Raw genomic sequence first — 55,567 nt, 5'->3', positions numbered from 1 at the left:
CCTCGCCGGTCAGCGGGCCGCCGGTGAGGAGCATGTAGCCGGTGGCGTCCTCGCCGTACAGCTGCTCACCCCGTCCGTACAGGACCAGGTGGTCGCCGGGGTGGTTCGCGGGGTCCGGTTCGGCGGAGCGCAGCGGCTTCCGCGTCCTGCAGCCGGACCCGACGTCCAGGGGGACGCCGTTGATTTCGAGACCGATCACGCGGAGCCGCAGCGGGACGCGGATGAAGGTGTCCGCCACGATGTCCGCACCCGCGTAGACGGTGTCGAAGCGGACGGTCATCGGACCGGTCTGCTCCAGCACCATGGTGGCCGTGGTCGGAACGAACCCGAAGCCGAGGAAGGTGCTCCGGAAGGGCGGCGTCTGCCTGCGCCCCTCGTGGTGCAACTCGCCCTCGGCCTTGATCGTCACGACGAGGTTGCCCTCCTCGTCCGGTTCGGCGAGCATCTCCTTCGACTCGAGCAGCACGCAGGACACCGGCAGCAGCGAAGCGCCCTTCTGCTTCTTCACGTTGGTGTAGCCGGTGATGTACGCGTTCATCGACAGGGGCTCGAACGGGTTCTCCTCGCCGTAGGCGCAGTGCGGTGCGTCGCGGCCGGCCGCGGGGCCGGACGGGTCCCGCGCCCCCTCCGGCGCCCGGTCCGCCTGCCTGTCCCGCGGCGTCCCGGAGGGCGGGCCGGGCGTCCCGGAGGGCGGGCCGGGCGTCCCGGAAGGGGCGCCGGGCGCGGACGGCGAGCCGCTCGGCTCCGCCGCGTCCGCGCCGACCGGCACGGTGGCCAGCGGCGCGTCCCCGTGGGGGGAGCACGCGACGGTCAGCGCCCCGGGGCCGGCGGTGGCCCCGTCCGCCGTGCCGAGCGCCAGGTCGACGGCGAGGTCCCCGGCGAAGAAGGTCAGGTCGCCGCCGCCCCGTCCGGTCACCGACGGGACGTCGCCCGTCGTGGTCAGGGTCAGCGGACCGGACCCGGGCAGGGCCACCGGTTCCGCCGTGCCGTGCCAGGTCGCCTCGGCCGCGGCGCCGTCCTGGGCGACGCCGACGGTGAGGCGGGTGGCGGTCCGCGCGGTGGCCGCCCCGAGCGCGGTGAGGTCCGCGACCGCCTCGGCCGGGAGTTCCACGGCGGTGGTGACACCGGTGGGCGAGAACGCCTCGCCCCGCTCCGCCCGGTCCGGGAACCCGGCCGAGATCCGCACCGTGGCGGTCCGTCGCCCCGAGGGGAGGTCGCAGACGTAGGGCAGTTCGGCGTCGACCTCCCGGGTGCCCGCGGCGGAGGCCGCGGCCGGGACCGTCGCGGCCAGGACGGCGAACGCGGCGACCGCCGCGCTCCCGGCGCGGAAGCGGGACGGCCGTGATGCGGCGGTACGGTTGCCTCTCAATGCTGCTCCGCTCGGGTCGTCCGGGATCGGGGGGCGGCGGCCGGCACCCGGTGGGGTCCGGCGCGGACGGCCCGCGAACGCCCGGCCGGCACGCCCGGCCGGGCGTTCGCGGGCGGGTGGCGCCTTACGGGTTGGTGCCGACGATCTTCGGGACGGTGCCGTTCGACGCCTTGATGGCGTAGTTGCCCTTGAAGAGGGGCCGGGTGGCGGTGGTGATGATCGTGCCGCAGTTGACGGGGTTGGTGACGGCCAGTTCGCCGGCGACGCTGTTGACGGCCAGGATTCCGGTGGAGTTGGTGTAGGTGGCCGAGGCCTTGCCCGTCACCGTGAACTTGCAGACGCCGGCGGTCACGTTGGCCTTGACGTTGCCGATGTAGCCCTTGGTGACGCCGGTCGCGGCGGTGTAGTCCTGCGCGACGACGCTCCAGGGGGTGACCGCCACGGTGCTGACGTTGCCCAGGACGCTGGTGCACGGCGTGGTGGCGGTGCCGAAGTTGATCGCGTTGATGGCGGCGACCGTGGCGGGGTTGCCGGTGGCGCTCGCCATGGTGCCCGAGGCGCCCGAAGTGGTGCAGGTCATCGGGATGGTGGCGGTCAGCACGATGTTGCCGCTGTTCGTCGCCGTGTAGCTGCCCGACGGGGTGACGGTCCACACCGTGGAGGGCACCGCCGAGGCGGTCCCGGCGGTCAGACCGAAGGCGGCCGCGGCCGCACCCGCCACGACAGCGGTCCTGCTGAGGGTTTTCTTCATGGCTCGGGGACTCTCCTTGTGGATTGACCGGCAGAGGTGGGCCGTGGCCGAGGTGAGCGATGGGCAGGCCGTACGGCCCGCGGCTCGATGGTCCCTGTCCGCGGACCATGACGTTACTTGCGGGAAACTTGGCCGAACAATGGAGCCGTCCATGATTCTTTGAAAAGTGCAACCATCTGTTTCCGGGGTGAGTGGCGTGCGGGCCGGTTTAGTCATCGGCCGTCAAGTTCGAAATTCCCGTCCGGTGGTGCGGGGAAGGACTTCCCGGTGTCCTGCCCCGCGTCGTGGTGCTCGTCCGGTGACAAGGTCGCGGCCGCGGTTTGTCTCCGCCCTGACAGGTTCGGGACGGCTGGAGCCGGCGTCCCGGAAAACTCGGATTCCGGTATTGCCGACGGAGGTTACCCGGTCGTAACGTGCCGCTGCGGTGCTCGGTTCCGGGCCGGTGCCCCCGGTCGGCCGGAGCCGCGGCGGACGCTTCCCGGTCCCGCCCTCCCGTCCGGGCCGGAGCCCGCCGGCGGGGTCCCGCGGCTCCATCCCCTCCCGGGGAGCCGCAGGACCCCGCCCCGGCTCCCCGGAAGGGGGCGGACCCGGTGGGTTGTCTGCGCGGTGACAACCCCCGGAAAGGGGGCGGGGAACCGGGCCGCACCCGTGGTCGGTGCGTTCCGCACCGGCTCGACGCGCGCCCGTGGCGCGGATCCGACCCACGTCCGCTGGAGGTGACATGGGAATCGAAGTGGTGGTCGAGGGCCTGACCAAGTCCTTCGGTGAGCAGAACATCTGGCGGGACGTGACACTCACTCTCCCCGCCGGGGAGGTGAGCGTGATGCTGGGACCGTCCGGCACCGGGAAAACCGTTTTCCTGAAGTCGCTCATAGGGCTGCTCAAACCGGAGGAGGGCCGTGTCCTCATCAATGGGGTGGACATGGTGAACAGTCCCGAGAGGGACATATACGAGACCCGGAAATTGTTCGGGCTCATGTTCCAGGACGGAGCCCTCTTCGGGTCCATGTCCCTTTTCGACAACATCGCCTTTCCGCTGCGCGAGCACACCCGCAAGAAGGAGTCCGAGATCCGCCGCATCGTCATGGAGCGGATCGAGGTCGTCGGGCTGCTGGGCGCGGAGGGCAAGCTCCCGGGGGAGATCAGCGGCGGCATGCGCAAGCGGGCCGGGCTCGCCCGCGCGCTCGTGCTGGACCCGCAGATCATCCTGTGCGACGAGCCGGACTCCGGGCTCGACCCGGTCCGCACCGCCTACCTCTCCCAGCTGCTGATCGACCTGAACGCGCAGATCGACGCGACGATGCTGATCGTCACCCACAACCTCGACATCGCCGCCACCGTGCCCGACAACATGGGGATGCTCTTCCGGCGCGAGCTGGTCGCCTTCGGCCCCCGCGAGGTGCTGCTCACCAGCGAGGAGCCGGTCGTGGCCCAGTTCCTCGCCGGCCGGCGCGAGGGCCCCATCGGCATGTCCGAGGAGAAGGACGCGGCCACCCTCGCCGCCGAGGCGGGCGCCGCCGCGGCCCGGCCCCGCAGGATCGTCCCGCAGCTGGAGCCGTCGCCCGGCCTCCCGCCGCGCCGGGCCGTCGCCCGCCGGCGCGAGCGTGTCATGAGCATGATCGACCAGTTGCCGTCCGCCGCGCGCTCCGCCGTCCGGGAGGCCGACGCGGGGAACGCCGGGGCGCCCACCCCGCCGGTGCCCGCCGCCGGGAGCGGCGCATGATCACCGGCGCGCTGCGGCAGACCGGCCGGCTCTTCGCGCTCGCCGCCGAGGTGAGCCGCGCGGTCTTCCGAAGACCCTTCCAGTTCCGCGAGTTCGTCGAGCAGTTCTGGTTCGTCGCGGGGGTCACCATCCTGCCCGCCGCCCTCGTCTCGATCCCCTTCGGCGCCGTCATCGCGCTCCAGGTCGGCTCCCTCACCCAGCAGCTGGGAGCCCAGTCGTTCACCGGGGGGGCCAGCGTCCTCGCCGTCGTCCAGCAGGCGAGTCCGCTCATCGTCGCCCTGCTGATCGCCGGCGCCGGCGGCTCCGCCATCTGCGCCGACCTCGGCTCCCGCAAGATCCGCGAGGAGCTCGACGCCATGGAGGTCATGGGCGTCTCGCCCGTGCAGCGCCTGGTCGTGCCCCGGGTCCTGGCCACCATGGGCGTGGCGGTCCTGCTCAACGGCCTGGTCTCCGTCGTCGGCACCCTCGGCGGCTACTTCTTCAACGTCGTCCTGCAGGGCGGCACCCCCGGCGCCTACCTCTCCAGCTTCTCCGCCCTCGCCCAGCCGGCCGACCTGTACGTCAGCGAACTCAAGGCACTGGTCTTCGGGTTCATCGCGGGCATCGTCGCCTCCTACCGGGGCCTGAACCCGCGCGGCGGCCCCAAGGGCGTCGGCGACGCCGTCAACCAGTCCGTCGTCATCACCTTCCTCCTGCTCTTCTTCGTGAACATGGTGATGACGGCCCTCTACCTCCAGATCGTCCCGCCGAAGGGAGGCTGAGGTCCGATGGCCTCCCCGCTCCTCTGGCTCGACCGCTCCGGGGACCACCTGCTCTTCTACGCCCGGGCCCTGCTGTGGACCCCCCGGACCCTGCGCCGCTACCTCAAGGAGGTGCAGCGCCTGCTCGCCGAGGTCGCCTTCGGCTCCGGCGGCCTCGGCGTCGTCGGCGGGACCGTCGGCGTGATGGTCGCGATGACGCTCTTCACCGGAACCGTCGTCGGACTCCAGGGCCACGCGGCCCTCGACCAGATCGGCACGGCCGCGTTCACCGGGTTCGTCTCCGCCTACTTCAACACCCGCGAGATCGCCCCCCTGGTCGCCGGGCTCGCCCTCTCCGCGACCGTCGGCGCCGGCTTCACCGCCCAGCTCGGCGCCATGCGCATCAACGAGGAGGTCGACGCCCTCGAGGGCATGGGCATCCGCTCCATGCCCTACCTGGTCACCACCCGCGTCATCGCCGGGGTCGTCGCCGTCGTCCCGCTCTACGCGATCGGGCTGCTCTCCTCCTACCTGGCGTCCCGCTCCGTGACCGTCCTGTTCAACGGCCAGTCCCGGGGCACCTACGACCACTACTTCAACCTCTTCCTCTCCCCGACGGACGTGCTGCTCTCCGTGCTGAAGGTGCTGGTCTTCAGCGTGATGGTGATCCTCGCCCACTGCTACTACGGCTACCGCGCCTCCGGCGGCCCCGCCGGCGTCGGCGTCGCCGTCGGCCGGTCCGTGCGCAACGCCATCGTGCTGATCAGCGTCACCGACTTCTTCCTGTCGCTCGCCCTGTGGGGCGCGACCACGACCGTGAAGGTGGCGGGGTGAGATGAGCGGAGCACGAGGCGCGACGCTGCGCCACCGGTGCGCCGGAGTGGTGTTCCTGCTGGTGCCCGTCCTGCTGGCCTGGCTGGCCGTCGCCGTCTACGACAAGAGGTTCACCGACTCCGACCCGGTGGTCGTCGAGACCGGCAGCGTCGGCAACGAGATGCACCCGGGCGCCGAGGTCAAACTGCGCGGCGTCGTCGTCGGCGAGGTCCGCGCCGTCGACGCCACCGGCGACGGGGCCCGGCTCACCCTCGCCCTGAAGCCCGGCGCCCTCGACGACATCCCCTCCGACGTCCGCGCGCAGATGCTGCCGACCACCCTGTTCGGCGAGCGGTTCGTGGCCCTGGTACCGCCCGAGAACCCCTCGGCCCGGCCCCTGGCCGCCGGGGCCGTCGTCCCCCAGGACCGGTCCGAGAACGCCGTCGAGCTCCAGCGGGTCCTTGACGACGTCCTGCCGGTGCTCACCGCCGTCCAGCCGCAGAAGCTCTCCGCGACCCTGTCGGCCGTCGCACAGGCCCTGGAGGGGCGCGGCGACCGGCTCGGCGACACGCTCGTCCGGCTGGGCGCGCACCTGGAGGAGTTCAACCCCCACCTGCCCGCCCTCAACCGCGGCCTCGAGCACCTCGTGAAGGTCGGCCACGTCTACGCGGACGCCGCGCCCGACATCCTCACGGCGCTCACCGACTTCACCACCACCAGCGGCACCCTCGCCGAGCAGGAGGCGGCGTACGCCGGCACCCTCGGCGCCACCACCCGGACGGCCGAGGACATGACGGCCTTCCTGCGGAAGAACGAGAAGAACGTCATCCGGCTCGCCGCCACCGGCCGGCCCACCCTGGAACTGCTCGCCGAGTACGCCCCCTCCTTCCCCTGCACCCTGCGCACCCTCACCGAGTTCGTGCCCGCCATGGACAAGGCGCTCGGCAAGGGGAGCGACCGGCCCGGCATCCACGTCGACGTCACCGCCGTCCCCCCGCGCGGCGCCTACCTCCCCGGCCGCGACACCCCGGTGTACGGCTCCGGCGGCGGCCCCCGCTGCCCCTCCGTGCCCTACTCCGGCACGCTCCCGCGGCCCGCCGCGCAGGCCTTCGCCCCGGCCGGCCAGGACCTCGGGCCCGCCAACTCCCCGCAGGAGAACGACCTCGTCAACGAACTGCTCGCACCCGCCGCCGGCCGGCACCCCGGCGAGCTGCCCGACTGGAGCAGCCTGCTCGCCGGCCCGGTCTACCGCGGCACGGAGGTGACCCTCGGATGACCGCCCCGGACCACGCGCACACCCGGCGCCGCCCGCTGACCGGACCGCTGCTCAAGTCCCTCGTCTTCGTGGTGGTCACCGCCCTCGCCACGACCGTGCTCGGCCTCAGCGTCGCCGGCTCCGGCACCGGCTCCGGCACCCGCACCTACAAGGCCCTGTTCACCGACGTCACCGGACTCGTCGACGGCGACAGCGTCCGGATCTCCGGGGTGGAGGTCGGCGAGGTGACCGACGTCCGCGTCGTGCGACGGCGCACCGCCGAGGTCACCTTCACCGTCCGCGAGGACCGCAGCCTGCCCCGGTCGACCACCGCCGCCGTCAAGTACCTCAACATGGTCGGCCAGCGCTACGTCGCCCTGGACCGCGGCAGCGGCGACCTCACCGGCACCCTCGAGGCGGGCGGCACCATCCCGCTCGACCGCACCACGCCCGCCCTCGACCTGACCCTGCTCTTCAACGGGTTCAAGCCGCTGTTCGAGGGACTGTCCCCGAAGGACGTCAACGAACTCGCCGGATCGATCGTGCAGGTGCTCCAGGGCGAGGGCGCCACCGTGGACAGCCTGATCCGCCACGTCGGCTCGCTCAGCACGACGGTCGCCGCCAAGGACGAGGTGATCGGCGAGGTCGTCGGCAACCTCACCACCGTCCTGGAGACCCTCAACGGCCGCGAGGACGGCTTCGACGACCTCGTCGTCACCCTGCGGGACCTCCTCGCCGGCTTCAACGACGACCGCAAGCCCCTCGGCGAGGCCGTCGAGGCCATGGGCGACCTGGCCACCGTCACCGCCGGCCTCCTCGAGGACGGGCGCGAGCCCCTCGAACGGGACATCCGCGAACTGGGCCGGCTCTCCAGCGGCCTGGGCGAACGCACCGGGCAGATCGAGGACTTCCTCGACCGGTCCCCCGCCAAGATGACCGCCCTGGCCCGCCTGTCCTCCTACGGATCGTGGTTCAACCTCTACCTCTGCGAGGCACGCGTGAGCGGAGTGACCACCTCCGACGGCTCCGAGGCGCCGACCGGCATCGCGATCACCGAATCGAGGTGCCGGGGATGAGACCCTTCACACGGCGCGACGGGACCGGCGAGACCGACGGGACCGGCACGGCCGACGAGGTCCACGAGGCGGAAGGGACCGGCGGGCCCGGCCGGCCGGCCGGACCCCGGCGCCCGCGCGTCAAGCCGGTCCGGGAACGCGACCCGGTCGCCGTCGCCGTCGCCGGGCTGCTCGTCCTCGCCCTGCTCGCCGTCCTCGTCCACCGCGCGGACCGGCTGCCGTTCGGCGGCGGCACGCACTACAGCGCCGACTTCTCCGAGGCCGCCGGCCTCGACGAGGGCGACGAGGTGCGCATCGCCGGCGTCAAGGTCGGCGAGGTCACCGGCGTCGCCCTGGACGGCGCCCGGGTGAGGGTCGACTTCGAGGTCGAGGACGCCTGGATCGGCGACCGGACGACCGCCGCCATCGCCGTCAAGACCCTCCTCGGCGACAAGTACCTGGCGCTCGACCCGCTCGGCTCCGGCCGGCAGGACCCCGCCGGCCGCATCCCGCTGTCCCGCACCACCTCCCCCTACGACGTGACCCAGGCCTTCCAGGACCTCGGCTCCACCGTCGAGGAGATCGACACCCGGCGGCTCGCGGAGAGCTTCGAGACCCTCTCCGAGACCTTCGAGGACTCCCCGCCCCACGTGCGCAACGCCGCCGAGGGCCTGTCCGCGCTGTCGCGGTCGGTCTCCGAGCGCGACGCGGAACTCGCCGGACTCCTCGAGGGGAGCGCCCGGTTCACCAGGACGCTGGAGAACAGGAAGTCCAGCTTCGAGACCCTCATCGAGGACGGCGGCTCCCTGCTCGGCGAACTCCGGGACCGCCGCACCGCCATCCGCGCCCTGCTCCGGGGCAGCCGGGAGCTCGGGACCGAACTCGCCGGCCTCGTCGAGGACAACGACGAGCAGCTCGGCCCCGCCCTCAAGGCCCTCGGCCGGGTCACCGCCGTCCTGGAGAAGAACAACGCCCAGCTCGGCAGGACCCTCGCGCTGGTCGGCCCGTACTACCGCCTCGTCGGCAACACCCTGGGCAACGGCCGCTGGTTCGACAGCTACCTGTGCGGCGTCGTCCCCCGCGACTACCTGCCCGAGACGTCCCGGCCGGCGACCGGCTGCATGCCGCCGAAGCGGACGGCGGCGAACCAGACGGACCAGGCGGACCAGGCGGACCAGGCGGACCAGGGGAGCGGTGAGCGATGAGCAGACGCAGAAGGATCCTCACCGGCGTGCTCGCCCTCGCGGTGCTCGCCGCCGGCGGCCTGGCCACCGTCCGGATCCTCGGCTCCGGCGGCACCCGCCTCACCGCCTACTTCGACCGCGCCGTCGGCGTCTACGCCGGGTCCGACCTGCGGATCCTCGGGGTACGGGTCGGGGAGGTGGAGTCGGTGCGGCCGCAGGGCACCACGGTGCGCGTCGGCCTCCGCCTGGACGAGGGCGTGAAGGTCCCCGAGGGCGCGCGGGCCGTCGTCGTCGCGCCCAGCGTCGTCGCCGACCGCTACGTGCAGCTCACCCCCGCCTACCGCTCGGGCCCCGCCCTCGCCGAAGGAGCCGTCCTGCCCGCCGCCCGCAACCGCACGCCCGTCGAGATCGACCAGCTCTACGACTCGGTCACCGAACTCGCCCGGGCGCTCGGCCCGGACGGCGCCAACTCCGCCGGCGCCCTGTCCGACCTGCTGCGGACCGGCGCCGCCAACCTCGACGGCAACGGCGAGGCCATCGGCGACGGCATCGAGGAGTTCGGCAAGGCGGCCAGGACCCTCGACGGCAGCAGCGAGGACCTGTTCGCCACGCTGCGCAGCCTCCAGGCCTTCACCACCCTGCTGAAGGAGAAGGACACCGACGTGCGCACCGCGCAGGAACGCCTGGACGAGGTCGTCGGCTTCTTCGCCGACAACAAGGACGACCTCGCCGGCGCGCTCGAGGAACTCGGCACCGCCCTCGGCCGGGTCAAGACCTTCGTCGAGGACAACCGGGGCGAGCTGAAGAAGAACGTCGACCGGCTCGTGCCGATCACCCGGACCCTCGTCGAGCAGCGGGCCTCGCTCGCCGAGGCGCTGGACGTGGCGCCGCTGGCCGCGGGCAACGTCGTCAACGCCTACAACCCCGACACCCGCACCCTCGACGGCCGCGCCAACCTCAACGAGATCAGCATGGGCGGCCCGCTGCTGCCGCTGCCCGCGGCGGGCGGCTCGGCCGCGGGCGGCGACCGGCCCGCGGCCACCGGGAAGGGGGAGCGGTGAAGCGCGGCGGACGACGCCCGGGGCGTGTGCCGAAGGTCCCGCCCGCCCCGGGCCCGAGGGCCGCGGCGGTGCGGCGCGGCGTGCTCACCACGGGCGGCGTCGCCGGCCTCACCCTGGGCGGACTCCTCGCCCTCGGCCTCGGCTTCACCCTGGCCGCCGGCGCGGTCACCGTCGGCCTGCCGCGCTTCGGCGGCCTCGAGGACCTGCCGCTGCCCGGCGGCGCCGACCTCGGGGACCACCCCTACACCGTCACCGCCGAACTCCGGGACGTGCTCAGCCTGGTCCCGCAGTCCGCGGTGAAGGTCAACGACGTCGCCGTCGGCCGGGTCACCCGCATCGAACTCGGCCGCGACGACTGGTCGGCCCGCGTCACCCTGAGGATCAACGGCGACGTGCGGCTGCCCGCCGACGCCACCGCCCGGATCGAACAGTCCGGCCTGCTGGGCGAGAAGTACGTCCAGCTCGCCGCGCCCGCCCGGGGGGCCGGGACCGGCAGGCTCCGGGACGGGGACGTCATCCCGGTCTCCCGCACCTCCCGCGACACCGAGGTCGAGGAGGTGTTCGGCGCGCTGTCCCTGCTCCTCAACGGGGGCGGGGTGAACCAGCTCAGGACCATCACCCGGGAACTCGACGCGGCGCTCGGCGGCCGCGAACCCGAGGTCCGCTCGATGCTGCGGCGGGTCGACACCCTGGTGACCGACCTCGACGAGCACCGGGGCGACATCACCGACGCGCTCGACGCCGTCAACCGGCTCTCCGCGACCCTCGCCACCCGCAAGGACGACGTCGGCACCGTCCTCACCGACCTCTCGCCCGGGCTGAAGACGCTCGAGAGGCAGCGCGGCTCCCTGCTGACCATGCTGCGCTCCCTGGACACGCTCTCCGGCGTCGCCGTCTCCACCATCGACGCGAGCAAGGACGACATGATCGCCGACCTCGAGGCCATCGCGCCGACCCTGAAGGCCCTCGCGGACGCGGGCACGGACCTGCCCGACTCGCTCCAGGTGCTGCTGACGTACCCGTTCACCGACGAGGTGCTGCGGGGGGTGAAGGGCGACTACCTCAACGTGTACCTGGACATGGCCGCCGTGCCCGGGACGCGGGTGATCCCGCCGCTGGTGCCCCGGGGCACGGCCCCGCCCTCCGGCCCGGCGGACGGCGGGCCGGGCGCGGCCGGGCGGGAGCGGTCCTCCGGGACGTCCGGGGAGTCCGGGGAGCCCGGGAGGGCCGGGGGGCCCGGGAAGGACGGCGGGGCGCCGTCCGCTCCCTCGTCCGCTCCGCCGTCGGGGGCCCCGTCGCGGGGCTCCTCGCCCCTGCCGCTGCCCTCCGTGCCCGCGTCCGGCACCGGGGCGGGCACGGCACGGGCGGTCCCGGACGGGGGTGGGGACAGGTGATCACCCGCGCCGTGCGGCTGAAGAACCTCGCCTTCCTCCTCGTCGCCGTCCTCGCCCTCTCCTTCCTCGGCATCCGCTACGCCGACCTCGGCCGGTACGTCGGCGTCGCCGACCACTACACCGTCGAGGTGCACCTCCCGCGCACCGGCGGCCTGTTCACCCACTCCGACGTCACCTACCGGGGCGTCTCCGTGGGACGCGTCGGACCGATCGGCCTCACCGCCGACGGCGTCGTCGCCGAACTCCGCATCAAGAGGTCCGCCCCCCGCATCCCCGCCGACACCCGGGCCGTGGTCGCCGCGCTCTCCGCCGTGGGCGAGCAGTACATCGACCTGCGGCCGGAGAGCGACGGAGCCCCCTACCTCGCCGAGGGCGCCCGCATCGAACAGGCCGACACCCAGGTGCCCGCACCCGTCACCGACCTGCTCGGCAGCGTCGACGACCTCGCCCGTTCCGTCCCGCTCGACGACCTGCGCACGGTCGTGGACGAGTTCGGCAAGGCCTTCGAGGGCCACGGCGACGACCTCCGGGTGCTGCTCGACAGCGGCAGCGGCTTCCTCGAGGCGGCCGACCGCGCGCTGCCCGCCACCACCCGGCTCATCACCGACGGCGAGACCGTCCTGCGCACCCAGGCCGAGGAGGAGCGGGCCATCCGCGACTTCGCCGCCGGGGCGAGGGAACTGGCCCGCACCATCAAGGGGTCCGACGCCGACCTGCGCCGCCTCCTCACCGTCACCCCCGAGGCCGCCACCCAGGTCAGCGGCGTCCTGCGGGACCTCGACCCGAGCCTCGGCGTCGTCCTCGCCAACCTCCTCACCACCTCCGAGATCGCCGTCACCCGGCAGCGCGGCACGGAGGAACTCCTCGTGAAGTACCCGGCGGCCGTCGCCGCCGGCGCCACCGCCGTCGACGGAGGGAAGGTGAACCTCGGCATGGCCGTCACCTTCTTCAAGCCCCTGCCCTGCACCGCCGGGTACGGCGCCACGCGCTACCGCAACGGGCTCGACCTCGGCACCACGCCCGCCCTCAACACCGGTGCGTCCTGCACCGCCCCCGCCGCGGACGGGTTCAACGTCCGCGGCTCGGCGAACGCCCCGGGGGGCGGCCCGGTGCCCGAGCCGGCCAGGCCCGGTTCCCTGCCCTCCGGCGACGGCGGGGCACGGACCGGCGGGCCGGCCGCGCTCCCCGGCGCCCTCGCCCTGCCCGGCCAGGACGGCGAGGCACCGGGGGACCTGGCGGGACTCCTCGCCCCGGCCGGCGGGAGCGCGCGATGAGGGGGGCCCGCGTCCTCACCGGCGCGGGGCTCGTGCTGGCCCTCGGCTTCTGCGGCACCGGTGCGTGGACGTACGCGCAGGCACGCACCGACGACGCGCTCGCGTACGGCCGGGAGCGGGACCGCGCGCTCGCCGACGGACGGGCGGGCATCGCCGTGCTCACCACGCTCGACGCCTCCACCCGGCAGCGGGCGGAGAAGGGCGTGCGGGCCTGGCGGGACGCCTCCACCGGGCCGCTGCGCGAGGAACTGGGCCGTACCGAGGCGAAGGCGGGCGCGTCGGCGCGCGGCACGGTCACCGAGGCCGCCGTCACCGCGCTCGACCCGCGGGCCGGCTCGGCCAGGCTCATCGCCACCGTCCGCGTCGAGGTCACGCCCGCGGGGGCGAAGAGACCGGCCGTCGACCGCAAGCGCCTGGAGGCGGTCCTGGCCCGCACCGGCGAGGGGGAGTGGAAGGTACGGGCGCTGAGCGCGGTACCGCTCTCGGGGGAGCGGGGGGAGGGGAACCGATGACGCCGGCACGGCTGCTGCGCGGGGGCGGGGCACCGGAGCCCGGCCCCGCGCCGGACGGGACGCCCGCGGACGGTCCCGCCGGGGACGAGGGCTCCGGAAGCGAGCTCTCCACGGACACCGCGGGCACCGCGGACGAGGACCGCACGGCGGACACGGACCGCACGGCGGACACGGACCGCACGGCGGACGCGACGGACCCGACGGACGCGGAGGACGGCGCCCGCACCCGCCGGCCGCCCGGCGCACGGCTGCGGCGGGCCGCCCTCGCCGGGACCGCCGCGGCGCTCGTCCTCGGCGGCTGCGCCTTCCTCCACGGCGCCCACCAGCTGAAGTCGGCCGAGTCCGCCCGCAACCGCGCGCTCACCGACACCGGGGCCACCGACCGCGTCGCCGGCGAGGTCGGCAACGCCCTCGCCCGTGTCTTCTCCACCACCCCGGAGGGCACCGCGGCCACCGAGCGCTCCGCACGCACCGTCCTCGGCGGCCGCGCCGCCCGCCAGTACCAGGACCTCTTCGAGAGGGTCCGCGACGACCTCGCCGGGCAGCGCGTCACCCTGAGCACCCGGGCCGTCCGCACCGGGGTGATCGAACTCGACGGTGACCGGGCGCGCCTGCTGGTCTTCCTCGACCAGACCTCCCGCCGCGGCGAGGACGAGGCCACCACCGCCGCGGCCCAGCTCACCGTCACGGCGCGGCTCGAGAACGACCGCTGGCGGATCGTCGACCTCAAGGCCCGCTAGCGCATGCGCGGGAGACTGGAGCACCCCATGGAACGCGCGGTCCGCGTCCTCGCCGCACACCGCCCCCGGCCGCTGCCGTCCCTGCTCCTCGCCCTCGCCCTCGCCGCGGGCGGCTGCGCGGCGTGGACGGGGCAGGACTGGTACCGCGCGGCCCACGACGACCGGGCCGCGTACGCGGCGCAGCGGGACGGGGCACTCGCCGCCGGGGAGCAGGCCGTGCAGAACCTCAACACGCTCGACCACCGGGACCTGAAGCGGGGGCTCGACCTGTGGGAGTCCTCGACCACCGGCGAACTGCACGAGCAACTGGTCGCAGGGCGCGAGGAGTTCGCCGAGCAGGTGAGGACGGCGCGGACGGTCACCACGGCCCGGGTGCTGTCCGGCGCCGTCTCCGAACTCGACGACCGCGCCGGCCGCGCCCGGGTGCTGGTCGCGCTGCGCGTCACCGTCAGGGCGTCCGACGGCGCGAAGACGGACAAGGACAGCCGCATGCTCGGCGAACTCACCCGCGTCCAGGGCCGCTGGAAGCTGAGCGCCCTCGGACAGGCCCCCGTGGGCGGCGCGCCGGCCGGCTGACCCGGTTCCGTCCCGCGCGAGCCGCCGTACCGAGAGGACAGCACGATGCCGACGACCCGCCACCACATCAACCGCCAGCGGCGCCGCCGGGACCGCGAGACCCGGTCCGCGGCCCCCGCCGCGGCCCCGGGGAGCACCGGAGGCCGGACCCGTACGGGCGGCACGGCCGTCCTGCCCCCTCCCGCCGCCCCGCCCCCCGCACGGGGGGCCGGGACGGCCGGGGAGGGGAAGGCGGCCGGGGCCGGGAACGGGAGGGCCGCCCGGGCGCGCCGCCCGGCCGGCCCCGCGGTGCTCTGCGTGCTGACCGTGCTCCTCGGCGGCTTCGCCGGCTGGGCGCACGCGGAGGCCGGGGCGCTCCGGGACGACCCCGCGCGGCGCAACACCGCCCTGACCGACCCCGCCCGCACCAGTGAGGTCAAGGGGCAGGCGGCCAAGGCCGTCGACCGGCTCTTCTCCTACGACCACACCGACCCCGAAGCCTTCGAGCAGGCCGCCCGGGACCTCCTCACGGGAAAGGCCGTCGCACAGCACCGCACCCTGCTCGCCGACGTCCGGGAACGGGCCGACGAGCGGAAGGCGGTGATCACCACGACGGTCACCGAGAGCGCGGTCGAACGGATCGACGGCGACCGGGCCCGGGTCCTCGTCTACGCCGACCAGAGCAGCGTCGGCACCGCCGGGGACCGGGCGGGCGGACACGAGGCGGCCGCGCGGGACGAGGGCGTGTACGCGGGCGCCCTGCTCGCCGTCGACGTCGTGCGCCGCGACGGGCGGTGGCTCGTCTCCGGCATCGACACCTTCGGCCGCTGAGAGCCGCACGGACCGCACGGACCGCACCACCGACGCACCCGAGGACACCCACGCCCCGCATCCGACAGGAGTGACAGCCATGCCCGTACGCCGCGCACGACGTCCGCGCACCGGCCGGACCCGCAGGGGGCTGCGGGCGACCGCCGTCACCGTGGCGGCCATGGCGGCCCTCACCGCCTCCCGGGCGCCCGGACTCACCGGGGACGTCCGGGACGCCCGCACCGCCCCGTCCGCCGACGGCCCGCGCGGGACGACGGCGGGCGGCCCGTACGCCGAGCAGGCCCCGCCGGGTGACGGCTCCTACCACACCGAACTCCCGCCCCTGGCCGCCCCCGACGCCGCGGCGGCCGCCCCGGCGCTCGCGCGGAACCTCCTCGCCCAGTCCGGCGTCCCGGCCACCGTGCTGCGCGCCTACCGCGCCGCCGAGGCCTCCGTCGCCCGGACGGACCCCGGCTGCCGGCTGCCCTGGGAACTGCTCGCGGCGATCGGCAAGGTCGAGTCCGGCCAGGCGCGCGGCGGCGCGGTCGACCGCGCCGGCACCACCCTGGGCCGGATCACCGGGCCCCCGCTCGACGGACGGGGCTTCGCCCTGATCCGCGACACGGACGCGGGCGCCCACGACGGCGACACGGTCTACGACCGCGCCGTGGGGCCGATGCAGTTCCTGCCGTCCACCTGGGCCCGCTGGGGCACGGACGGCAACGGCGACGGCCGCGCCGACCCGAACAACGTCTTCGACGCGGCCCTGGCGGCCGGGCACTACCTGTGCGCGGGCGACCGGGACCTGGGACGGGCCGCGGACCTGGACCGGGCGATCCTCAGCTACAACCGCTCGCGCTCCTACCTGAACCTGGTCAGGTACTGGCTGGAGTTCTACCGCCAGGGGGTCCGCACCGTCCCCGACGGCAAGGGCGTCGTCCCGAGGAGTCCCGGCGCGGGCGGCGACACCCCGGCGACCGGGCCCGTCGACGGCGGGGGCGGCCGCGGGGGAGGCGGCGAGGGGAGCGGGGACGGCGGGGGCATCGTCATCGGTCCGGACCCCGGCGCGCCGGGCACCCCCGCGCCGTCCCCGTCCTCCTCCGCGCCGTCCCCGTCCTCCCCTGACCCGGCACCGACCTCCCCGTCCCCGGACCCGTCCTCCCCGACGGCGCCTCCGACGAGCCAGGACCCCTCGCAGCCGCCCGGCGGGTCCCCCACCGGGACCCCGTCGCCGACGCCGGACCCGACCGGCCCAGGGCCCTCGCCCACCGGTCCGACCGACCCGACCGATCCGACCGACCCGACCGGTCCGGCCGATCCGGACCCCTCGCCCACCGGCCCGGGCGACTGCTCCGCGGGGACCGCGACCCCGTCCCCCGGCCCCTCCCCGGCCGTCCCGCCCTGTCCGACGGAGCCGGCCGCCTCCCCCGAGTGAGACGCGCCGTCCGCCGTGCGGACGTCCGCGTCCCCGGCCCGCCTACCCCGCCCCCGCCGCGTTCGGCCAGGACTGCGGGCCCTGCCAGCCCGTCGCCGGGACGCCGGAGAGACCGTCGGTGCCCCTGACCTGGGCGGCCGTGAGGCCGCCGCGGGCGGGGACGCCGGGCGGGGTGGGGCCGGTGGACGGCGGCGTCCGGGCCGGTGCCGGGTAGGCCGCCGCGGGGACCGGCGCCGGCCCGGGCACCGGCTCGGGGTAGGGGGCCGGCCCGGAGTACGGGACCGGCTCGGGGTACGGGACCGGTCCGGGGTACGGGACCGGCGCCTGGGCCGCGGGCGCCAGGGGCTGCGGGACCGGTTCCGGAACCGACTGCGGGACCGGCTCCGGGACCGGCTGGGGGAGCGGTTCCGGGATCGGTTGGGGGACCGGCTGGGGCACGGGCGCGGGCCGCTGCCCCGTCGAGGCGGCCGCCGGCTCCGGCGTCCCGCCGCCCGCGCCCACCGCCGGGGCGGACGCGGCGGCGGGGAGCGGCATGCCGGAGCCGGCGGCCGGCGCGGCGGGGAGCCCGGGGACGTCGGCGCCGGCGGCCCGGGCGGCGAGGCCCGGCGTGCCCGCCCCGTTGGTCCGGCTCACCAGGCGGTCCACCGCCGCCGTGCCCGAGCTGTAGCCGGTCCCGGTGGCCGGCTCGGGCGCGGCGGCTCCCCTCCTGGACGTCCCGTAGAGCACCTGCTCCAGGCCGGTCACCAGGCGGCGCACGTCCACCTGGGGGCGCACCACGAGACGCAGGAAGCGGCTGGAGGAACCGATCTTGTTGCCGCACTCGCGGACCAGGATCCGGTGCTCGGTGAGCATCCGGTCCCGCACGACGGTGCCCTCGGCGCCCACGGGGAGGCGCACGAAGAGGAAGTTGCCCTGGGAGGGGTAGACCGTCAGGCCGGGCAGCGAGGAGAGCTGGCCGGACATGTCCATGCGGTCGCGGCGGACCTGGTGCAGGCTCCGGGCGTACTCGGCGCCGTGCTCCTTCAGCATGAACACCACGTGCTCGGCGAAGGAGTTGAGGTTCCACTTGGGGAGCATCGACCGCACCTTCCCCGCGAGCGCCGGGTTGGCGACGAGGTAGCCGAAGCGGATGCCGTGCAGGCCGAAGTTCTTGCCGAGGCTGCGCAGCACGATGACGTTCGGCCGCAGCATCGCCTCCCGCACCACGCTCGGTTCCGCCTCCGCGTCGGCGAACTCCAGGAAGGACTCGTCGACCACCACCAGGTCGCGGTCGGCCATCGCGTCCATGAACTGCACGATCGCGTGCTTGTGCTGGAAACCGCCGTCGGGGTTGTTGGGGTTGCAGACGACGGCGACCCGGGTGCCCCGGGCGCGGATGAACTCCGCGTACCGCGCGAGGTCCAGGGCGAAGCCGCTGGACTCCTGGAGCGGGAACATGTCGACCCGCTTGCCGGTCTCCATGGGCTGGTCGGTCCAGCGGCCGAAGGTGGGGACGGGGACGGCGAGGGACTCGCGGACCAGGAGGTGGTCGATCCAGGTGATCAGCTCGGTCGACCCGTTGCCCATCGCCACGCACTGCGGGGGCAGCTGCAGCAGGTCGCACAGCTCGGCCGTGATGGTGTCGGCGCTGCTCGGGTAGTACGTGATGATCTCGCGCAGCCGGGCCGCCAACTCCTCGAACATGGCGGGGGTGGGGAAGTACGGGTTGCAGGGGATGCAGAAGTCCACCGGACCGGCCCCGTCGCCCTCCCGCGTCAGCGCCGCCATCGACGGGCTGTGCGCCGCGTTGCTGCGGAACAGCGAGGTGACGTCGTCGGCCATGGAACCTCCGTGGGCGGCGGGCCCGCCGGGGACGCACCGGGCCCGTCATGCGTGGGTGGCCCGCGCGGGGGAACGCGGGCCACCGGTACATACGGAGGGCGGTGCGGCGCTGTTCAACCGGTGTGAGGAAAGTGTGACGCCGGGAACCCGGGGCGCGTGTTCCGCGTCACGCGCCCCTCGTCGCCGGGTCCCCGGCCGCCGGGGTCCTTGCCGCCGGGTCAGGTGCCGAACGAGTGGACCGTCGTCGTCCGGTACGTCCCGCCCGGCCGCAGCACGGTCGACGGGAACGACGGCTGGTTGGGCGAGTCCGGGAAGTGCTGGGTCTCCAGGCACAGTCCGTCGCCCTGCCGGTAGACCCGGCCGCCGGTGCCGACCAGGGTGCCGTCGAGGAAGTTGCCGGAGTAGAACTGCAGGCCCGGCTCGTCGGTGGCGATCCGCAGGGTGCGGCCGGAGGACGGGTCGCGCAGGGTCGCCGCGTGCCCGGGGCGGGCGGTGACGCCCTTGTCGAGCACCCAGTTGTGGTCGAAGCCCTGCCCGTACAGCACCTGCTGGTGGGCGGTGCGGATGTCCCGGCCGACCGGCTTGGCCCGGCGGAAGTCGAAGGGGGTGCCCGCCACCGCCGCCAGCTCGCCGGTGGGGATCAGCCCCGCGTCGACGGGCGTGTAGCGGGAGGCGGCGAGGGACAGCTCGTGGTCGTACACGGAGCCGCTGCTCTCGCCGGCGAGGTTCCAGTAGACGTGGCTGGTGAGGTTGACGACGGTGGGCCTGTCGGTGGTGGCCTCGTAGTCGACGCGCCAGTCGCCGTCGCGGGTGAGGGTGTACGTCACCGTCGCCCGCAGCGTGCCCGGGTAGCCCATCTCGCCGTCGGCGCTGGTGTGGTGCAGGCGCAGGCCGACGTCGGAGCCCCGGGTGAACGGCTCGACGTCCCAGACCTGTTTGTCGAAGCCCCGCGCGCCGCCGTGCAGGCTGTTCTCGCCGTCGTTGACGGAGAGCTGGTACGTCCTGCCGTCCAGGGTGAAGCGGCCCTTGCCGATGCGGTTGCCGTAGCGGCCGACCAGGGCGCCGAAGTAGGGGCTGGAGGCGACGTAGTCCTCGAGGGAGTCGAAGCCGAGGGAGACGTTGGCGTACCGGCCGCGGCGGTCGGGGATCTCCAGCGACTGGACGATGCCGCCGTAGGACAGGACCTTCATCCGGGTCCCGCCGTTCTCCAGCGACCAGCGGTGGACCCGGGTGCCGTCCGCCAGCCGGCCGAAGAGCGCCCGCACCGGCTTCCCCCTGCCTCCCGGCGCTCCCGACGCGTGCGCCGTCCCGCCGGCCGCGGTGGCGGCGGCGACACCGGCGGCCGCGGCTCCCGCGATGACCGTGCGTCTGTTCAGTTCCATGTGCGGCTCCTGTGAGGGAGGGGGCCCCGCCGTCCGGCGGGGCCCGGGCTGACCTACGAACCGACCTTGCGCTTGTTCCACACGTCGAACCCGACCGCCGCCAGCAGCACCAGGCCCTTGATGACCTGCTGCCAGTCGGTGCCGATGCCGACGAGGTTCATGCCGTTGTTCAGCACGCCCAGGACCAGGCCGCCGATGATCGCGCCGAGCACGGTGCCCACACCGCCGCTCATCGACGCGCCGCCGATGAACGCGGCCGCGATCGCCTCCAGTTCGAAGTTGAGGCCGGCCTTGGGAGAGGCCGCGTTGAAGCGGGCGGCGAACACCAGACCCGCCAGGGCCGCGAGCATGCCCATGTTCAGGAAGACCAGGAAGGTGACCTTCTTGTCCCGCACGCCCGACAGCTTGGCCGCGGGCAGGTTGCCGCCGATGGCGTAGATGTGGCGGCCGATGACGGCGTTGCGCATCACGTAGCCGAAGCCGACGAGCAGCGCGCCGAGGATCAGCAGCACGATCGGGGCGCCCTTGTAGCTGGCCAGCAGCAGGGTGACGGTGAGGATGGCGGCGGCGAGCGCGACCAGCTTCAGCAGGAACAGCTTGGCGGGCAGGACGTCGAGGGCGAACTCCTGCTGGCGCCGGCGGTCGCGGACCTCCTGGAACACCACCAGCGCGATCAGCCCGAAGCCGAGGAGCAGGGTGAGGTTGTGGTAGTTGGTCTCCGGGCCGGTCTCGGGCAGGAAGCCGTTGGCGATCTTCTGCAGGCCCTTCGGGAACGGGCCGAGGGTCTGGCCCTCCAGGAAGATCTCGGTCAGGCCGCGGAAGGTCAGCATGCCCGCGAGGGTCACGATGAACGACGGTATGCCGCCGTAGGCGATGAAGAACCCCTGGATCGCGCCCGCGAGGGCGCCCACGGCCAGGCACAGCACCACGGCCAGCGGCCACGGCATGTCGTTGCGGACCATGAAGACGGCGGCCATGGAGCCGACGAACGCCGTCAGCGAACCGACCGACAGGTCGATGTGGCCCGCGATGATGACCAGCATCATGCCGATCGCGAGGATCAGGATGTAGCTGTTCTGCAGCACCAGGTTGGAGACGTTGCGCGGCAGCAGCAGGTCGCCGTCGGTCCACACCGCGAACAGCGCCACGATCAGGCCGAGCGCGATCAGCATGCCGTACTGCCGCATGTTGCGGCGCATGCCGTCCAGGACCAGCTGGAGCAGGCCGCCACCCGTGCCCGCCCCGTTCCTGCCCGGCGGCGCGGCGGCCGGGGTCTTGTCGGTGACTTCCGTGCTCATCGGGTTACCTCTTTGTCCTTCGTCATCTGCCGCATCAGCGATTCCTGGGAGGCCTCGGCCCGCGAGAACTCACCGGTCAGCCGCCCGGCGGCCATCGTGTAGATGCGGTCGCACATGCCGAGCAGTTCGGGCAGCTCGGAGGAGATGAAGACGACCGCCTTGCCCTCGGCGGCCAGCTGGTCGATGACCGTGTAGATCTCGTACTTGGCCCCGACGTCGATGCCGCGCGTCGGTTCGTCGAGGATCAGCACGTCGGGACCCGCGAAGATCCACTTGCTGAGGACGACCTTCTGCTGGTTGCCGCCGGACAGCTTGCCCACCGGCTCGAAGACCGTCGGCGCCTTGATGTTCATGGACTTCCGGAAGCCCTCGGCGACCTGCCGTTCCTCGTGTTCGTCCACCACGCCGCGCCGGGCGACCTTGCCGAGGGCGCTGAGGGAGATGTTGCGGTTGATGGTGTCGATGAGGTTCAGGCCGTAGTGCTTGCGGTCCTCGGTGACGTACGCGATCCCGTGCGCGACCGCCTCGGGGACGGTCTTCGTGCGGATCTCCCGGCCGTCCTTGAGGACCGTGCCGCCCGCGTACCGCCCGTAGGTGCGGCCGAACAGGCTCATCGCGAGTTCGGTGCGGCCGGCGCCCATCAGGCCCGCGATGCCGACGATCTCGCCGCGCCGCACCGTCAGCGACACGTCGTCGACGACCTTGCGCTGCTGGTCGATCGGGTGGTGCACGGTCCAGTTGCGGATCTCCAGCGCCGGGGCGGCGCCCTCCTCGGGGTGGTGCGGGGTCCGCTCCGGGAAGCGGTGCTCCAGGTCGCGGCCGACCATCCCGCTGATGATGCGGTCCTCGGTGGTCCCGGGATCCTTCACGTCGAGCGTCTCGATGGTCCGCCCGTCCCTGAGGATGGTCACCGAGTCGGCGACCCGGCGGATCTCGTTCAGCTTGTGGGAGATGATGATCGAGGTGATGCCCTGTTCCTTCAACTGCAGGATCAGGTCGAGCAGTTTGCCGCTGTCCTCGTCGTTGAGCGCCGCGGTCGGCTCGTCGAGGATGAGCAGCTTCACCTTCTTCGACAGCGCCTTGGCGATCTCCACCAGCTGCTGCTTGCCCACGCCGATGTCGGCGACCCGGGTCTCCGGGTGCTCGTCGAGCCCCACCCGGCGCAGCAGTTCGGCGGCGTGCCGCAGGGTCTCGTTCCAGTCGATGAACCCGCGGGTGGCGTGCTCGTTGCCGAGGAAGATGTTCTCCGCGATGGAGAGGTACGGCACCAGGGCCAGTTCCTGGTGGATGATCACGACGCCGTGCTGCTCGCTGGCGCGGATGTCCCTGAACCGGCACACCTCTCCCTCGAAGAGGATCTCCCCCTCGTAGGTGCCGTGCGGGTGGACGCCGGAGAGGACCTTCATCAGGGTCGACTTGCCGGCGCCGTTCTCGCCGCAGATGGCGTGGACCTCGCCCTGCCGGACGGTCAGGCTGACGTCCGACAGCGCCTTGACGCCGGGAAAGGTCTTGACGATCGAGCGCATTTCCAGGACGGGTCCCGCCATGGTCGTGCCTTCCAGTCGGTGGTGAGTCGTCGGTGGGGGCGGTTACTTGAGGTCGCTCTCCTTGATGTAGCCGGAGTCGACGACGGTCTCCCGGTAGTTGTCCTTGTCCACGGCGACCGGCTCCAGCAGGTAGGCCGGCACGACCTTCGCCCCGTTGTCGTAGGTCTTGGTGTCGTTGACCTCGGGCTTCTCGTCCTTGAGCAGGGCGTCGACCATGTTGGAGGCCACCTCGGCGAGTTCGCGGGTGTCCTTGTAGACGGTCATCGACTGCTCGTCGGCGATGATCGACTTCACCGAGGCGACCTCGGCGTCCTGGCCGGTGACGATCGGCAGCGGCTTGTCCTTGGCGCCGTAGCCGTCGGACTTGAGGGAGGACAGGATGCCGATGGAGATGCCGTCGTACGGCGAGAGCACGGCGTCCACCCGGTCGCTGCGGTAGGCCGAGGTCAGGATGTCGTCCATGCGCTTCTGCGCGGTGCCGCCGTCCCAGCGCAGGGTGGTGACCTGGTTCAGCTCGGTCTGGCCGGACTTGACGACGAGCTGCTTCTTGTCGATGTAGGGCTTCAGGACGTTCATCGCGCCCTGGAAGAAGTAGCGGGTGTTGTTGTCGTCGTTGGAGCCGGCGAACAGCTCGATGTTGAACGGGCCCTTCTCGCCACCGTCCTTCAGACCGAGCTTCTCGACGATGTAGGTGCCCTGGAGCTCGCCGACCTTCTCGTTGTCGAAGGAGGCGTAGTAGTCGACGTTCTCCGTGCCGAGGATGAGGCGGTCGTAGGAGATCACCGGGATGCCGGCGTCCTTGGCCTGCTGGAGGACGTTGTTCATCGACTTGTTGTCGATGGACGCGACGATCAGGGCCTTCACGCCCTGCGTGATCAGGTTCTCGACCTGGGAGACCTGCTGGTCGGGGTCGTCCTCGCCGTAGACCAGCTTGGTCTTGTAGCCCTTGGACTCCAGGTTCTTGACGACGTTGTTGCCGTCGGCGATCCAGCGCTCGGAGGACTTGGTCGGCATCGCGATGCCGATGGTGGCCCCCTCGGCGCTCCCCTTGTCCTCCTCGCTGCCGCCCTCGCTGTTCTGGCCGCAGGCGGTCAGGGCGAGGGCGAGGGAAGCGGCTCCGGCGAGGGCGGCGAGGGTGGTTCTGCGGTTACGCATGATCATCATCCTTGATGTGGGTGCGGGGTCGGTCCGGGAGGTGCGACGTCGCTTGCGGAGGTGGGGACCGGGCGGGGCGAGAACGGTTGTGTGGGATTGTGCGCGGCTGTGTCTACTTCTGTGAAGCCGAGTTTCCGGAACGTTATGACGAGATGTCGAACCGGCGCAGATCGCCCGGAAGTCGCGAACCGAGCGGCGCCATGTCGCCGTCCGCGCCGTGGCGCGCCAGCAGGTCGAGGGCGAGCCGGCCGCGCCGGACCCGCTCCTTGGCGGTCGCCAGGGTGAGTTCCCGCATGTGGTGGCCGTACGGGTAGATCCCGGGTGCCTTGGCCAGACCGAACTTCAGGTACAGCGGTGCGCCGCGCCGGATGAGCTCGGCCACCTCGTACATCCGCACGTACCCGCCGAGGTCGTCGGGCGCCTCGATGTACAGGTCCATCGGAGTGGCCGAAACCCGCCGTATCTCGGTGAGGTGCTGCGGCGTCAGGTCGCTCGGAACGTTGATCGAGTCGGCGCCGAGCCGCTCGTACACCGCGTACGAGGCCGGGTTGACCGGCCCCACGAGCGCCGAGACCTTCAGCGTGGTGTCGGCCGGGAGGATACCGGCCGCCCGCGCCCGGTGCAGCGTCCACAGCACGCCCTCGTCGGCGACGAGCAGGCACTTGACGCCCAGCTCCGTGGCGCGCACGGCGTCCTCGACGCACCCGGCGACCGCGTCGTGGCCCCGGGCGCGCAGTCCGGCGCCGCCCGAGTCGGTGCGCGTCGAGCCGCCGATGTCCCAGGTGCCGCGCGGGCCGGTGAACAGGCACAGCTCGACGTCCCGCTCGGCGGTGGCCTCGACCATCTCGGTGATCTCGGCGTCGGTCAGCATCCACACGCCGCTGCCCTGGCTGATCCGGTGGATCGGCACGTCGAGGCGCGAGGCCTCCTTGAGCACGACGGCCAGCGCCTCCGGCCCCTCGCAGGAGGGGAGCTCGGTGCGCCAGCGGCCGCCGCCGGGGAAGGAGTGCGGCGAGGCGTCGGCGGGGTCGGGGTCGGGCGCGCCCAGGCCGAGGGCGGCGAGCGCCCGCTCACCGGGCCTGCGGGGTGCCTTGGCGGAAGCGTCGGTCACGGGGTGTCCTTCGTGTTCGGTGTGTCGTACGTGGTTCGCGGAGCGGGGTGCGGGCCGGGCGGGAGGAGCCGGGCGGTGCGGGCCGGACCGGAATCGGACGGAGGCCGGGGCCGGCCGGACCCGGGCGGGCCGGCCGCGCGCCGGCACGGGACCGTCAGGAAGCCACCGCACCGGCGCACGGCCGGGGTGTCCTAGGGGCGCAGCAGGACCTTGCCCACCTTCGGGTCGCCGGACCCCACCAGCTCGATGGCGCCCGGGAACTCGGCGAGCGGCAGCTCGTGCGTCACCAGCGGCAGCGGGTCGAGGAGCCCGGCGGCGAACACCCGCACCGTGTGCGCCCAGGCGTCGGGCGGCGCCCCGAAGACGGTGTGCACCTCGAGCTGCCGTACGACCAGGTCCGTCGGGTCGAGCCCGGCGGCCCCCGGGGCCGGGATGCCGGTCAGGACCAGCCGCCCGCCGCGCCGGAGCAGCGAGGCCGCCGTACGGGCGGCGTCGGCGGACCCGGCGGTCTCGATCACGACGTCGAAGTCGTCCGGGAGCGGCCGGTCCTTGGTGCGGAAGCCGGTCGCGCCGAACCGCCGCGACAGCGCCTCCCGGTCGCCCCGGGTGCCGACCACCAGCAGCTCGGCCGGGGAGTTCGCCCTCAGGAACTGCACGGCGAACATGCCGAGGGTGCCGGTGCCGACCACGGCCACCCGCTCGCCCGGCAGGGCGTTCGCCTTGAGCGCGGCGGCGGCGACGCAGGCGGCCGGCTCCAGCAGTGCGGCGGCGCCGAGGTCGGCGTCGTCCGGGAGGACGTGCAGCAGCCGGGCCGGGAGGGTCAGCGTGGGGGCCATGGCGCCCGGCTGGGTGAACCCGGTCTCCTCGTAGCCCGCCGAGCACAGCGTCGTCTCGCCGGCGTGGCAGCGGTCGCAGACCTGGCAGTTGCGGAAGCCCTCCCCGACCACCTTGCGGCCGACGAGGGAGGCGGGCACGCCCGCTCCCACCTCCCGCACGGTCCCGGACCACTCGTGGCCCGGCACCAGCGGGTACCGCACGTACCCCGCGGGCCGGTTGCCCTGGTAGACCTCGCGGTCGCTGCCGCAGATGCCGGCGGCGTGGACCCGGACCAGGGCCTCGCCGGGGCCGGGTTCGCGCGGCTCGTGCGGGACGAGGCGGTGCTCGCCGGGGCCCTCGATGACGACGGCGGTGCTCATCGCGCCTCCCTGAGGGGGCGGTTCGGTGCGGTCACTTCGTTCCCTTCGGCTTGCGCTGCTCCCAGCCCTCGGCCCACAGGTCGAACCGGGCCTGCTGCTGGGGGAACTCGGCCGCCGCGTCCACGTCCAGCTCCACGCCGAGTCCGGGGGCGTCGGACAGGTGGAAGCAGCCGTCCTCCGGGTCCACCTGCGGCGCGCCCTTGACGACCTTCTTGATCTCCGCGTCCGCGAAGTCGTTGAAGTGCTCCAGGACCTTGAAGTTCGGTGAGGTGAAGCCGACCTGGAGGGACGCGGCGGTCAGGACGGGACCGCCGACGTTGTGCGGCGCGACCAGCATGTAGTGGGTCTCCGCGGTCGCGGCGAGCTTGCGGGTCTCCCAGATGCCGCCGATGTGGCCGACGTCCGGCTGGAGGATGTCCACGGCCTGGCTCTCGAACAGCTCGCGGAACTCGATCCGGTCGTGGATGCGTTCGCCGGTGGCGAGGGGCATGTCGACCTTTGCGGCGACCTTCTCCAGGGCCTTGAGGTTCTCCGGCGGCACCGGCTCCTCCAGCCAGGCCGGCTTGAACGGCGCGAGCTCGTGGGCGAGGCGCACGGCGGTGGCGGGGGAGAAGCGGCCGTGCATCTCCAGCATCAGCTCGGCGTCCGGGCCGATGGCGTCACGGACCGCCTCGATCAGCGAGACCGCGTACAGGGTCTGCTGGTGGTCCAGCTCGAAGTGCCCGGTGCCGAACGGGTCGATCTTCAGCGCCCGGTACCCGCGCTCCATGACGCCCTGCGCGGCCTTGTGGTACGCCTCGGGGGTGCGCTCGGTGGTGTACCAGCCGTTGGCGTACGCCTTGACCTTGTCGGTGACCTTGCCGCCGAGCAGCTGCCAGACGGGCACGCCGAGGGCCTTGCCCTTGATGTCCCAGCAGGCCATCTCGACGACGGCGATGCCGGACATGACGATCTCGCCGGCGCGGCCGTAGTCGCCGTACTTCATCCGGCGGACGAGGTCCTCGACGGCGAACGGGTCGGAGCCGAGAATGTGGTTGACCTCGGCTTCCTTCAAGTAGCCGAGGAGCGCGTCGGTGTGACCCAGCATCCGGGTCTCACCGACGCCGGTGACCCCCTCGTCGGTGTGCACCTGGACGTAGGTCAGGTTGCGCCACGGCGTCCCGACCACGTGCGTGCTGATTCCGGTGATGCGCACGGCAGTTGCCCCTCGTGTTGTCGGCTCGGTTCGACACGTTCGATATTTCGGCAGACGTTCGAAATGCTGGCGTGACAGTAAGGAGGGTGCGACGGGGGTGTCAATGGGTTGCGCGACAGCGGTTTGAACAGTTTCGAAACCTATGGGAGCAGGCCCCTACCAAACCTTCACAACCAGGTCTAGGAACCCCACCCGAGCGGAACCTAGTCTTCCCGCGACATGGACTACTGCCACCCGTGCCGACGGCACCTCAACGGCGCCCTCGCCTGCCCTGGGTGCGGCACCCCCGCCGAAACGCTCCGCGCCCGTACGGAGGAAGCCGCCGCGTCCGCGGGGTCCGCGGGGCACGAGGGGGAGGCGGCCGAGGCGGGCGCCACCGGCGACGACCGCGACGACGATGACGACGACGGCGAGGGTGACGGCGAGGAGGCGGAGCCCGGTCCCCGGGGCCGGGCGGGCGGGGGCGGTCGGCGGGACCGCAAGGCCGCGGCGCACCGGCGGCGCCGGCGCCGGACGCTGCTGATCGCGGCCGGCTTCGTGCTGGCCGCGGGCGGACTGAGCCTGGCGGAACTCGGCCTGGAGGCGCCGGGATCGTCGCCGAGGCCGGCGGTGGCGGGCGAGGAGTCGACCGACGGCGGCGCGGCGGAGCTGGAGCCGACGCGGTCGCCGGGCGGCGGCGCGGGGGCGGTGTCCGCGCCGGCCTCCGCGCCCGCGTCCGCCTCCGCCTCCGCGTCCGGCTCCCCGTCGGCCTCGGCGTCACCGGAGGGCGAGGAGTCCCAGGAGGCCGAGGACGAGGCCGGCGCCGGGGCCGGGGAGGCCGCGTCGTCCGCGCCCGCGGACGCGGACGCGCCGTCGGCCCGGCCGACGGAGGCTCCGCCCTCGACGCCCCCGCCGGCGCCGGGAACCCCCGGGCCCGGCCCGACCACCGAGGAGCCCGACCCGGAGCCGGAACCGGAGCCCACCGAGACCTGTGAGCGGTTCCTGTGGTGGTGCACCTGACCCCCCGGGCCCCCCGCCCCCTGACGCGGCGGCCGGCGCGCACCGGGCCGTGCGACCGGCCCGCCCCGCGCAGGGGTTCCCGGGGCCCGCCCTCGCAGGCCGGTCCGGTCCGGCGGGTCCCGGCGCGGGCCCGGCCGGTCCTCGCTCAGTCCTCCCGCAGCATCCTCCGCAGGGCGTCCCGCAGGGCCACCCGCTCCTCCTCCGACAGCCCCGCCAGCGGCTCGCGCGCGAACCGCAGGGAGTCCTGCAGGCCCCGGGCCACCCGCCGCCCCTCGGCCGTCGCCGCGGCCAGCTTCACCCGGCGGTCCGACGGGTCCGGCCGGCGCTCCACCAGCCCCCGGGACTCCAGGCGGTCGACGATGCCGGTGACGTTCGACGGCTCGCACTTCAGCCGCCGGGCCAGCTGCCGCATGGGCAGCGGCTCCAGCGACAGCAGGCTCAGCAGCCTCGCCTGCGCGCCCGTCAGCGCGTGCCCGGCGGCGGCCTCCTCGTACTCCTCGTGGTAGCGGGCCACGACGGCGCCGATGAGCTCGACGACCTCCAGGGTCAGGGCGTCGGGGCGGCGGGGGGCGGGAGGTGCGGCCATGTCTCCCAGGGTACTCACTTGCTTGACATCCTGAAATATTCAGGCGCATGGTTGTTTCAGCTAGTGAAGTATTTCGAGGAAGGTGCCAGGCCATGTCCGACGCCCCCACGCCCCCCACCGCCGGCCGCGAGTGGCATCTGCTGAGCCGCCCCGTCGGCTGGCCGAAGCCCGAGGACTTCGCCCTCGTCGAGGCCGAGGTGCCCGCGCCCGGCGAGGGGCAGGTACTGGTACGGAACGAGTACCTCTCCGTCGACCCGTACATGCGCGGCCGGATGAGTGCCGCCAAGTCCTACGTCGCCCCGTACGAGCTCGGCAAGGCCATGCAGGGCGGCGCCGTCGGCGAGGTCGTCGCCTCGAACGCCGAGGGGATCGCCGTCGGCGACCACGTCCTGCACTTCTTCGGCTGGCGCGAGTACGCCGTCGTGGACGCGAAGAACGCCGTCAAGGTGGACCCGGGGGCGGCGCCCCTCTCGACGTACCTCGGCGTGCTGGGGATGACCGGGCTCACCGCCTACGCGGGCCTGCTGCGCACCGCCTCCTTCAAGGAGGGCGACTCCGTCTTCGTGTCCGGCGCCGCGGGCGCCGTCGGCAGCCAGGTCGGGCAGATCGCGAAGCTCAAGGGCGCCTCGCGGGTGATCGGGTCCGCCGGGTCCGACGAGAAGGTGAAGCTGCTCCTCGACGAGTACGGCTTCGACGCCGCCTTCAACTACCGCAACGGCCCCGTGAGCGAGCAGCTGCGCGCCGCCGCCCCGGACGGGATCGACGTCTACTTCGACAACGTGGGCGGCGACCACCTGGAGGCGGCCATCGGGTCGCTCAACCGGGACGGCCGGATCGCGGTCTGCGGCATGATCTCCGTCTACAACAACACCGAGCCCGCGCCCGGCCCGAAGAACCTCGCCCGCCTGATCCAGACCCGCGGCCGCATCGAGGGCTTCCTGGTCGGCGACCACTACGACCTCCAGCCGCAGTTCGTCCGGGAGGTCGGGGCCTGGGTGCGGTCCGGTGAGCTCAAGTACCGGGAGACCGTCGTCGAGGGCATCGAGAACAACCTCGAGGCGTTCCTCGGGGTCCTGCGCGGCGACAACACCGGGAAGATGATCGTCAAGCTCTGACGGCCCCCGCACCGCCCCCGCGCCCGGGGGCGGTCCACCGGAGCACGGGGACACCGTGACGCCGACCGGAGCGGGTCGTTGCGCACCGTGAGGGCCGCACCCCTGGACGTGGGGTGCGGCCCTCGCCCGCGGGGGCGCCCGGGCGCCCCGGGCTCCGGGAGACCGAGGGGGAACCGGCCGGGACGCCGGTACCGGGTCCGCCCGGCACCCGGTACCGGCGGGGGCCTCCGGCGAGGCCGGTGCGGGGTGGGGCCGCCCGGCCGGGCCCCGATAGGGTCTCCCCCATGCGCGATCTCGGGGTGGGTTTCCGGTATCTCCTCAAGGGCCAGCGGTGGGTGGCCCGGCACGGCAGGCAGTACGGCTTCGGGCTGCTGCCGGGGCTGATCACCCTCGTGCTGTACGCGGCCGCGCTCGTCGCGCTGGCCGTGTGGGGGGAGGACCTCGTCGCCTGGGCGACGCCGTTCGCCGACGACTGGTCCGACCCCTGGTCCGGCCTGTTCCGCGGGTTCCTCACCGTCGTCCTGTTCGCCCTCGGACTGCTGCTGTCCGTGCTCACCTTCACCGCGGTGACCCTGCTCGTCGGGCAGCCCTTCTACGAGAGCCTCTCCGAGAGGGTCGACCGGGACGTCTCCCCCGACGGCACCGCGCCCGAGTCGGACCTGCCGCTGTGGCGGGAGCTGTGGATCTCCGGCCGGGACAGCCTCCGGATCGTCGTGCGGGCCCTCGTCTGGGCCGTGCTGCTCTTCGCGCTCGGTCTCGTCCCGGTCCTCGGGCAGACCGTCGTCCCGGTGATCGGCTTCTTCGTCACCGGCTTCTTCCTCACCGAGGAGCTCACCGCCGTCGCGCTCCAGCGCCGCGGGGTCGAACTGCGCGAGCGGCTCGGCCTGCTGCGGTCCCGCAAGACCCTCGTCTGGGGCTTCGGCACGCCCCTGGGGCTGGCCTTCCTCGTCCCGTTCGTCGCGGTGTTCCTGATGCCGGGCGCGGTGGCCGGCGCCACCCTCATGGCGCGCGACCTGCTCGGCGAGGAGACCGCCGGGGACGGCGCCGGGGAGTCCGAGCCGGAGGGGGCCCGGCCGTGACCGAGGCCGTCGCCGTCGCCGCCATCACCGTCCTGGCCGTGATCGCCCCCGGCGCCGACTTCGCCATGGTGGTGCGCAACAGCTACCTGTACGGCCGCCGCACCGGACTGCTCGGCGCGGCCGGTGTCGCCGCCGGCGTGCTGGTGCACGTCGCCTACACCCTGCTCGGCGTCGGGCTGCTGATCGCCTCCTCCACCCTCCTCTTCACGGTCGTCAAGCTGGCCGGCGCGGCCTACCTCGTGTACATCGGCGTCCGCACCTTCCGCACCCGCCGCGAGGTCGCCGTCGACCTGGGGAACAGGACGGAACTCACCCCGTTCGCGGCCCTGCGCACCGGCTTCCTGACCAACGTCCTCAACCCGAAGACGACCCTCTTCGTCGTCTCCACCTTCGCCCAGGTCGTCGGCCCCGGCACGCCGTTCGTCCGGCAGGCGGGCTACGGGCTGTTCATGTCGCTGGCCCACCTGCTGTGGTTCGGCGTCGTCGCGGTGTTCTTCTCGCAGAGCCGCATGCGCACCCTGATGCTGCGCGGCCAGAAGGTCCTCAACAAGGTCGTCGGAGCCGCCCTGGCCGGGCTCGGCGTCAGCCTCGCGTTCGCCCCGTCGCACTGAGCGCCGCGGCCGGACGCCCCCGGCCGGCGGCGTCCGGCCGGTTCCGCGCGGACGCCGGGCCGGCGGCCGCCCCCGTTTGTGAAGGGTTCGTACGGGATCCGCTCCGGGCGCCCGATCGCGGACCGCGGGATCGGCACGGCGGTTAACGTCGGAACCGGGCGATGCCCGTCCGAGCAGCCCCGGCCCGGGACCCTGACCCCGGGCCGGGGCTCGGGGGACCGAGCGCCCCGCGCGGGGGTCAGCGCACGCCGAACGCGTACACCGTCGCCGAGCGGAACACCTCGCCCGGCCGCAGGACGGTGTCCGGGAACCCCGGGCGGTTCGGGGAGTCGGGGAAGTGCTGCGTCTCCAGCGCGACGCCGTCGCCGGGCGCGAAGGGCGCGCCGATGTGGTCCGCGGTGTAGAGCTGCATCCCGGGCTCGGTCGTCGCCACCGTCAGCACCCGGCCCGACCCCGGGTCGTGCAGCTCGGCGACCTCCACGGGCTCCGGCGTCACCCCCTTGTCGAGCACGAGGTTGTGGTCGTACCCGAGGCCGGTCCCGCGCGCCTCGCGGAAGTCGAAGCGGGTGCCGGTCACGTCGGCGAGCTCGCCCGTCGGGATCAGGTCCGCGTCGACCGGGGTGAACCGGGAGGCCGCCACCCGCAGTTCGTGCCCGGCCGCGCTGCCCGAACCGGCCAGGTTCCAGTACGAGTGGTTCGTCAGGTTCACCGGGGTCGGCGCGTCCGTCACCGCCTCGTAGGCGATGCCCAGCGCGCCCCGCTCGTCCAGCGTGTACGTCACCGACACCTCCAGACGGCCCGGGAAGCCCTCCTCGCCGTGCGGGCTGACCCGGGTGAGGCGCAGGCCGTGCTCGACCTCCGTCACGTCCCACACCCGCTTGTCGAAGCCCCGCTCCCCGCCGTGCAGCGAGTTCGGCCCGTTGTTCGGGACGAGCGCGTACGTGACCCCGTCCAGGGGGAAGCGCGCGCCCGCGATCCGGTTGGCGTACCGGCCGATCAGGGCGCCCAGGAAGGGCTCCGGGTGGGCGAGGTAACCGTCCAGGCCGGGGAACCCCAGCACCACGTTCCGGACCCGCCCCTCCCGGTCCGGCACCTCCACGCTCTGCACGATCCCGCCGTACGACAGCACGCGCACCCGCACGCCCGCCCGCCGGAGCGTCCAGCGGTGCACCGCGGTGCCGTCGGGAAGGGTGCCGAAGGGTTCGTTCATGTGCGAAACAATAGGACACGGCCGGGGGCACGGCCCTCCCGGCCGCCTCAGGGACGCTTCGCCGTGACCGCCCGGTGGGCGATCTCCGCCAGCCTGGCCTGTCCGTCGACGCTGGGGTGGAACCAGTCCCAGCGGCTCAGCTGACCGGGGCCGAAGCGGTACGCGTGCACCGCGCCGTCGTCGTGGCGGCACCGGAGGTCCGCGTCGCAGACCTCCTCCAGCACCTCGTTGTAGTCCTTCACCCGCTGGTGCACCGTCTCGCGCCGCAGTGTCGCCGCCGCGTCCAGCGCGTCCGGGTCGCCCAGCATCGACGGGCAGACGCCCAGCTTCCAGACCTGCTTGCCCAGCGCGCTGGTCCGCCCCTGCGACCACAGGCGCTTCAGGTCCGGCACGCTCGCCACGTACACCTGGGTCTCGGGCAGCGCCTCGCGCAGGACGGCCATCGCCTTTCGGAAGTCGGCGCGGAAGTCGGCCACCGGCGTCATCGCCGCCACCGTCTCCCGGCAGGCGTCGTTCGCCCCGACCAGCACCGTCACCAGCTGCGGGGCGTGCCGCACCGCCCGCGCCATCTGGTCCGGCAGGTCCGCCATCCGGGCCCCGGCCACCGCGTGGTTCCAGCTCCGCCCGGCCGCGCCGGACCTGCCCAGCAGCCGCACCGCGAGACTGTCGACCTCCTCGCCGGTGCCCGTCGCCCACGACACCTCGGGACAGTCCGCCAGCACCGCGCAGGCGTCGAAGCCGGTGGTGATGGAGTCGCCGACGGCGGCGACGGAGGAGGGGCTGGTGTCCCACACGGGCGTGGGGCTCGGGGACGGCCCGCCCCGCTGCGCGCCCGCGCCGGACGGGGCGGACCCGGCGCCGCCGGCGTCGTCGCAGCCGGCCAGGCCCAGGACGGCGGCCGTCACCACGGCGAGAACCGTTCGTGAGCGGCGGCGCCGCCCCAGCGTCACCCGGTCCAATTCCGTCGCCTCCCCGCGCATCGTGCCGACCCGTCCCTCCAGCCATAACAACGCCCGGGGGTTCCCGCTCGCCGGGCGGGAGCGCCGCACGCCCGCACAGACGTCCTGCCGGGTGAATGGCGGACGTCCACCGGCACCGGGACGGACGGTACGTCACACTCCTCGCGCCGTCGCACGGTAGCCTCGCCATCAACGCGGCCCGCCGGGTCGCGGCCGTCCGTCCGTTCCAAGATGTCCCGCTCTGCCCGGAGGTCCCGGTGACGACTCGTGGAGTTCTGTACGTGCACTCCGCGCCGCGCGCGCTGTGCCCGCACGTCGAGTGGGCCGTCGCCGGGGTGCTCGGCACGCGCGTCAGCCTGGACTGGATCCGCCAGCCGGCCGCCCCGGGCACCTGGCGCTCGGAGTTCTCCTGGCAGGGACGGGCCGGCACCGCCTCCCAGCTCGCCTCCGCGCTGCGCGGCTGGCAGATGCTGCGCTTCGAGGTCACCGCGGAGCCCTGCCCCACCGCCGAGGGCGAGCGCTACAGCTGCACCCCCGGCCTCGGCATCTTCCACGCCGTCACCGGCATGCACGGCGACATCCTGATCCCCGAGGACCGGCTGCGCGCCGCCCTGGCCCGCGCCCGCGACGGCGGGACCGACCTGGAGGCGGAGATCGCCAAGCTCCTGGGCAAGCCCTGGGACGACGAACTGGAGCCGTTCCGCCACGCCGGTGAGGGCGCCCCGGTGCGCTGGCTGCACCAGGTGGTCTGACCGGCCCGCCGGCACCCGCCGTCCGGCACCGCGGTTGTCCCGGCACCCGGCACCCGGCACCCGGTGCTCCGGCACGGGAAAGGCCCCCACCGCGCGGTGGGGGCCTTCACGCGCGTACGGGTGCCGCTCAGACCGTCCGGAACGCCAGCACCACGTTGTGCCCGCCGAACCCGAACGAGTCGTTCAGCGCGGCGATCCTGCCCTCGACGGGCAGCTTGCGCGCCTCGCCGCGGACCACGTCCGCGTGCGCCTCGGCCTCGGGGTCGAGGTTCTCGACGTTGATGGTGGGCGGGGCCACCCGGTGGTACAGCGCGAGCACCGCCGCCACCGACTCCACGCCGCCGGCGCCGCCGAGCAGGTGACCGGTCATCGACTTGGTGGCGGAGACCGTCATGTGGTCGGTGTCGTCGCCGAAGACCTTGCGCAGCGCCTTCAGCTCGGCGATGTCGCCGGCCGGCGTCGAGGTGGCGTGCGCGTTGACGTGCACGATCTCGGCCGGGTCCAGGTCGGTGCGGTCCAGCAGGTTCTGCAGGGCGTGCGAGATGCCGCGCCCCTCCGGCTCCGGCTGCACGATGTCGTGGGAGTCGGCCGAGATGCCCTGGCCGACCGCCTCCGCGTAGACGCGGGCGCCGCGCGCCGCGGCGTGCTCGGCGGACTCCAGGACGATCACGCCCGCGCCCTCGCCGAGGACGAAGCCGTCCCGGGCGACGTCGTAGGGGCGCGAGGCGCCCTCGGGGTCGTCGTTGTTCTTGGACATCGCCATCATGTTGCCGAACGCGGCGATCGGCAGCGGGTGGATCGCCGCCTCCGTGCCGCCCGCGACCACGACGTCGGCGCGGCCGGTGCGGATCATCTCGATGGCGTAGCCGATGGCCTCCGCGCCCGAGGCGCAGGCCGAGACCGGGGTGTGCACGCCCGCGCGGGCGCCCACGGCCAGGCCCACGTTGGCCGAGGGGCCGTTCGGCATCAGCATGGGGACGGTGTGCGGGGAGACGCGGCGGACGCCCTTCTCCTTCAGCACGTCGTACTGGTCCAGCAGGGTCGTCACACCGCCGATGCCGGAGGCGATGACCGTGCCCAGCCGGTCCGGGTCGATGTTCGGGTCCTCACCGGCCTTGCCCTCGAAGCCGGCGTCGGCCCACGCCTCCTTGGCCGCGACCAGCGCGAACTGCGCCGAGCGGTCCAGGCGGCGGGCCTGCGGCCGGGGGATGACCTCGGTGGGTTCCACGGCCACGGGGGCCGCGATGCGGACCGCCTGCTCGGCGGCCCACTCCTGCGTAAGGGGCTTGACGCCGGAACGTCCGGCGACCAGGCCCTCCCAGGTCGAGGCCGCGTCGCCACCCAGCGGTGTGGTTGCGCCGATACCGGTGACGACCACGGTGCGATTGGTCGAGCTCACGGGAATTCTTTCTCCAACGGATGCGAGGATTCGTACGGCGCCACCGCCGGGTGGCGGGGCCGGGCTCAACGCCCGAGCGGGGCTCAGGCCTGGTGCTTGAGGATGTACTCGGTCGCGTCGCCGACGGTCTTGAGGTTCTTGACGTCGTCGTCCGGGATCTTGACGTCGAAGCGCTCTTCGGCGGCGACGACGACCTCGACCATGGACAGCGAGTCGACGTCCAGGTCGTCGGTGAAGGACTTGTCCAGCTGGACGTCCTCAACCGGGATGCCGGCGATCTCGTTCACGATCTCCGCGAGACCGGCGACGATCTCTTCCTGAGTGGCGGCCATGGTGGCGCTCCTTCGTTGTGATTCCAGAGGGTGTGGCGCCCGCCGCGTCAGCGGCAGGTGGTGTGGTGTCCGTGCCGGACCCCATGATCCGGCACGGAGTGCCTAGGGGAGGGTAACGACCGTCGCGGCGTAGACGAGACCCGCCCCGAAGCCGATGACGAGCGCGGTGTCACCGCTCTTCGCCTCGCCGGTCGCCAGGAGCCGCTCCATCGCGAGCGGGATCGAGGCGGCCGAGGTGTTGCCGGTGGTGCGGATGTCACGGGCGACCGTGACGTGCTCCGGCAGTCTGAGGGTCTTCACCATCGAGTCGATGATCCGCACGTTGGCCTGGTGCGGGATGAAGACGTCCAGGTCGTCCGCGGTGATCCCGGCCGCGTCCAGCGCCTGCTGGGCGACCTTCGCCATCTCGAACACGGCCCAGCGGAACACCGCCTGGCCCTCCTGGGTGAGCGCGGGGAACTTCTCGACCGTCTTGTCGCGGTAGTCCGTCCACGGCACGGTCTGCTTGATCGTTTCGGCCTTGTCGCCCTCCGAGCCCCACACGGTCGGGCCGATCGCGGGCTCCTGGGACGGGCCGACGACCACCGCGCCGGCGCCGTCGCCGAACAGGAAGGCGGTCGCCCGGTCCTCCAGGTCGGTCAGGTCGCTCAGCCGCTCCACGCCGATGACGAGGACGTACTCCGCGGAACCCTCGACGACCATGCCCTTGGCGAGGGTCAGGCCGTAGCCGAAGCCCGCGCAGCCGGCCGAGATGTCGAAGGCGGCGGCCTTGTCGGTGCCCAGCCGGTACGCGATCTCGGTGGCGATCGCCGGGGTCTGGGCGAAGTGCGACACGGTGGAGACCACCACGGCGCCGATCCGCCCGGCGTCGACCCCGGCGGCCGCGAGCGCCTTGCCGGAGGCCTCGACCGACATCGCCGCGACGGTCTCCTCGGGCGACGCCCAGTGCCGGGTCTCGATGCCGGAGCGCGAGCGGATCCACTCGTCGGACGAGTCGATCGTCTCCAGGATCACCTCGTTCGGCACCACCCGGGTGGGCCGGTAGCCGCCCACACCGAGGATGCGTGCGTACGGGGCGCCCTTGCCGGGCTTGATCTTCGCCATGGGGGTCGGCTCCTTAGGGCGGTCAGGCGGTGTGCTCGGCGACGAGCTCGCGGGCCGCGTCGAGGTCGGCGGGGGTCTTCAGGGCCAGCGTCCTCACCCCGGGCAGGGCCCGCTTGGCGAGGCCGGTCAGGGTGCCGCCGGGGCAGACCTCCAGCAGGGCGGTCACGCCGAGCTCCTTGAAGGTCTCCATGCACAGGTCCCAGCGGACCGGGTTCGCGACCTGGCCGACCAGGCGCTGGAGCACCTCGGCGCCGGTCGCCACCGTCCGGCCGTCCTTGTTCGACACGTAGGAGACCTTCGGGTCGCCCGGCGTCAGGTCCGCGGCGGCCTTCGCCAGCGTGTCGACCGCGGGGGCCATGTGGTGGGTGTGGAAGGCGCCGGCCACCTTGAGCGCGACGACCTTGCGCACGCCCTCGGGCTTGTCCGCCTCGAGCGCGGCGAGCTGCTCCCTGGTGCCGGCCGCCACGACCTGGCCCGCGCCGTTGATGTTCGCCGGGGTCAGGCCGAGTTTCTCCAGGTGCTTCACGGTCACCTCGGGGTCGCCGCCGAGCAGCGCCGCCATGCCGGTCTCGGTGACCGCGGCGGCGTCGGCCATGGCCAGGCCCCGCGTGCGGACCAGGCCCAGGGCGGCGGTCTCGTCGAGGACGCCCGCGAAGGCGGCGGCGGTGATCTCGCCGACGCTGTGGCCGGCGACCGCGCCGGGTGCGAGATCCGCCGTGGCACCGAGTGCCGAGGCGGACAGCAGTCCGGCCGCGACCAGCAGCGGCTGGGCCACGGCGGTGTCGCGGATCGCGTCCGCGTCGGCCCGCGTGCCGTAGTGGACGAGGTCGAGTCCGATGGCGTCGGACCAGGCGGCGACGCGGTCCGCGGCACCGGGAAGGTCGAGCCATTCAGTCAGGAAGCCGGGCGTCTGGGCGCCCTGGCCGGGAGCGACGAGTACGAGCACTCTCACACTCTCTCTTGGGGACGGCCGCGGCCGCCCGTGAGGACAAGGACGAAGAACACGGAGGGCTTTTGTGGAGCTCCGACAAAACACTAGGGCTGGAGATCGCCATCGGCCAGGCGCCCCAGGATCAGGGCGATCCGCAGCGTGAACGCCGAGCGTACATCGGAGGGTGACCATCCGGTGACGTCTGTCACACGTCGGAGCCGGTAGCGCACGGTGTTGGGATGAACGAACAGCATCCGCGCCGCGCCCTCGAGACTGCTCGCCTGTTCGAGGTAGACGCTGAGCGTCTCCAGCAGTGCGGCCCCGGCCTGCTCCAGCGGTCTGTAGATCTCCTCCACCAACTGCCTGCGGGCCGAGGGGTCCCCGGCCATCGCCCGCTCCGGGAGCAGGTCGTCCGCCAGCACCGGCCGCGGGGCGTCCTGCCAGGCGGCACACGCCTTGAGCCCCGCCGCGGCGGCCTGCGCGGACCGGGTCGCGGCCGGCAGGTCCGGCACCACCGGCCCGGCCACCACCGGCCCCGGCGCGTACGGCCCGATCAGCGACCTGGCCACGGCCAGCGGGTTGTCGCTGCCGCCCGCGATCACCACCAGCCGGTTCCCGAGCACCCCGGTCAGCACCTGGAGCTTGGCGTGCCGGGCGGCGCGCCGGATCGCCTCCACGGTCAGCTCCGAGTCGCCGTCGGGCGCGGTGCCCAGCACCACGCACACGTGCTCGGGCGAGTTCCAGCCGAGGGCGGCGGCCCGGGACACGGCCCCCTCGTCGGCCTCGCCGCTGAGCACGGCGTTCACCACCAGCGACTCCAGGCGCGCGTCCCAGGCACCCCGTGCCTCGGCCGCCTGCGCGTACACCTGGGCGGTGGCGAAGGCGATCTCCCGGGCGTAGACGAGGAGGGCCTCGCGCAGGATCGACTCGTCGCCCGGCGCCGCCACCTCGTCGATGGCCGTCTCCATGACCTCGATGGTGGTGCGCACCATCTCCACGGTCTGCCGCAGCGTGATGGCCCGGGTCAGCTCGCGCGGCGCGGTGCCGAAGACGTCGGTGGAGATGGCCTGGGGGGCGTCGGGGCGCCGGAACCACTCGGTGAAGGCGGCGATGCCCGCCTGGGCGACCAGACCGATCCAGGAACGGTTCTCCGGGGGCATGGCCCGGTACCAGGGCAGGGTCTCGTCCATCCGCGCGATGGCCTGCGCGGCCAGGCTGCCGGACGACTTCTCCAGCCGCCTCAGCGTCGCGGCGTGCGGGTGGGCGGGGCGGCGCACTGCGGGCTCGGTGGTGGCGGTCTCGGGTTCGGGCACGGGGACAAGCCTGCCTCATCCGGACGGAAGCACGGCCCCCCGGGGTCTACCGTGGACCCCGTGATCGACGTACGGCGCGCGCACGAGCGCTACCGGGGCGGTGACCCGGCGGCCGGGATCGAGACCCGGCACGCCTTCTCCTTCGGCCCCCACTACGACCCCGGCAACCTCCGCTTCGGCGCGGTGATCGCCTGCAACGAGGAGCGCCTGGCCCCCGGCGCCGGCTTCGACGAGCACCCGCACAGCCACACCGAGATCGTGACCTGGGTGGTGGAGGGCGAGCTGACCCACCGGGACTCCACGGGGCGCCGGACGGTGGTCCGCCCCGGCGACGTGCAGCGCCTGAGCGCCGCCTCCGGGGTGCGGCACGTGGAACGCAACGACGGCGACGCGCCGCTGGTCTTCCTCCAGATGTGGCTGGCCCCGCGGGAACCGGGCGGCGACCCCTCCTACGAGGTCGTCCGGGGCCTCGCCGACTCCACCCCCTACGCCCTCCCGGAGGCCGGCGCGCTGCTCCACGTCCGCCGCCTGACGGCGGGGGAGCGCACCGCCGTCCCCGACGCCGCGTACCTGTACGCCCACGTGGTGCGCGGCGAGGTCGCCCTGGACGGCGAGCACCTGGGCCCGGGGGACGCGGCCCGGATCACCGGCGCGAAGGACGTCGAGGCGACCGCCGCGAGCCCGGCGGCGGAACTGCTGCTGTGGGAGATGCGGGGTGCGTGAGGGGGGCCGGCGGCACACGGGGCCGTGCGACGCGCACGCGACCTGAGTCCCGTCGGGCGGGTCCTCGCGCCCGGAGCGCACCGGGAAGCACGGCGTGGACGTGCCGTTCGCCGTCGCCCCGAGGGCTGCCCGCTGCGGTCGTGCTCAGGGGGCGGGGCGGACGTCGTCCCCCGGCGCCAGGAACGCCGAGACCGCCTGCGTGAACGCCTCCGGCGCCGCGCGGTGGACCAGGTGCCCGACGGGGAGGGTGACCAGCCGCCCGCCGGGGATGCGCCGGGCCAGCTCGGCGACGCCCTCCTGGGGCACGTGGCTGCGCGGACCGCCGGCCACCACGAGGGTCTCGGCGGTGATCCGGCCGAGCCGCTCCAGCCAGCTCGGATCGGGCGTGTCGATCTGCCTGCGGACGGCGAGCACCATCTCCCAGTCGAAGGACAGGTCGCCGTCCGGCCTGGCCGGAGTGGTCCGCTCCCGGGGGCGCGGGACCCCGACGTCCTCCAGGACGAGCCGGCCCACCCGCCGCGGACGGTCCTGCGCGACCAGGTAGGCCACGATCCCGCCCAGGGAGTGCCCGACCACGTCCACCCGGCCGAGCCCCAGCACGTCCAGGAACCGGAGCACATCGGCCCGCATGAGTTCGAGCGAGTAGGTCCCCGGCCAGTCGCTCCGGCCGTGACCGCGCAGGTCGAGGGCGTACACCCGTCGGCTGCGGGCGAGGACGGGAGCCACCGCGTCCCAGTCGGCGGCGTCCTCGCCCAGCGCGTGCAGCAGGACGAGCGGCGGGGCGTCCGGCGGCCCCGACACCCGGTAGGCCAGCCGGACCCCTCCCACGTCCACCGAACGGTGATCAGTCATGTCCGGAGGGTACGCGCGAGGAGCCGCCGGAGGAACGGTGCTTCACCGGCGGCCGAACCGGTCACCGCAGGCCGTCGACGAACGCCTGCCAGGCACCGGCGCCGACGGTGACGACCGGACCGGACGGGTCCTTGCTGTCGCGCACGGGGACGGCCCCGGTGGGGCAGGTGGGGGCGACCTCGACGCAGTCACCGCCGGTGTTCCCGCTGTACGAGGAGGTACGCCAGGCGGCACCGCCGGTGACGGTGCACTCGACGCATTCGCCGCCGTTCGTTCCGCTGTAACTGGACTTACGCCACTGGCTGTTCCTCGGACTGGGAGCGATGTCCATAGCGTTCCTCCATCACGCGGATGATCAGCTCCGCCGAATCCTCCACGGAGAGTGCGGCAGCCTGCAAGCGAGCGTAACGGAGTGCGGCTTCTTTGATGGTCTCGGGATTGGCCGTCATGTGGCCGGAGATGAGGTCCTCCGTGTAAACCACGTCCGGGTCGTCCTCGAAGCGGAGGAAGTTGAACGAACCAGCGAGGCTGGCGTGTTCGCCCGCCCTGTTCGGCAGAACCTGTACGTGCACCCAGCGGTGGCCCGTGAACTCCAACAAGTGGGCCAGTTGGCGCCGCATGACTTCAGTACCGCCGATCGGCCGGTGGAGTACGGCCTCGTCCAGTACCACCCAGGTCAGCGGCGACTGTTCGCGCTCCAGGATGCGCTGGCGCTCCACCCGTGCCGCTACCAGGCCATCGAGGTCGTCCGGCATACCGCTGGCGAGTACCGCCCGCGCGTACTCCTCCGTCTGCAGCAACCCGTACACCACCTGCGCCTGGTACGTGGAGATGTACGCCGCCTTCGCCTCCATCTCCGCGTACGGCTGGAACCAGGTGGGCAGTTGGCTGCGCAGCACCAGGCCGATGAGGCGGGAGAAGAGGCCGTCCGTGCCGAGGGCGGCGTCGACGCGTTCGGAGAAGTCGCGGGTGGGGACCTTCTTCGTGGTCTCGATCTGGCCGATCAACGAGCCCGTGCAGAAGATGATCTCGCCGAGCTGCCCCTGCCTGAGGCCGTGCGCCTCGCGCTGGCGGCGCAGTTCCCAGCCGTAGTAGTCGAGCGGGGAGGCGGTGGGGTCGAGGGAGTGGACGTGGACCACGGCGGCACCTCACGGGCGGGACGGCGGGCTGCAACGCCTCGCATCGTTCGTTTCGTTGCGTAGTCGAGCGTAAGCACCGCGTTGCATTCTTGTGGGGTGAATCACGCAACCGGTCCGCGTGCGGCGGACACCGCGAGGGAGTACCACGCCGAGTTCGCCGTGGGGGAGCACTCGGCCCGGCACCTGCGCCGCATCCTGCGGCTGTACCTCACCGGCTCGGGACTGGCCGGCCTGACCGACGCCGCCGAGCTGGCGCTCACGGAGCTGGTCGCCAACGTCGTACGGCACGTGCCCGGCCGCCGCTGCCGCGTCTGCTTCCTGCTGCGGCCCGGCGGAGTGCGGGTGGAGGTCGCCGACGGCTGTCCGGAGCCGCCCGCGCGGGCCGCCGGCGACGGGCTCGGCGAGGGCGGGCGCGGGCTGGTGATCGTGGACGCGGTCACCGACCGGTGGGGCGTCGCCGTCCGCCCCGACGGGCGGGGCAAGACGGTGTGGTTCGAGTGCCTGGCCGGAACGTGAGGCCCGGCGGCGCCCCGGGCGGATAGAGTGCGGGCACGACGTGATGAGGGGGCACCGTGGCCAAGGTCAGCATCAGTCTCGACGCCGAACTCGTGGTGGAGGTGATGGTCCTGGCCGGGATCGGCTCGCCCCAGGACGCGATCGAGGCGGTGGTGCGGGACTACGTCGCCCGGGGGCACCGCACGGAGGCCCGCACCGAGCTCAAGGACCAGAACCTGCGCGAGATCGACCTCAAACCGCAGGAGCCGCAGGGCTGAACCCCGCGCCGGGCGCCGTGCGCCGGCGCCTCAGCCGCGCAGCTCCGCCAGCACCGCGTCCGTGAACGGCGGCCACGCCTCGATCGCCCAGGGGCCGAAGGCGCGGTCGGTCAGCGCCACGCAGGCCGCGCCCGCGTCCGGGTCGATCCACAGGAAGGTGCCCGACTGCCCGAAGTGGCCGAAGGTGCGCGGCGAGGACGAGGCGCCCGTCCAGTGCGGGGACTTGGCGTCGCGGATCTCGAAGCCGAGGCCCCAGTCGTTGGGGTTCTGGTGGCCGTAGCCCGGCAGGACGCCCTTGGTGCCCGGGTACTGGACCGTCATCGCCTCGGCGACCGTGCGGGGGTCGAGCAGGCGCGGGGCCTGGACCTCGGCCGCGAAGCGCAGCAGGTCGTCCACCGTGGACACGGCGTCCTTGGCGGGGGAGCCGGTGTTCTCCAGCGACGTCGACGTCATCCCCAGCGGCTCCAGCACCGCCTGCCGCAGGTACTCCGCGAACGGGATCTCCGTGGCCTTCGCCACGTGGTCCCCCAGCTGCTCGAACCCGGCGTTGGAGTACAGCCGCCGCTCCCCGGGCGCCGAGGTGGCCCGGTGCTCGTCGAAGAGCAGCCCGGAGGTGTGCGCGAGCAGGTGCCGGACGGTGGAGCCCTCGGGGCCGGCCGGCTCGTCCAGCTCGATCGCCCCCTCCTCGTACGCGACGAGCACCGCGTAGGCGGCGAGCGGTTTGGTGACCGAGGCCAGCGGGAAGCGGTGGCCGGCCGGCCCGTGGGTGCCCAGGACGGTGCCGTCCGCCCGTACGGCGCCCGCCGCGGCGGTGGGGACCGGCCAGTTCTCGATCAGTGCGAGGCTCTTCGACGACATGCCGTCGAGCCTAAGCGCTCAGAGCGTCAGTTCCAGCAACGGGTCCGGCCTGCGCTCGAAGCCCAGCGAGCGGTACAGCGGCTCGGCCTGCGCGGAGGCGGTGAGGCGGATCCGCCGGGCGCCGCGCTCGCGGAACCACTCCAGCAGCGCCTCCACGCAGGCGCGCGCGTACCCGCGGCGGCGCGCGTCCGGGTCGGTGGCGACGCTGAACACGTGGCCGTCGAGGCCGTGCGGGTTGCGCGCCCCGCCGATGCGGTAGTCGAGGGTGCCGGCCACCAGCGCCGCCAGCGCGCCCGGCCGCTCCGGGTGGTCCACGACGAACGCCGCGAAGGCGCCGTCCGGCTCGGCCAGCCTGCCGCGCAGCACGGGCAGGGCGTCGGCGTGCCAGGCGGTGGAGGCGTCGGACCGGGCCAACGAGTCGATCATCACCTGACGCAGGCGCAGCACTTCCTCCGCGTCCTCGGGCACCGCACGGCGTACGAGAGTCATGCACGGCACGGTAATCAGCCGGGCGGGCCCCTGTCCGCCGGTTTCCTCCGCGTGTGCTTGCCTGGAGCGCACTCCAAGGTCCTAGCGTGGAGGCCATGACGGTGACGGAGACCACGGACACCAGGACCCCCGACCCCTGCGCCGGGCCGCCGCAGGGGGACCGGCGGCCGGACGGCGAGGACAGGTACACGATCAGCGAGGTCGCCGCCCTCACCGGGCTGACGGCGCACACCCTGCGCTGGTACGAGCGCATCGGGCTGATGCCGCACGTCGACCGGTCCCACACCGGTCAGCGCCGCTACCGCAACCGCGACCTCGACTGGCTCGCCCTCGTCGGCAAGCTCCGCCTGACCGGGATGCCGGTCGCGGACATGGTGCGGTACGCGGAACTGGTCCGCGCCGGTGACCACACCTACGCCGAGCGCTTCGAACTGCTCAAGGAGACCCGCGAGGACGTGCTGGTCCGGATCGCCGAACTCCAGGGCACCCTCGCCGTGCTCGACCGGAAGATCAGCTTCTACGCGGACGCCGGGCGTGCCCTGGCGTCGGAGAGGGCGTGAGGACGGACGACGGGACCGCGCCACCGCGGGACGCGGCGGGCCCTACAGCTCCGCCAGCAGCTCCGCCTTCTTCGCGGAGAACTCCTCGTCCGTCACCAGCCCCGCCTGGTGCAGTTCCCCCAGGTGACGGATGCGTTCGGCGATGTCCGCGGGGTCGCGGCGCGGGGCCGCGGCCATCGCGGGCACCGGCTCGCTGGTGCGCACCGCCGCCAGCACGGCGGCGGCGAACGGCAGCGACTCGTGCACCGGCCCGTAGCCGAGCCCGAACACCACGGCCGCCGGGTCCTGGTCGGGCTGGGGGGGAGGCGTCCCCGCGTCCCGGGGCAGCAGCCGCAGGTGCCCCTCGAACACCTCGGGCGAGCGCCACTCCACGCCGCTCAACTCACCGACGGGGAAGCGCTGGTCACCGGCCTTCCACTTGGCGGACGAGGCTCCCGTCCAGAACCACTGGAAGGACACCGACGTGCCGTCGAAGGCGGCCCGGCCGTCGTACGCTTTGAACCGGCGCGGCACCGGGGGCGCTTCCACCAGGTGGCGTTCGGCCGGCCCGGACTCGGTGAGCCGGCCGCGCAGTTCGTCGGCGTAGTACTCGGCGAGCACCTCGCGCTCGGCGGGCAGCACCAGCCGGTACGGGTCGCCGCTCTCCTTCAACTGCCCGGCGGCCGCCTCCATGAGGGGGTCGGCGCCGGGCCGCGGCTCGGCGCGCAGCACCACGGTGCCGCGCCTGCCGGGGGTCAGGGTCACCCCCTCGAGCGCCTCGAAGGGGATGCGCCGCTCCCCGAGAGCCTGGAACAGTCTGGGCGTTCGGATCCCCCGTTCGTAACGGATGAGCACGGAGTCGGACTCGAACTCCCAGGCGGCATGAAATCCGGCCAGTACGTCACCCATGCGGCTCATCGTATGCGGCACGAGCTTTTCCGTCCCCTCCCCGTGCGGACCGCGGTTCCTGCGCCGCTACGCGCGTCCGGTGGCCGCCGCGCCGGGCAGACCCGCCCGGCAGGCGTCGTCCCCGTGCGCGCAGGACACCGCGCGATATGCGCCAACTCCGATCTCGGCGAAGTTCCGCAGGCTGTCCGTGCCCGGCTCGAAGTACCCGCCGTGCCCCCTGGCCTCCCGCGCCGACAGCACCCGCGCCCCGAACCCCGAGGCCACCGGGTCGGCTCCGTGACCCAGGCCGCCGACCTCCAGGTACGGCACGTCCTGGATCCAGTCGTCGGCGTCCCGCATCGCCCACACCCGCGCGGAGGTCTTCAGCTGGGAGGCCCTCTCGACCCGCATCCCGGGGCTGCCGGCCACCGCTATGTCGGCCACCCGCCCCGGCAGCGCGGGCGCGGCGAGCCCGCACACCACGGAGCCGTAGCTGTGGCAGAACAGCGAGACCGGGGCCTTCCCGGGCAGCCCGCGCAGCATCGCGTCCAGCCGGGCCGCGCCGTCCTCGGCGCGCATCGCCGTGGCCGCGTCCATGCCGAGTCCGCTGGGGGCGGTGTAGTCGGCCCAGGCGATCACGGCGGTGCGGGTCGCGGGGGCGGCCTCGCGCTCGGCCGCGTACAGGGACCTGGCCATGCCGACGGGCGCCGCGTACCCGCGGTGCGTGCGCTGGAAGGTGAGCAGGTTCGTGTCGACGCCGGGGACGACCACCGAGACCCGGTCGGCCGTGCCCAGGTCGCCGAAGACCTCGGCCACCCGGCCCGGGCCCGACGGGTCGAAGGCGAGGATGTGCCGGCCCGGCCGCAGCAGCGCCTCCAGGCGGCTCGTCCGGCGGGCCGCCTGCGCCTGCCCCGCGGGCGTGAGGCGGCCGTCGCGCACGCGTTCCCGTTCGACCTCGCGGGCCTGCTCCAGCGCGATGCGGTTGGCGCGGTAGCGCAGGGCGACCGGCGCGCCGTTCATGTTGCCGACCGCGAGCGGGTAACGGCGGGCGAGGAAGGCCTGCTGCCCCTCGGTGAGGGAGGCGAAGAACCGGGCCAGCCGTGCGGGCGCCGACTGCGGGTCCGGCAGCCGGTGACCGGCCACGCGGCCCTTCTTCCAGGCGCTGAGCGACGCCTGGAGCGGGGGCGCCTCCCGCTGGTTGCGCAGCGCCGTCCAGCCGGTGGTCGCCAGCATCACGAAGACGACGGCGAGGGCGAGCAGCGCGCGCCAGGCGTTCAGTTGCGGGGAGGTGTCGAAGGAAGTCACTGGAAGGACACACTAGGAGAACGAGAGGGTCTCGGGCGGGCTGAGTGACCGGGATCACGTTTCAGGGCGGCGATTCGGGGTTGGGTCCGTGCGCCAGTCCTCCGCGAGCGCCGGTCCCAGCCGGTCCAGGTGGGCCGCCAGCAGGTCGCGCAGGGCGGCGACGGTGAGGTCGCCCCCGGCCGACCACCGCCGTTCCGTCACCCGGACCGCCCCGCCGAAGGCGGCCGCCAGGAGCCGCGGCCGGGGGTCGGCGTCCACGTCGAGCCCCTCCCGCTCGGCGATGACGCGGGCCAGTTCCTCCTCCAGCTCCGTCGCGTGCCGCAGGCGGGCGGCGAACAGCACCGGTGTCGACTCGATCACCCGGCAGACCCGCAGGTGCAGGTCGAGGGGGACGAGCCGCTCGACGGTCTCGTGGATGCCGTCCCAGCCGTCCAGGACGGCCCGGCGCAGCGTCTCCAGCGGCGCCTCGCCCGCGGGGCGCCCGCGCACGGCCTCGACGACCCGCGCCTCGGCGAGCCGGGGGACGAGGAACGCCACCTCCTCCTTGCCGGCGAAGTAGCGGAAGAAGGTGCGCTGCGAGACGTCGGCGGCCGCGGCGATGGCGTCGACGGTCGTCCCCTCGTACCCGCGGGCGGCGAACAGTTCCAGCGCGGCCCGGACCAGCGCGTCCCGGGTGCGCTGCTTCTTGCGCTCCCGCAGACCGGGTCGTGGCACCGCCCCCGGGGCGGGCCCGGCCGTCTCCATCGGTCCTCCTCGGACTGTTCCTCCGGCTCAGGCTAGCGGGGAATGTCGTGCCAGTGACTGTCGGGTGAATCCGTTTGTCAATTGTCAGTGGCTGTCCCTAGCCTCGGGCGCATGACTAGTCAGACCACCATCGACAAGACGGGGTCGGGGGACCCTGCGCCGGGGGACCCGTCGGGCGCGACGACGGGCAGAGGGCTGCGCGGGCACCCCTGGTTCACCCTCTTCACCGTCGCCGTAGGGGTCATGATGGTGGCCCTCGACGGCACCATCGTGGCCATCGCGAACCCGGCCATCGGCACCGACCTGGGCGCCAACCTGTCGGAACTCCAGTGGATCACCAACGCCTACTTCCTCGCCCTCGCGGTCTCCCTGATCACCGCGGGCAAGCTCGGTGACCGCTTCGGCCACCGGCAGACCTTCCTCATCGGCGTCGTGGGCTTCGCCGCCGCCTCCGGCGCCATCGGCCTGTCCGGCAGCATCACGCTGGTCGTCGTCTTCCGCGTGTTCCAGGGCCTGTTCGGCGCCCTGCTGATGCCGGCCGCGCTCGGCCTGCTGCGGGCCACCTTCCCGGCCGAGAAGCTCAACATGGCCATCGGCATCTGGGGCATGGTCATCGGCGCCTCCACCGCGGGCGGCCCGATCCTCGGCGGCGTCCTCGTCGAGCACGTCAACTGGCAGTCGGTGTTCTTCATCAACGTGCCGGTCGGCGTCCTCGCCGTCGTCCTCGGCGTGTGGATCCTGCTGGACCACCGCGCCGAGAACGCCCCGCGCTCCTTCGACGTCCCGGGCATCGCCCTGCTGTCCGCCGCGATGTTCTGTCTCGTCTGGGCCCTGATCAAGGCCCCGGAGTGGGGCTGGGGCGACGGCTACACCTGGACGTTCATCTTCGTCTCGATCGGCTGCTTCGGCGCCTTCGCCGCCTGGGAGGCGCAGGTCAGGGAGCCGCTGATCCCGCTGGCGCTGTTCCGCTCGGTCCCGCTGTCCGCGGGCGTCGTGCTGATGGTCCTGATGGCCATCGCCTTCATGGGCGGCCTGTTCTTCGTCACCTTCTACCTCCAGCACGTGCACGGCCTGAGCCCGGTCGACGCCGGTCTGCACCTGCTGCCGCTCACCGGCATGATGATCGTCGGCTCCCCGCTGGCCGGCGTGGTCATCACCAAGGCCGGCCCGCGCCTCCCGCTGGCCTGCGGCATGGCGCTCACCGCGCTCGCCATGTACGGCATGTCGACCCTGGAGAAGGACACCGGCAGCGCCGTGATGTCGCTCTGGTTCGCCCTGCTGGGCCTCGGCCTCGCCCCCGTCATGGTCGGCGCCACCGAGGTCATCGTGGGCAACGCGCCGCTGGAGCTCTCCGGCGTCGCCGGCGGTCTCCAGCAGTCCGCCATGCAGGTCGGCGGCAGCCTCGGCACGGCCGTGCTGGGCGCCGTGATGGCCTCGAAGGTCGACGGCGTCCTCGCGGACAACTGGGCCGACGCCGGACTCCCGCCGCTCGGCCCGGACCAGGCCGAGTCGACCTCCGAGGCCGTCCAGGTCGGTGTGGCGCCGGTCTCCCCGGACATGCCCGAGGCGGTCGCCGCGAAGATCACCGATGTCGCGCACGAGACCTTCCTCTCCGGCATGAGCCTGGCCTCCCTGGTCGCCGCCGGAGTGGCCGCCGTGGCGGTGCTGGTCGCGTTGCTCACCAAGCGCGGGGAGAACGCGGAGGCCGGCGCGGGCGTCGGGCACATCTGACGCACACAGGACCGATTTCACCCATCAGGGTGAACCCCTGCGGTGATCCCTCCCCTGGCGAGGGCGGCGCAGGTCACAGTGGGTCAGGTCCTCCGCAGGGCATGGAGGACGGTGGCTGCGGCGCGCTGCCGGAGGGGGGCAGCGCGCAGGCAGCGCCCCGACTGCCGCGCGTCCGGCGTGAATTCACGGCCGAAGCGGGGGTACCCGCCATGACAACGAACCCCGAGACACCCCCAACCACCCCAGGGGTTCAGGGAGTTGATGATGGCGAGCTTCGGACACGGAACGCGCAGGCACCCCCGCTCACGTGGCCGGACGGGGCTACGGAGCGGGCCGGATCGCGCGACGCTCGGAATCATCGGAGCCGTCTGCGCGGTCGCCGGGTTCTTCGTGCTGGGGATCGTCCTCGGCCCCGCGGCGATCGTCTGCGGATGGCTCGCCATGGGCCGCAGCTGGGCGGGCCCCCGCCCGGCGACGGCCGTGGTCGCCCTCGCCCTGGGCGCCGTCGACACGCTCCTGGCCCTCGTCTGGCTGGCCGGGGCGACCGGTCCGGGGTACGGGATGTTCTGACCGGTCGCGCGGGCGACCCGGGCGAACGGGAGGGGGGGGGGGGGGGGGGGGGGGGGGGGGGGGGGGCCCCCCCCCCCCCCCCCCCCCCCCCCCCCCCCCTTCCGCCCCCGTGCGCGTCAGGCGTCGCCGCCCGCCACGCCCGGGTCGGCCGCGGAGACGTCGAGCAGCTGGTAGCGGTCGATGGCCTGCTTCAGCACGGACCGGTCGAGGTGGCCCTCCCGGACCAGCTCCGTCAGCACCGCCACCACGATCGACTGCGCGTCGATGTGGAAGAACCGCCGGGCCGCCCCGCGCGTGTCCGCGAAGCCGAAGCCGTCGGCGCCCAGCGACTGGTACGTCCCCGGCACCCAGCGCGCGATCTGGTCCGGCACCGAGCGCATCCAGTCCGACACCGCCACCACCGGACCCTGCGCCCCGGCGAGCCGCCGGGTCACGTACGGCACGCGCTGCTCCTCCTCCGGGTGCAGCAGGTTGTGCTCCTCGCAGGCCACCGCCTCGCGCCGCAGCTCGTTCCAGGAGGTCGCCGACCACACGTCGGCCTTGACGTCCCACTCCTCGGCGAGGATCCTCTGCGCCTCGATCGCCCACGGCAGCGCGACGCCGGAGGCCAGGATCTGCGCCGGGAAGGCGCCCCGGGTGCCCTCGCCGAAGAGGTAGAGGCCCTTGACGATGCCCTCGGCGTCCACGTCCGCCGGCTCGGCCGGGTGCTGGATGGGCTCGTTGTAGACGGTCAGGTAGTAGAAGACGTCCTCGCCCTGCGGGTGCTTCTCGTCCCCGCCGTACATCCGGCGCAGGCCGTCCTTCACGATGTGCGCGATCTCGTACCCGAACGCCGGGTCGTAGGCGACGCAGGCCGGGTTGGTGGACGCCAGCAGCTGCGAGTGGCCGTCCGCGTGCTGGAGCCCCTCACCGGTCAGCGTCGTGCGCCCCGCGGTCGCCCCCAGGACGAAACCGCGCGCCAGCTGGTCGGCCATCTGCCAGAACTGGTCGCCGGTGCGCTGGAAACCGAACATCGAGTAGAAGACGTACACCGGGATGAGCGGCTCCCCGTGCGTGGCGTACGCCGAGCCCGCGGCGATCAGCGAGGCCGTGCAGCCGGCCTCGGAGATGCCGTCGTGCAGCATCTGCCCGTTCGGCGCCTCCTTGTACGCGAGCAGCAGGTCCCGGTCCACCGCCTCGTACTGCTGGCCCAGCGGGTTGTAGATCTTCGCGCTCGGGAAGAACGAGTCCATGCCGAAGGTGCGGTACTCGTCCGGCGCGATCAGCACGAACCGCTTGCCGATCTCCTTGTCCCGCATCAGGTCCTTGAGGAGCCGGACGAAGGCCATGGTCGTCGCGATGGACTGCTGGCCCGAGCCCTTCTTGACGGTGGCGTACGTCTTGTCGTCCGGCAGGGGGAGCGGCTTCGACCGCACCACGCGCGTCGGCACGTAACCGCCGCACGACCTGCGCCGGTCGTGCATGTACTGGATCTCCTCCGAGTCGCGGCCCGGGTGGTAGTACGGCGGCGGGCCGGACTCGAGGTCCTTGTCGGAGATCGGCAGGTGCAGGCGGTCCCGGAAGCGCTTGAGGTCGTCGACCGTCAGCTTCTTCATCTGGTGCGTGGCGTTGCGGCCCTCGAAGTTCGGGCCCAGCGTCCAGCCCTTGACGGTCTTGGCGAGGATGACCGTCGGCTGGCCCTTGTGCTCCAGGGCCGCCTTGTACGCCGCGTAGATCTTGCGGTGGTCGTGACCGCCGCGGCCCAGCATGAGGATCTGGTGGTCGGTCATGTTCTCGACCATCGCGCGCAGCCGGTGGTCGTCGCCGAAGAAGTGGTCGCGGATGTAGGCGCCGGTCTCGGTGGCGTAGGTCTGGAACTGGCCGTCCGGCGTGGTGTTCATCTTGTTGACCAGCACGCCGTCCCGGTCCTGCGCGAGCAGGGGGTCCCAGGAGCGGTCCCAGATCAGCTTGATCACGTTCCAGCCGGCGCCCCGGAAGACCGACTCCAGCTCCTGGATGATCTTGCCGTTGCCGCGCACCGGGCCGTCGAGCCGCTGCAGGTTGCAGTTGACGACGAAGGTGAGGTTGTCCAGGCCCTCGCGGGCGGCGATGGTCAGCTGGCCCAGCGACTCCGGCTCGTCCATCTCGCCGTCGCCGAGGAAGGCCCACACGTGCGACTTCGAGGTGTCCGCGATGCCGCGCGCGTGCATGTAGCGGTTCATCCGGGCCTGGTAGATCGCGCCGATCGCGCCGAGGCCCATCGACACCGTCGGGAACTCCCAGAAGTCCGGCATCGACCGCGGGTGCGGGTACGACGACAGGGCGTACGGCGCCTTCGACTTCTCCTGGCGGAAGCCGTCCAGGTGCCGCTCGCTCAGCCGGTCCAGCAGGAAGGCGCGGGCGTAGATGCCCGGGGAGGCGTGCCCCTGGAAGAAGACCTGGTCGCCGCCGTCGCCCTCGTCCTTGCCGCGGAAGAAGTGGTTGAACCCCACGTCGTACAGCGAGGCGGAGGAGGCGAAGGTGGCGATGTGGCCGCCGACCCCGATGCCGGGCCGCTGGGCGCGCGAGACCATCACCGCGGCGTTCCAGCGGGTCGCGTTGAGGATCCTGCGCTCGATCTCCTCGTTGCCCGGGAAGAACGGCTCCGCGCGGGTGGGGATCGTGTTGACGTAGTCCGTGCTGCGCATCTCGGGCACGGCCACGCGCCGGGCGCGGGCCCGCTCGATCAGCCGCAGCATCAGGTAGCGGGCCCGCTCCCTGCCGCGCTCGTCGACGGCGGCGTCGAGGGAGTCGAGCCACTCCTGGGTTTCCTCGGGGTCGAAGTCAGGAACCTGACTCGGAAGGCCGCCAATGATGATCGGGTTGCGATCGGATGCGGAAGCCACGCTGTTCCTTACCTGTCGGAGGGCCATGGGAGGGCCGCTGCGTCACGGATGCAGCCGGGTCTGCGCCGCTCCCCATCGTCCACCTCGGCGCCGCAAACGTCATCTCTACCGCGAGGTAACCCGGAGGGCCGGACAGGGGTCGGGCGGTGGTGTGGAGGGCGGACGCCTGCGGGTCTCCTACCCCTGGATGTACATTCGACTCCCAGTCCCGTGGACGGTTCCCAAACGCCCAAAAGGGGCACAAGAGTGTGGTGTGCGTCACTGTGGGCCATGATGGTGTGCCTGGAGTTGCGGTGACCCGGCCGGGATCGTCACCGTTTCGGCGGTCCGGAGGGCCGGGTACTTGCGCGATCCGTCCCGCCCGTGTGGACTACGGCCAATGCTTCGCGCACGCGCGTGGCTGAGTTATTCCCAAGACATGATCAGGAGGCAACCCGTGAGCGCGACCGCGGACCACGCGGAGGAGCGGACGAACCCTGCCGCCAGGCTGGGGTTCCAGCCCGGGCAGGTGGTCCAGGAGATCGGCTACGACGACGACGTCGACCAGGAGCTCCGCGAGGCCATCGAGGGCGTCATCGAGAGTGACCTGGTCGACGAGGAGTACGACGACGTGGCCGACGCCGTTGTGCTGTGGTTCCGCGACGACGACGGCGACCTGACGGATGCGCTGGTGGATGCCACCACGTACATCGAGGAGGGCGGCGCGATCCTGCTGCTCACGCCGAAGACCGGCCGTGCGGGATACGTGGAGCCGAGTGACATCTCGGAAGCCGCCACCACGGCAGGTCTGACCGCGTCCAAGAGCGTCAGCGTGGGCAAGGACTGGAGCGGCAGCCGGCTGGCGACGCCCAAGGCGGCCAAGTCCAAGCGGTAGATCCGGCCCCACGGCCCGGACCGGGCCGCCGTCCCCGGACGCCGCCCCGTCCGCCGGACACCACCCCGGACGGGCCGACCACCGCGTGGTGCGTCGGCCCGTCCGTCGGCATGTCCCGTTCCCTGCGTAGGGTGGTCACGCGAGTGCTCGCGAACCGAACCCCCGGAAGGGACGAACACGACGATGGCGATCCAGGTCGGCGACAAGGCCCCCGACTTCGAGCTCAAGGACAACCACGGGGCGACCGTGCGGCTGTCCGGCTTCCGCGGCCACAAGAACGTGGTGCTCGTCTTCTACCCCTTCGCCTTCACCGGCGTGTGCACCGGCGAGCTGTGCGAGCTGCGCGACAACCTGCCGCGCTTCGCCGACCGCGACACCCAGCTGCTCGCCGTCTCCAACGACTCCATCCACACGCTGCGCGTCTTCGGCGAGCAGGAGGGGCTGGAGTACCCCCTGCTGTCGGACTTCTGGCCGCACGGCGAGGTGTCGCGCGCCTACGGCGTCTTCGACGAGGGCAAGGGGTGCGCCGTGCGCGGCACCTTCGTGATCGACAAGGAGGGCGTCGTGCGGTGGACCGTCGTCAACGGGCTGCCGGACGCGCGCGACCTGGACGAGTACGTCAAGGCGCTCGACACGCTGTGATCCCGCCCGACACCCCGCGGCACTCCGGCCGCGGGGCCTGCGGGGGCCGGGAACCCGTCACTAGGATCGACTCGTTGATCCGGCATCCACACATCCACTGCACCACGGGGCACCCGCCCCCGGACACCAAGGGAGGACTCGTGGGAGTCAGCCTCAGCAAGGGCGGCAACGTATCGCTGACCAAGGAGGCGCCGGGCCTGACCGCGGTCATCGTCGGACTGGGGTGGGACGTCCGCACCACGACCGGCACCGACTTCGACCTGGACGCGAGCGCGCTGCTCCTGAACAACTCGGGCAAGGTCGGCAGCGACCAGCACTTCATCTTCTTCAACAACCTCAAGAGCCCGGACGGCTCGGTGGAGCACACCGGTGACAACCTCACCGGCGAGGGCGAGGGCGACGACGAGCAGATCAAGGTCGACCTCGCCGCCGTCCCGGCGGACATCGAGAAGATCGTCTTCCCGGTCTCCATCTACGACGCCGAGAACCGCCAGCAGTCCTTCGGCCAGGTGCGCAACGCGTTCATCCGCGTCGTCAACCAGGCCGGCGGCGCCGAGATCGCCCGCTACGACCTCTCGGAGGACGCGTCCACCGAGACCGCCATGGTCTTCGGCGAGCTGTACCGGCACGGCGCGGAGTGGAAGTTCCGCGCCATCGGCCAGGGCTACGCCTCCGGCCTGCGCGGCATCGCGCAGGACTTCGGCGTGAACGTCTGAGACGGCCGCGGGGGGGGGGGGGGGGGGGGGGGGGGGGGGGGGGGGGGGGGGGGGGGGGGGGGAGGGGGGGGGGGGGGGGGGGAGGGGGGTGTAG

General features: G+C 73.3%; 55 protein-coding genes (1 of these 55 running past the window's edge). 28 read left to right on the top strand and 27 right to left on the bottom strand.

Annotated features, from left to right (window positions below; translation table 11 throughout):
* On the bottom strand, window positions 1-1,369 hold the 5' portion of the coding sequence (locus ACZ56B_RS09715; RefSeq protein ID WP_468788070.1) for a DUF6801 domain-containing protein. Its footprint begins 209 nt before the window's first position; only the first 1,369 of its 1,578 coding nucleotides appear in the window; the start codon lies at window positions 1,367-1,369; the stop codon falls past the left edge of the window.
* 124 nt (window positions 1,370-1,493) lie between these two features.
* Entirely contained in the window at window positions 1,494-2,120 is a 627-nt protein-coding gene (locus ACZ56B_RS09710; protein WP_468788069.1) for a hypothetical protein, read from the bottom strand.
* A gap of 721 nt (window positions 2,121-2,841) precedes the next feature.
* On the opposite strand from ACZ56B_RS09710, the gene ACZ56B_RS09705 reads away from it, so the two are divergent.
* The 14 genes from ACZ56B_RS09705 (at window position 2,842) to ACZ56B_RS09640 (ending at window position 16,671) form a co-directional block, all read left to right on the top strand.
* Window positions 2,842-3,843 carry an ABC transporter ATP-binding protein gene (locus ACZ56B_RS09705; RefSeq protein ID WP_468788068.1) on the top strand — a complete coding sequence of 334 codons (1,002 nt, stop codon included), beginning with the start codon at window positions 2,842-2,844 and terminating at the stop codon, window positions 3,841-3,843.
* On the top strand, window positions 3,840-4,604 hold the full coding sequence (locus tag ACZ56B_RS09700; protein ID WP_468788067.1) for an MlaE family ABC transporter permease: 765 nt from the start codon (window positions 3,840-3,842) through the stop codon (window positions 4,602-4,604). The genes ACZ56B_RS09705 and ACZ56B_RS09700 overlap by 4 nt, the downstream gene beginning before the upstream one ends.
* Before the next feature lie 6 nt (window positions 4,605-4,610).
* Complete coding sequence (locus tag ACZ56B_RS09695) at window positions 4,611-5,417, top strand: MlaE family ABC transporter permease (RefSeq protein ID WP_468788066.1); 807 nt, start codon at window positions 4,611-4,613, stop codon at window positions 5,415-5,417.
* Between the two features lies 1 nt (window position 5,418).
* Entirely contained in the window at window positions 5,419-6,672 is a 1,254-nt protein-coding gene (locus ACZ56B_RS09690) for an MCE family protein (protein WP_468788065.1), read from the top strand.
* Window positions 6,669-7,727: an MCE family protein gene (locus ACZ56B_RS09685; protein ID WP_468788064.1), complete on the top strand. Its 1,059-nt coding sequence runs from the start codon at window positions 6,669-6,671 to the stop codon at window positions 7,725-7,727. Before ACZ56B_RS09690 ends, ACZ56B_RS09685 begins: the two co-directional genes overlap by 4 nt.
* Window positions 7,724-8,911 carry an MCE family protein gene (locus ACZ56B_RS09680; protein WP_468788063.1) on the top strand — a complete coding sequence of 396 codons (1,188 nt, stop codon included), beginning with the start codon at window positions 7,724-7,726 and terminating at the stop codon, window positions 8,909-8,911. The genes ACZ56B_RS09685 and ACZ56B_RS09680 overlap by 4 nt, the downstream gene beginning before the upstream one ends.
* Window positions 8,908-9,951, top strand: a complete 1,044-nt coding sequence (locus ACZ56B_RS09675; RefSeq protein ID WP_468788062.1) for an MCE family protein — start codon at window positions 8,908-8,910, stop codon at window positions 9,949-9,951. Before ACZ56B_RS09680 ends, ACZ56B_RS09675 begins: the two co-directional genes overlap by 4 nt.
* A gap of 80 nt (window positions 9,952-10,031) precedes the next feature.
* Window positions 10,032-11,345, top strand: coding sequence for an MCE family protein (locus ACZ56B_RS09670; protein WP_468788061.1), 1,314 nt, complete (start codon window positions 10,032-10,034; stop codon window positions 11,343-11,345).
* Window positions 11,342-12,619 carry an MlaD family protein gene (locus ACZ56B_RS09665; protein WP_468788060.1) on the top strand — a complete coding sequence of 426 codons (1,278 nt, stop codon included), beginning with the start codon at window positions 11,342-11,344 and terminating at the stop codon, window positions 12,617-12,619. Before ACZ56B_RS09670 ends, ACZ56B_RS09665 begins: the two co-directional genes overlap by 4 nt.
* Window positions 12,616-13,131 carry a hypothetical protein gene (locus ACZ56B_RS09660; protein ID WP_468788059.1) on the top strand — a complete coding sequence of 172 codons (516 nt, stop codon included), beginning with the start codon at window positions 12,616-12,618 and terminating at the stop codon, window positions 13,129-13,131. The genes ACZ56B_RS09665 and ACZ56B_RS09660 overlap by 4 nt, the downstream gene beginning before the upstream one ends.
* Complete coding sequence (locus ACZ56B_RS09655) at window positions 13,128-13,871, top strand: hypothetical protein (protein ID WP_468788058.1); 744 nt, start codon at window positions 13,128-13,130, stop codon at window positions 13,869-13,871. Before ACZ56B_RS09660 ends, ACZ56B_RS09655 begins: the two co-directional genes overlap by 4 nt.
* 27 nt (window positions 13,872-13,898) lie before the next feature.
* The gene (locus ACZ56B_RS09650) at window positions 13,899-14,447 is read left to right on the top strand and encodes a nuclear transport factor 2 family protein (protein ID WP_468788057.1); all 549 of its coding nucleotides are present in this window, start codon (window positions 13,899-13,901) and stop codon (window positions 14,445-14,447) included.
* Window positions 14,448-14,492: 45 nt separating this feature from the next.
* On the top strand, window positions 14,493-15,257 hold the full coding sequence (locus ACZ56B_RS09645; RefSeq protein WP_468788056.1) for a hypothetical protein: 765 nt from the start codon (window positions 14,493-14,495) through the stop codon (window positions 15,255-15,257).
* A 79-nt stretch (window positions 15,258-15,336) separates the two neighbouring features.
* Window positions 15,337-16,671, top strand: a complete 1,335-nt coding sequence (locus ACZ56B_RS09640) for a lytic transglycosylase domain-containing protein (protein ID WP_468788055.1) — start codon at window positions 15,337-15,339, stop codon at window positions 16,669-16,671.
* Window positions 16,672-16,713: 42 nt separating this feature from the next.
* Here ACZ56B_RS09640 and ACZ56B_RS09635 read toward each other — a convergent pair whose 3' ends face one another.
* From ACZ56B_RS09635 to ACZ56B_RS09600, 8 genes are all read right to left on the bottom strand, one after another.
* Window positions 16,714-18,492, bottom strand: a complete 1,779-nt coding sequence (locus ACZ56B_RS09635; protein WP_468788054.1) for a pyridoxal phosphate-dependent aminotransferase — start codon at window positions 18,490-18,492, stop codon at window positions 16,714-16,716.
* A 218-nt stretch (window positions 18,493-18,710) separates the two neighbouring features.
* On the bottom strand, window positions 18,711-19,874 hold the full coding sequence (locus ACZ56B_RS09630; protein WP_468788053.1) for an aldose epimerase family protein: 1,164 nt from the start codon (window positions 19,872-19,874) through the stop codon (window positions 18,711-18,713).
* Between the two features lie 53 nt (window positions 19,875-19,927).
* Window positions 19,928-21,172 (bottom strand): multiple monosaccharide ABC transporter permease, encoded by a 1,245-nt coding sequence (mmsB, locus tag ACZ56B_RS09625; protein ID WP_468788052.1) that lies wholly within the window; start codon window positions 21,170-21,172, stop codon window positions 19,928-19,930.
* Window positions 21,169-22,719 carry a multiple monosaccharide ABC transporter ATP-binding protein gene (gene mmsA / locus ACZ56B_RS09620; RefSeq protein WP_468788050.1) on the bottom strand — a complete coding sequence of 517 codons (1,551 nt, stop codon included), beginning with the start codon at window positions 22,717-22,719 and terminating at the stop codon, window positions 21,169-21,171. The genes mmsB and mmsA overlap by 4 nt, the downstream gene beginning before the upstream one ends.
* 42 nt (window positions 22,720-22,761) lie before the next feature.
* Window positions 22,762-23,874, bottom strand: coding sequence for a multiple monosaccharide ABC transporter substrate-binding protein (chvE, locus tag ACZ56B_RS09615; protein WP_468788048.1), 1,113 nt, complete (start codon window positions 23,872-23,874; stop codon window positions 22,762-22,764).
* A gap of 142 nt (window positions 23,875-24,016) precedes the next feature.
* Window positions 24,017-24,985 (bottom strand): glycosyltransferase family protein, encoded by a 969-nt coding sequence (locus tag ACZ56B_RS09610; RefSeq protein ID WP_468788046.1) that lies wholly within the window; start codon window positions 24,983-24,985, stop codon window positions 24,017-24,019.
* A 191-nt stretch (window positions 24,986-25,176) separates the two neighbouring features.
* Window positions 25,177-26,181, bottom strand: a complete 1,005-nt coding sequence (locus ACZ56B_RS09605; protein WP_468788044.1) for a zinc-dependent alcohol dehydrogenase — start codon at window positions 26,179-26,181, stop codon at window positions 25,177-25,179.
* 31 nt (window positions 26,182-26,212) lie between these two features.
* Window positions 26,213-27,376 carry a mandelate racemase/muconate lactonizing enzyme family protein gene (locus ACZ56B_RS09600; RefSeq protein WP_468788042.1) on the bottom strand — a complete coding sequence of 388 codons (1,164 nt, stop codon included), beginning with the start codon at window positions 27,374-27,376 and terminating at the stop codon, window positions 26,213-26,215.
* A 219-nt stretch (window positions 27,377-27,595) separates the two neighbouring features.
* Between ACZ56B_RS09600 and ACZ56B_RS09595 the strand changes: the two genes are divergently transcribed.
* Window positions 27,596-28,375 (top strand): SCO2400 family protein, encoded by a 780-nt coding sequence (locus tag ACZ56B_RS09595; protein ID WP_468788040.1) that lies wholly within the window; start codon window positions 27,596-27,598, stop codon window positions 28,373-28,375.
* 145 nt (window positions 28,376-28,520) lie between these two features.
* Here ACZ56B_RS09595 and ACZ56B_RS09590 read toward each other — a convergent pair whose 3' ends face one another.
* Complete coding sequence (locus ACZ56B_RS09590) at window positions 28,521-28,961, bottom strand: MarR family winged helix-turn-helix transcriptional regulator (RefSeq protein ID WP_468788038.1); 441 nt, start codon at window positions 28,959-28,961, stop codon at window positions 28,521-28,523.
* Window positions 28,962-29,053: 92 nt separating this feature from the next.
* Here ACZ56B_RS09590 and ACZ56B_RS09585 point away from each other — a divergent pair, with 92 nt between their 5' ends.
* The 3 genes from ACZ56B_RS09585 to ACZ56B_RS09575 all read left to right on the top strand — a co-directional run bounded on the left by ACZ56B_RS09585 (window position 29,054) and on the right by ACZ56B_RS09575 (window position 31,766).
* Window positions 29,054-30,076: an NADP-dependent oxidoreductase gene (locus ACZ56B_RS09585; protein WP_468788036.1), complete on the top strand. Its 1,023-nt coding sequence runs from the start codon at window positions 29,054-29,056 to the stop codon at window positions 30,074-30,076.
* A gap of 284 nt (window positions 30,077-30,360) precedes the next feature.
* On the top strand, window positions 30,361-31,155 hold the full coding sequence (locus ACZ56B_RS09580; protein WP_468788034.1) for an EI24 domain-containing protein: 795 nt from the start codon (window positions 30,361-30,363) through the stop codon (window positions 31,153-31,155).
* Window positions 31,152-31,766: a LysE family transporter gene (locus ACZ56B_RS09575; protein WP_468788032.1), complete on the top strand. Its 615-nt coding sequence runs from the start codon at window positions 31,152-31,154 to the stop codon at window positions 31,764-31,766. The genes ACZ56B_RS09580 and ACZ56B_RS09575 overlap by 4 nt, the downstream gene beginning before the upstream one ends.
* 238 nt (window positions 31,767-32,004) lie before the next feature.
* On the opposite strand, the gene ACZ56B_RS09570 is transcribed toward ACZ56B_RS09575, so the two are convergent.
* Both ACZ56B_RS09570 and ACZ56B_RS09565 read right to left on the bottom strand, forming a co-directional pair.
* Window positions 32,005-32,976 carry an aldose epimerase family protein gene (locus ACZ56B_RS09570; RefSeq protein ID WP_468788030.1) on the bottom strand — a complete coding sequence of 324 codons (972 nt, stop codon included), beginning with the start codon at window positions 32,974-32,976 and terminating at the stop codon, window positions 32,005-32,007.
* A 47-nt stretch (window positions 32,977-33,023) separates the two neighbouring features.
* Window positions 33,024-33,956 (bottom strand): SGNH/GDSL hydrolase family protein, encoded by a 933-nt coding sequence (locus ACZ56B_RS09565; protein ID WP_468788119.1) that lies wholly within the window; start codon window positions 33,954-33,956, stop codon window positions 33,024-33,026.
* 236 nt (window positions 33,957-34,192) lie between these two features.
* On the opposite strand from ACZ56B_RS09565, the gene ACZ56B_RS09560 reads away from it, so the two are divergent.
* Complete coding sequence (locus ACZ56B_RS09560) at window positions 34,193-34,687, top strand: DUF3145 domain-containing protein (protein WP_468788028.1); 495 nt, start codon at window positions 34,193-34,195, stop codon at window positions 34,685-34,687.
* Between the two features lie 127 nt (window positions 34,688-34,814).
* On the opposite strand, the gene fabF is transcribed toward ACZ56B_RS09560, so the two are convergent.
* The 5 genes from fabF to ACZ56B_RS09535 all read right to left on the bottom strand — a co-directional run bounded on the left by fabF (window position 34,815) and on the right by ACZ56B_RS09535 (window position 39,766).
* On the bottom strand, window positions 34,815-36,086 hold the full coding sequence (gene fabF / locus ACZ56B_RS09555; RefSeq protein ID WP_468788026.1) for a beta-ketoacyl-ACP synthase II: 1,272 nt from the start codon (window positions 36,084-36,086) through the stop codon (window positions 34,815-34,817).
* A gap of 83 nt (window positions 36,087-36,169) precedes the next feature.
* Window positions 36,170-36,418, bottom strand: a complete 249-nt coding sequence (locus tag ACZ56B_RS09550) for an acyl carrier protein (RefSeq protein ID WP_004988657.1) — start codon at window positions 36,416-36,418, stop codon at window positions 36,170-36,172.
* Between the two features lie 102 nt (window positions 36,419-36,520).
* Window positions 36,521-37,522 (bottom strand): beta-ketoacyl-ACP synthase 3, encoded by a 1,002-nt coding sequence (locus ACZ56B_RS09545; protein WP_468788024.1) that lies wholly within the window; start codon window positions 37,520-37,522, stop codon window positions 36,521-36,523.
* A 22-nt stretch (window positions 37,523-37,544) separates the two neighbouring features.
* Entirely contained in the window at window positions 37,545-38,468 is a 924-nt protein-coding gene (locus ACZ56B_RS09540; protein WP_468788022.1) for an ACP S-malonyltransferase, read from the bottom strand.
* Between the two features lie 89 nt (window positions 38,469-38,557).
* Window positions 38,558-39,766: a PucR family transcriptional regulator gene (locus ACZ56B_RS09535; RefSeq protein ID WP_468788020.1), complete on the bottom strand. Its 1,209-nt coding sequence runs from the start codon at window positions 39,764-39,766 to the stop codon at window positions 38,558-38,560.
* Between the two features lie 51 nt (window positions 39,767-39,817).
* Between ACZ56B_RS09535 and ACZ56B_RS09530 the strand changes: the two genes are divergently transcribed.
* Window positions 39,818-40,489, top strand: coding sequence for a pirin family protein (locus tag ACZ56B_RS09530; protein ID WP_468788018.1), 672 nt, complete (start codon window positions 39,818-39,820; stop codon window positions 40,487-40,489).
* 144 nt (window positions 40,490-40,633) lie between these two features.
* Here the strand turns inward: ACZ56B_RS09530 and ACZ56B_RS09525 are convergent, their stop codons facing one another.
* The 3 genes from ACZ56B_RS09525 to ACZ56B_RS09515 all read right to left on the bottom strand — a co-directional run bounded on the left by ACZ56B_RS09525 (window position 40,634) and on the right by ACZ56B_RS09515 (window position 42,480).
* On the bottom strand, window positions 40,634-41,341 hold the full coding sequence (locus ACZ56B_RS09525; RefSeq protein ID WP_468788016.1) for an alpha/beta fold hydrolase: 708 nt from the start codon (window positions 41,339-41,341) through the stop codon (window positions 40,634-40,636).
* 61 nt (window positions 41,342-41,402) lie between these two features.
* Window positions 41,403-41,672 carry a DUF397 domain-containing protein gene (locus ACZ56B_RS09520; protein ID WP_468788014.1) on the bottom strand — a complete coding sequence of 90 codons (270 nt, stop codon included), beginning with the start codon at window positions 41,670-41,672 and terminating at the stop codon, window positions 41,403-41,405.
* Window positions 41,632-42,480 (bottom strand): helix-turn-helix domain-containing protein, encoded by an 849-nt coding sequence (locus ACZ56B_RS09515; protein WP_468788012.1) that lies wholly within the window; start codon window positions 42,478-42,480, stop codon window positions 41,632-41,634. The genes ACZ56B_RS09520 and ACZ56B_RS09515 overlap by 41 nt, the downstream gene beginning before the upstream one ends.
* 96 nt (window positions 42,481-42,576) lie before the next feature.
* On the opposite strand from ACZ56B_RS09515, the gene ACZ56B_RS09510 reads away from it, so the two are divergent.
* On the top strand, window positions 42,577-42,996 hold the full coding sequence (locus ACZ56B_RS09510) for an ATP-binding protein (RefSeq protein WP_468788010.1): 420 nt from the start codon (window positions 42,577-42,579) through the stop codon (window positions 42,994-42,996).
* Between the two features lie 56 nt (window positions 42,997-43,052).
* A complete protein-coding gene (locus ACZ56B_RS09505; protein ID WP_391713661.1) occupies window positions 43,053-43,253 on the top strand; it encodes a DUF2191 domain-containing protein in 201 nt (66 codons plus the stop codon).
* 30 nt (window positions 43,254-43,283) lie between these two features.
* Here ACZ56B_RS09505 and ACZ56B_RS09500 read toward each other — a convergent pair whose 3' ends face one another.
* Window positions 43,284-44,111: a serine hydrolase domain-containing protein gene (locus ACZ56B_RS09500; RefSeq protein WP_468788008.1), complete on the bottom strand. Its 828-nt coding sequence runs from the start codon at window positions 44,109-44,111 to the stop codon at window positions 43,284-43,286.
* Between the two features lie 18 nt (window positions 44,112-44,129).
* Window positions 44,130-44,600: a GNAT family N-acetyltransferase gene (locus ACZ56B_RS09495; protein WP_468788006.1), complete on the bottom strand. Its 471-nt coding sequence runs from the start codon at window positions 44,598-44,600 to the stop codon at window positions 44,130-44,132.
* 95 nt (window positions 44,601-44,695) lie between these two features.
* Between ACZ56B_RS09495 and ACZ56B_RS09490 the strand changes: the two genes are divergently transcribed.
* Window positions 44,696-45,160, top strand: a complete 465-nt coding sequence (locus tag ACZ56B_RS09490; protein ID WP_468788004.1) for a MerR family transcriptional regulator — start codon at window positions 44,696-44,698, stop codon at window positions 45,158-45,160.
* A 42-nt stretch (window positions 45,161-45,202) separates the two neighbouring features.
* On the opposite strand, the gene ACZ56B_RS09485 is transcribed toward ACZ56B_RS09490, so the two are convergent.
* The 3 genes from ACZ56B_RS09485 to ACZ56B_RS09475 all read right to left on the bottom strand — a co-directional run bounded on the left by ACZ56B_RS09485 (window position 45,203) and on the right by ACZ56B_RS09475 (window position 48,076).
* Window positions 45,203-46,048 (bottom strand): DUF4429 domain-containing protein, encoded by an 846-nt coding sequence (locus ACZ56B_RS09485; protein ID WP_468788002.1) that lies wholly within the window; start codon window positions 46,046-46,048, stop codon window positions 45,203-45,205.
* A 66-nt stretch (window positions 46,049-46,114) separates the two neighbouring features.
* Window positions 46,115-47,332: an alpha/beta hydrolase gene (locus tag ACZ56B_RS09480; protein WP_468788000.1), complete on the bottom strand. Its 1,218-nt coding sequence runs from the start codon at window positions 47,330-47,332 to the stop codon at window positions 46,115-46,117.
* Window positions 47,333-47,386: 54 nt separating this feature from the next.
* Window positions 47,387-48,076 carry a TetR family transcriptional regulator gene (locus tag ACZ56B_RS09475; protein WP_468787998.1) on the bottom strand — a complete coding sequence of 230 codons (690 nt, stop codon included), beginning with the start codon at window positions 48,074-48,076 and terminating at the stop codon, window positions 47,387-47,389.
* A 111-nt stretch (window positions 48,077-48,187) separates the two neighbouring features.
* Here ACZ56B_RS09475 and ACZ56B_RS09470 point away from each other — a divergent pair, with 111 nt between their 5' ends.
* Both ACZ56B_RS09470 and ACZ56B_RS09465 read left to right on the top strand, forming a co-directional pair.
* Entirely contained in the window at window positions 48,188-49,807 is a 1,620-nt protein-coding gene (locus ACZ56B_RS09470; protein ID WP_468787996.1) for an MFS transporter, read from the top strand.
* 261 nt (window positions 49,808-50,068) lie between these two features.
* Window positions 50,069-50,377, top strand: coding sequence for a small hydrophobic protein (locus tag ACZ56B_RS09465; protein ID WP_468787994.1), 309 nt, complete (start codon window positions 50,069-50,071; stop codon window positions 50,375-50,377).
* A gap of 116 nt (window positions 50,378-50,493) precedes the next feature.
* Here ACZ56B_RS09465 and aceE read toward each other — a convergent pair whose 3' ends face one another.
* On the bottom strand, window positions 50,494-53,241 hold the full coding sequence (gene aceE, locus ACZ56B_RS09460) for a pyruvate dehydrogenase (acetyl-transferring), homodimeric type (RefSeq protein ID WP_468787992.1): 2,748 nt from the start codon (window positions 53,239-53,241) through the stop codon (window positions 50,494-50,496).
* A 436-nt stretch (window positions 53,242-53,677) separates the two neighbouring features.
* Between aceE and ACZ56B_RS09455 the strand changes: the two genes are divergently transcribed.
* The 3 genes from ACZ56B_RS09455 to ACZ56B_RS09445 all read left to right on the top strand — a co-directional run bounded on the left by ACZ56B_RS09455 (window position 53,678) and on the right by ACZ56B_RS09445 (window position 55,473).
* Entirely contained in the window at window positions 53,678-54,115 is a 438-nt protein-coding gene (locus tag ACZ56B_RS09455) for a DUF3052 domain-containing protein (RefSeq protein WP_437092344.1), read from the top strand.
* Window positions 54,116-54,298: 183 nt separating this feature from the next.
* Window positions 54,299-54,757: a peroxiredoxin gene (locus tag ACZ56B_RS09450; protein WP_468787989.1), complete on the top strand. Its 459-nt coding sequence runs from the start codon at window positions 54,299-54,301 to the stop codon at window positions 54,755-54,757.
* A gap of 140 nt (window positions 54,758-54,897) precedes the next feature.
* Window positions 54,898-55,473, top strand: coding sequence for a calcium homeostasis/redox stress adaptation protein (locus ACZ56B_RS09445; RefSeq protein WP_468788117.1), 576 nt, complete (start codon window positions 54,898-54,900; stop codon window positions 55,471-55,473).
* Window positions 55,474-55,567: the final 94 nt, after the last annotated feature.

The sequence above is a fragment of the Streptomyces sp. NPDC034670 genome (assembly GCF_055574875.1).
This window is presented reverse-complemented; position numbering and strand designations above follow the sequence as displayed.

Coding starts and splice junctions, on each gene's coding strand:
- ACZ56B_RS09705 (WP_468788068.1), top strand. CDS start 2,842: ATGGGAATCGAAGTGGTGGTCGAGGGCCTGACCAAGTCCTTCGGTGAG.
- ACZ56B_RS09595 (WP_468788040.1), top strand. CDS start 27,596: ATGGACTACTGCCACCCGTGCCGACGGCACCTCAACGGCGCCCTCGCC.
- ACZ56B_RS09635 (WP_468788054.1), bottom strand. CDS start 18,492: ATGGCCGACGACGTCACCTCGCTGTTCCGCAGCAACGCGGCGCACAGC.
- ACZ56B_RS09590 (WP_468788038.1), bottom strand. CDS start 28,961: ATGGCCGCACCTCCCGCCCCCCGCCGCCCCGACGCCCTGACCCTGGAG.
- mmsB (WP_468788052.1), bottom strand. CDS start 21,172: ATGAGCACGGAAGTCACCGACAAGACCCCGGCCGCCGCGCCGCCGGGC.
- ACZ56B_RS09585 (WP_468788036.1), top strand. CDS start 29,054: ATGTCCGACGCCCCCACGCCCCCCACCGCCGGCCGCGAGTGGCATCTG.
- chvE (WP_468788048.1), bottom strand. CDS start 23,874: ATGCGTAACCGCAGAACCACCCTCGCCGCCCTCGCCGGAGCCGCTTCC.
- ACZ56B_RS09490 (WP_468788004.1), top strand. CDS start 44,696: ATGACGGTGACGGAGACCACGGACACCAGGACCCCCGACCCCTGCGCC.
- ACZ56B_RS09630 (WP_468788053.1), bottom strand. CDS start 19,874: ATGGAACTGAACAGACGCACGGTCATCGCGGGAGCCGCGGCCGCCGGT.
- ACZ56B_RS09685 (WP_468788064.1), top strand. CDS start 6,669: ATGACCGCCCCGGACCACGCGCACACCCGGCGCCGCCCGCTGACCGGA.
- ACZ56B_RS09660 (WP_468788059.1), top strand. CDS start 12,616: ATGAGGGGGGCCCGCGTCCTCACCGGCGCGGGGCTCGTGCTGGCCCTC.
- ACZ56B_RS09500 (WP_468788008.1), bottom strand. CDS start 44,111: ATGTCGTCGAAGAGCCTCGCACTGATCGAGAACTGGCCGGTCCCCACC.
- ACZ56B_RS09545 (WP_468788024.1), bottom strand. CDS start 37,522: ATGGCGAAGATCAAGCCCGGCAAGGGCGCCCCGTACGCACGCATCCTC.
- ACZ56B_RS09655 (WP_468788058.1), top strand. CDS start 13,128: ATGACGCCGGCACGGCTGCTGCGCGGGGGCGGGGCACCGGAGCCCGGC.
- ACZ56B_RS09520 (WP_468788014.1), bottom strand. CDS start 41,672: ATGGACATCGCTCCCAGTCCGAGGAACAGCCAGTGGCGTAAGTCCAGT.
- ACZ56B_RS09470 (WP_468787996.1), top strand. CDS start 48,188: ATGACTAGTCAGACCACCATCGACAAGACGGGGTCGGGGGACCCTGCG.
- ACZ56B_RS09645 (WP_468788056.1), top strand. CDS start 14,493: ATGCCGACGACCCGCCACCACATCAACCGCCAGCGGCGCCGCCGGGAC.
- ACZ56B_RS09495 (WP_468788006.1), bottom strand. CDS start 44,600: ATGACTCTCGTACGCCGTGCGGTGCCCGAGGACGCGGAGGAAGTGCTG.
- ACZ56B_RS09675 (WP_468788062.1), top strand. CDS start 8,908: ATGAGCAGACGCAGAAGGATCCTCACCGGCGTGCTCGCCCTCGCGGTG.
- ACZ56B_RS09650 (WP_468788057.1), top strand. CDS start 13,899: ATGGAACGCGCGGTCCGCGTCCTCGCCGCACACCGCCCCCGGCCGCTG.
- ACZ56B_RS09695 (WP_468788066.1), top strand. CDS start 4,611: ATGGCCTCCCCGCTCCTCTGGCTCGACCGCTCCGGGGACCACCTGCTC.
- ACZ56B_RS09690 (WP_468788065.1), top strand. CDS start 5,419: ATGAGCGGAGCACGAGGCGCGACGCTGCGCCACCGGTGCGCCGGAGTG.
- ACZ56B_RS09640 (WP_468788055.1), top strand. CDS start 15,337: ATGCCCGTACGCCGCGCACGACGTCCGCGCACCGGCCGGACCCGCAGG.
- ACZ56B_RS09475 (WP_468787998.1), bottom strand. CDS start 48,076: ATGGAGACGGCCGGGCCCGCCCCGGGGGCGGTGCCACGACCCGGTCTG.
- mmsA (WP_468788050.1), bottom strand. CDS start 22,719: ATGGCGGGACCCGTCCTGGAAATGCGCTCGATCGTCAAGACCTTTCCC.
- ACZ56B_RS09710 (WP_468788069.1), bottom strand. CDS start 2,120: ATGAAGAAAACCCTCAGCAGGACCGCTGTCGTGGCGGGTGCGGCCGCG.
- ACZ56B_RS09565 (WP_468788119.1), bottom strand. CDS start 33,956: ATGCGCGGGGAGGCGACGGAATTGGACCGGGTGACGCTGGGGCGGCGC.
- ACZ56B_RS09550 (WP_004988657.1), bottom strand. CDS start 36,418: ATGGCCGCCACTCAGGAAGAGATCGTCGCCGGTCTCGCGGAGATCGTG.
- ACZ56B_RS09465 (WP_468787994.1), top strand. CDS start 50,069: ATGATGGCGAGCTTCGGACACGGAACGCGCAGGCACCCCCGCTCACGT.
- ACZ56B_RS09450 (WP_468787989.1), top strand. CDS start 54,299: ATGGCGATCCAGGTCGGCGACAAGGCCCCCGACTTCGAGCTCAAGGAC.
- ACZ56B_RS09570 (WP_468788030.1), bottom strand. CDS start 32,976: ATGAACGAACCCTTCGGCACCCTTCCCGACGGCACCGCGGTGCACCGC.
- ACZ56B_RS09605 (WP_468788044.1), bottom strand. CDS start 26,181: ATGAGCACCGCCGTCGTCATCGAGGGCCCCGGCGAGCACCGCCTCGTC.
- ACZ56B_RS09700 (WP_468788067.1), top strand. CDS start 3,840: ATGATCACCGGCGCGCTGCGGCAGACCGGCCGGCTCTTCGCGCTCGCC.
- ACZ56B_RS09525 (WP_468788016.1), bottom strand. CDS start 41,341: ATGACTGATCACCGTTCGGTGGACGTGGGAGGGGTCCGGCTGGCCTAC.
- ACZ56B_RS09485 (WP_468788002.1), bottom strand. CDS start 46,048: ATGGGTGACGTACTGGCCGGATTTCATGCCGCCTGGGAGTTCGAGTCC.
- ACZ56B_RS09680 (WP_468788063.1), top strand. CDS start 7,724: ATGAGACCCTTCACACGGCGCGACGGGACCGGCGAGACCGACGGGACC.
- ACZ56B_RS09580 (WP_468788034.1), top strand. CDS start 30,361: ATGCGCGATCTCGGGGTGGGTTTCCGGTATCTCCTCAAGGGCCAGCGG.